General features: G+C 62.4%; 54 protein-coding genes (1 of these 54 cut by a window edge). 28 read left to right on the top strand and 26 right to left on the bottom strand.

Features of this window, described 5'->3' with window-relative positions; genetic code table 11:
• Positions 1-898, bottom strand: the 5' portion of a protein-coding gene (locus VH564_RS20230; RefSeq protein ID WP_423341664.1) for a DHA2 family efflux MFS transporter permease subunit. Its footprint begins 545 nt before the window's first position; only the first 898 of its 1,443 coding nucleotides appear in the window; its start codon is at positions 896-898; its stop codon lies off the left edge, out of view.
• Between the two features lie 415 nt (positions 899-1,313).
• Here VH564_RS20230 and VH564_RS20225 point away from each other — a divergent pair, with 415 nt between their 5' ends.
• Positions 1,314-1,526 (top strand): KTSC domain-containing protein, encoded by a 213-nt coding sequence (locus VH564_RS20225; protein WP_423341663.1) that lies wholly within the window; start codon positions 1,314-1,316, stop codon positions 1,524-1,526.
• An 87-nt stretch (positions 1,527-1,613) separates the two neighbouring features.
• On the opposite strand, the gene VH564_RS20220 is transcribed toward VH564_RS20225, so the two are convergent.
• From VH564_RS20220 to VH564_RS20195, 6 genes are all read right to left on the bottom strand, one after another.
• The gene (locus tag VH564_RS20220) at positions 1,614-2,939 is read right to left on the bottom strand and encodes a UDP-glucose dehydrogenase family protein (protein ID WP_423341662.1); all 1,326 of its coding nucleotides are present in this window, start codon (positions 2,937-2,939) and stop codon (positions 1,614-1,616) included.
• Positions 2,940-3,237: 298 nt separating this feature from the next.
• A complete protein-coding gene (locus tag VH564_RS20215; RefSeq protein WP_423341661.1) occupies positions 3,238-4,059 on the bottom strand; it encodes a DUF6030 family protein in 822 nt (273 codons plus the stop codon).
• Positions 4,060-4,196: 137 nt separating this feature from the next.
• Positions 4,197-4,949, bottom strand: a complete 753-nt coding sequence (locus tag VH564_RS20210; RefSeq protein ID WP_423341660.1) for a copper homeostasis protein CutC — start codon at positions 4,947-4,949, stop codon at positions 4,197-4,199.
• Positions 4,921-5,847, bottom strand: a complete 927-nt coding sequence (locus VH564_RS20205; protein ID WP_423341659.1) for an ROK family protein — start codon at positions 5,845-5,847, stop codon at positions 4,921-4,923. Before VH564_RS20205 ends, VH564_RS20210 begins: the two co-directional genes overlap by 29 nt.
• Before the next feature lie 62 nt (positions 5,848-5,909).
• Positions 5,910-7,274, bottom strand: coding sequence for a sensor histidine kinase (locus tag VH564_RS20200; RefSeq protein ID WP_423341658.1), 1,365 nt, complete (start codon positions 7,272-7,274; stop codon positions 5,910-5,912).
• A complete protein-coding gene (locus tag VH564_RS20195; RefSeq protein WP_423341657.1) occupies positions 7,274-7,933 on the bottom strand; it encodes a response regulator in 660 nt (219 codons plus the stop codon). The genes VH564_RS20200 and VH564_RS20195 overlap by 1 nt, the downstream gene beginning before the upstream one ends.
• Before the next feature lie 231 nt (positions 7,934-8,164).
• Between VH564_RS20195 and VH564_RS20190 the strand changes: the two genes are divergently transcribed.
• The 9 genes from VH564_RS20190 to VH564_RS20150 all read left to right on the top strand — a co-directional run bounded on the left by VH564_RS20190 (position 8,165) and on the right by VH564_RS20150 (position 17,927).
• Positions 8,165-8,620: an RbsD/FucU family protein gene (locus VH564_RS20190; protein WP_423341656.1), complete on the top strand. Its 456-nt coding sequence runs from the start codon at positions 8,165-8,167 to the stop codon at positions 8,618-8,620.
• 83 nt (positions 8,621-8,703) lie between these two features.
• A complete protein-coding gene (locus VH564_RS20185; protein ID WP_423341655.1) occupies positions 8,704-9,657 on the top strand; it encodes a sugar-binding transcriptional regulator in 954 nt (317 codons plus the stop codon).
• Positions 9,658-9,803: 146 nt separating this feature from the next.
• On the top strand, positions 9,804-11,114 hold the full coding sequence (locus tag VH564_RS20180; protein WP_423341654.1) for an ABC transporter substrate-binding protein: 1,311 nt from the start codon (positions 9,804-9,806) through the stop codon (positions 11,112-11,114).
• Positions 11,115-11,257: 143 nt separating this feature from the next.
• Complete coding sequence (locus tag VH564_RS20175; protein ID WP_423341653.1) at positions 11,258-12,130, top strand: carbohydrate ABC transporter permease; 873 nt, start codon at positions 11,258-11,260, stop codon at positions 12,128-12,130.
• 1 nt (position 12,131) lies between these two features.
• Positions 12,132-12,962, top strand: coding sequence for a carbohydrate ABC transporter permease (locus VH564_RS20170; protein WP_423341652.1), 831 nt, complete (start codon positions 12,132-12,134; stop codon positions 12,960-12,962).
• An 18-nt stretch (positions 12,963-12,980) separates the two neighbouring features.
• The gene (locus VH564_RS20165; RefSeq protein ID WP_423341651.1) at positions 12,981-13,985 is read left to right on the top strand and encodes an ABC transporter ATP-binding protein; all 1,005 of its coding nucleotides are present in this window, start codon (positions 12,981-12,983) and stop codon (positions 13,983-13,985) included.
• A 129-nt stretch (positions 13,986-14,114) separates the two neighbouring features.
• Positions 14,115-15,593 carry a mannitol dehydrogenase family protein gene (locus VH564_RS20160; protein WP_423341650.1) on the top strand — a complete coding sequence of 493 codons (1,479 nt, stop codon included), beginning with the start codon at positions 14,115-14,117 and terminating at the stop codon, positions 15,591-15,593.
• A gap of 58 nt (positions 15,594-15,651) precedes the next feature.
• A complete protein-coding gene (locus tag VH564_RS20155) occupies positions 15,652-16,344 on the top strand; it encodes an HAD family hydrolase (protein WP_423341649.1) in 693 nt (230 codons plus the stop codon).
• Positions 16,344-17,927 (top strand): FGGY-family carbohydrate kinase, encoded by a 1,584-nt coding sequence (locus VH564_RS20150; protein ID WP_423341648.1) that lies wholly within the window; start codon positions 16,344-16,346, stop codon positions 17,925-17,927. Before VH564_RS20155 ends, VH564_RS20150 begins: the two co-directional genes overlap by 1 nt.
• Before the next feature lie 22 nt (positions 17,928-17,949).
• Here VH564_RS20150 and VH564_RS20145 read toward each other — a convergent pair whose 3' ends face one another.
• Positions 17,950-18,801, bottom strand: coding sequence for a MurR/RpiR family transcriptional regulator (locus VH564_RS20145; protein WP_423341647.1), 852 nt, complete (start codon positions 18,799-18,801; stop codon positions 17,950-17,952).
• A 238-nt stretch (positions 18,802-19,039) separates the two neighbouring features.
• Here VH564_RS20145 and VH564_RS20140 point away from each other — a divergent pair, with 238 nt between their 5' ends.
• Positions 19,040-19,753 carry a sulfate transporter family protein gene (locus VH564_RS20140; RefSeq protein WP_423341646.1) on the top strand — a complete coding sequence of 238 codons (714 nt, stop codon included), beginning with the start codon at positions 19,040-19,042 and terminating at the stop codon, positions 19,751-19,753.
• Here the strand turns inward: VH564_RS20140 and nth are convergent.
• Positions 19,727-20,494 carry an endonuclease III gene (gene nth / locus VH564_RS20135; RefSeq protein ID WP_423341645.1) on the bottom strand — a complete coding sequence of 256 codons (768 nt, stop codon included), beginning with the start codon at positions 20,492-20,494 and terminating at the stop codon, positions 19,727-19,729. The two genes, VH564_RS20140 and nth, sit on opposite strands and share 27 nt — an antisense overlap.
• A 22-nt stretch (positions 20,495-20,516) precedes the next feature.
• On the opposite strand from nth, the gene VH564_RS20130 reads away from it, so the two are divergent.
• Positions 20,517-21,014, top strand: a complete 498-nt coding sequence (locus tag VH564_RS20130) for a DUF2244 domain-containing protein (protein ID WP_423341644.1) — start codon at positions 20,517-20,519, stop codon at positions 21,012-21,014.
• 68 nt (positions 21,015-21,082) lie between these two features.
• Positions 21,083-21,955, top strand: a complete 873-nt coding sequence (locus VH564_RS20125; protein WP_423341643.1) for a methylated-DNA--[protein]-cysteine S-methyltransferase — start codon at positions 21,083-21,085, stop codon at positions 21,953-21,955.
• A gap of 16 nt (positions 21,956-21,971) precedes the next feature.
• Here the strand turns inward: VH564_RS20125 and VH564_RS20120 are convergent, their stop codons facing one another.
• Positions 21,972-22,964, bottom strand: coding sequence for a sugar-binding transcriptional regulator (locus tag VH564_RS20120; RefSeq protein WP_423341642.1), 993 nt, complete (start codon positions 22,962-22,964; stop codon positions 21,972-21,974).
• A 450-nt stretch (positions 22,965-23,414) separates the two neighbouring features.
• Between VH564_RS20120 and tal the strand changes: the two genes are divergently transcribed.
• Positions 23,415-24,371, top strand: a complete 957-nt coding sequence (tal, locus tag VH564_RS20115; protein ID WP_423341641.1) for a transaldolase — start codon at positions 23,415-23,417, stop codon at positions 24,369-24,371.
• Positions 24,372-24,448: 77 nt separating this feature from the next.
• Here tal and VH564_RS20110 read toward each other — a convergent pair whose 3' ends face one another.
• Both VH564_RS20110 and VH564_RS20105 read right to left on the bottom strand, forming a co-directional pair.
• Positions 24,449-25,285, bottom strand: a complete 837-nt coding sequence (locus VH564_RS20110; protein WP_423341640.1) for an amidohydrolase family protein — start codon at positions 25,283-25,285, stop codon at positions 24,449-24,451.
• A 65-nt stretch (positions 25,286-25,350) separates the two neighbouring features.
• The gene (locus VH564_RS20105) at positions 25,351-26,139 is read right to left on the bottom strand and encodes an IclR family transcriptional regulator (RefSeq protein WP_423341639.1); all 789 of its coding nucleotides are present in this window, start codon (positions 26,137-26,139) and stop codon (positions 25,351-25,353) included.
• Between the two features lie 283 nt (positions 26,140-26,422).
• Here VH564_RS20105 and VH564_RS20100 point away from each other — a divergent pair, with 283 nt between their 5' ends.
• From VH564_RS20100 to VH564_RS20090, 3 genes are all read left to right on the top strand, one after another.
• Positions 26,423-27,154 carry an SDR family oxidoreductase gene (locus VH564_RS20100; protein WP_423341638.1) on the top strand — a complete coding sequence of 244 codons (732 nt, stop codon included), beginning with the start codon at positions 26,423-26,425 and terminating at the stop codon, positions 27,152-27,154.
• Positions 27,155-27,291: 137 nt separating this feature from the next.
• Positions 27,292-27,960, top strand: coding sequence for a DUF1345 domain-containing protein (locus VH564_RS20095; RefSeq protein WP_423341814.1), 669 nt, complete (start codon positions 27,292-27,294; stop codon positions 27,958-27,960).
• 124 nt (positions 27,961-28,084) lie between these two features.
• Complete coding sequence (locus VH564_RS20090) at positions 28,085-29,281, top strand: GAF domain-containing sensor histidine kinase (RefSeq protein WP_423341637.1); 1,197 nt, start codon at positions 28,085-28,087, stop codon at positions 29,279-29,281.
• A gap of 55 nt (positions 29,282-29,336) precedes the next feature.
• Here VH564_RS20090 and VH564_RS20085 read toward each other — a convergent pair whose 3' ends face one another.
• From VH564_RS20085 to VH564_RS20055, 7 genes are all read right to left on the bottom strand, one after another.
• On the bottom strand, positions 29,337-29,510 hold the full coding sequence (locus VH564_RS20085) for a DUF1328 domain-containing protein (protein WP_111218870.1): 174 nt from the start codon (positions 29,508-29,510) through the stop codon (positions 29,337-29,339).
• 122 nt (positions 29,511-29,632) lie between these two features.
• Complete coding sequence (locus VH564_RS20080) at positions 29,633-31,060, bottom strand: gamma-aminobutyraldehyde dehydrogenase (RefSeq protein WP_423341636.1); 1,428 nt, start codon at positions 31,058-31,060, stop codon at positions 29,633-29,635.
• Positions 31,061-31,077: 17 nt separating this feature from the next.
• Positions 31,078-31,893 carry an ABC transporter permease gene (locus VH564_RS20075; RefSeq protein WP_423341635.1) on the bottom strand — a complete coding sequence of 272 codons (816 nt, stop codon included), beginning with the start codon at positions 31,891-31,893 and terminating at the stop codon, positions 31,078-31,080.
• Entirely contained in the window at positions 31,883-32,872 is a 990-nt protein-coding gene (locus VH564_RS20070; protein WP_423341634.1) for an ABC transporter permease, read from the bottom strand. Before VH564_RS20070 ends, VH564_RS20075 begins: the two co-directional genes overlap by 11 nt.
• The gene (locus tag VH564_RS20065; RefSeq protein WP_423341633.1) at positions 32,869-33,858 is read right to left on the bottom strand and encodes an ABC transporter ATP-binding protein; all 990 of its coding nucleotides are present in this window, start codon (positions 33,856-33,858) and stop codon (positions 32,869-32,871) included. The genes VH564_RS20070 and VH564_RS20065 overlap by 4 nt, the downstream gene beginning before the upstream one ends.
• 148 nt (positions 33,859-34,006) lie before the next feature.
• On the bottom strand, positions 34,007-35,167 hold the full coding sequence (locus VH564_RS20060; protein WP_423341632.1) for an ABC transporter substrate-binding protein: 1,161 nt from the start codon (positions 35,165-35,167) through the stop codon (positions 34,007-34,009).
• Positions 35,168-35,295: 128 nt separating this feature from the next.
• Positions 35,296-36,207, bottom strand: coding sequence for a LysR substrate-binding domain-containing protein (locus VH564_RS20055; RefSeq protein WP_423341631.1), 912 nt, complete (start codon positions 36,205-36,207; stop codon positions 35,296-35,298).
• A gap of 311 nt (positions 36,208-36,518) precedes the next feature.
• Here VH564_RS20055 and VH564_RS20050 point away from each other — a divergent pair, with 311 nt between their 5' ends.
• Positions 36,519-37,406 carry a hypothetical protein gene (locus VH564_RS20050; RefSeq protein ID WP_423341630.1) on the top strand — a complete coding sequence of 296 codons (888 nt, stop codon included), beginning with the start codon at positions 36,519-36,521 and terminating at the stop codon, positions 37,404-37,406.
• A gap of 55 nt (positions 37,407-37,461) precedes the next feature.
• Here the strand turns inward: VH564_RS20050 and lysS are convergent, their stop codons facing one another.
• From lysS to VH564_RS20030, 4 genes are all read right to left on the bottom strand, one after another.
• Positions 37,462-38,958 carry a lysine--tRNA ligase gene (gene lysS, locus VH564_RS20045; RefSeq protein WP_423341813.1) on the bottom strand — a complete coding sequence of 499 codons (1,497 nt, stop codon included), beginning with the start codon at positions 38,956-38,958 and terminating at the stop codon, positions 37,462-37,464.
• 175 nt (positions 38,959-39,133) lie between these two features.
• On the bottom strand, positions 39,134-40,591 hold the full coding sequence (gene gltX / locus VH564_RS20040) for a glutamate--tRNA ligase (protein WP_423341629.1): 1,458 nt from the start codon (positions 40,589-40,591) through the stop codon (positions 39,134-39,136).
• A 261-nt stretch (positions 40,592-40,852) separates the two neighbouring features.
• Positions 40,853-41,599 carry a TerC family protein gene (locus tag VH564_RS20035; RefSeq protein WP_423341628.1) on the bottom strand — a complete coding sequence of 249 codons (747 nt, stop codon included), beginning with the start codon at positions 41,597-41,599 and terminating at the stop codon, positions 40,853-40,855.
• A gap of 90 nt (positions 41,600-41,689) precedes the next feature.
• Positions 41,690-42,397 carry a TetR/AcrR family transcriptional regulator gene (locus VH564_RS20030; protein ID WP_423341627.1) on the bottom strand — a complete coding sequence of 236 codons (708 nt, stop codon included), beginning with the start codon at positions 42,395-42,397 and terminating at the stop codon, positions 41,690-41,692.
• 136 nt (positions 42,398-42,533) lie between these two features.
• Between VH564_RS20030 and VH564_RS20025 the strand changes: the two genes are divergently transcribed.
• From VH564_RS20025 to xylA, 6 genes are all read left to right on the top strand, one after another.
• Positions 42,534-43,766: an HlyD family secretion protein gene (locus VH564_RS20025; RefSeq protein ID WP_423341626.1), complete on the top strand. Its 1,233-nt coding sequence runs from the start codon at positions 42,534-42,536 to the stop codon at positions 43,764-43,766.
• A gap of 16 nt (positions 43,767-43,782) precedes the next feature.
• Positions 43,783-45,381, top strand: coding sequence for a DHA2 family efflux MFS transporter permease subunit (locus VH564_RS20020; RefSeq protein ID WP_423341625.1), 1,599 nt, complete (start codon positions 43,783-43,785; stop codon positions 45,379-45,381).
• A gap of 134 nt (positions 45,382-45,515) precedes the next feature.
• Complete coding sequence (locus VH564_RS20015) at positions 45,516-46,523, top strand: alpha/beta fold hydrolase (protein WP_423341624.1); 1,008 nt, start codon at positions 45,516-45,518, stop codon at positions 46,521-46,523.
• Between the two features lie 109 nt (positions 46,524-46,632).
• Positions 46,633-47,658 carry a LacI family DNA-binding transcriptional regulator gene (locus VH564_RS20010; protein ID WP_423341623.1) on the top strand — a complete coding sequence of 342 codons (1,026 nt, stop codon included), beginning with the start codon at positions 46,633-46,635 and terminating at the stop codon, positions 47,656-47,658.
• Between the two features lie 23 nt (positions 47,659-47,681).
• A complete protein-coding gene (xylB, locus tag VH564_RS20005; RefSeq protein WP_423341622.1) occupies positions 47,682-49,136 on the top strand; it encodes a xylulokinase in 1,455 nt (484 codons plus the stop codon).
• 156 nt (positions 49,137-49,292) lie between these two features.
• Positions 49,293-50,603, top strand: a complete 1,311-nt coding sequence (xylA, locus tag VH564_RS20000; protein WP_423341621.1) for a xylose isomerase — start codon at positions 49,293-49,295, stop codon at positions 50,601-50,603.
• Positions 50,604-50,643: 40 nt separating this feature from the next.
• Here the strand turns inward: xylA and VH564_RS19995 are convergent, their stop codons facing one another.
• Entirely contained in the window at positions 50,644-50,934 is a 291-nt protein-coding gene (locus tag VH564_RS19995) for an addiction module antidote protein (RefSeq protein WP_423341620.1), read from the bottom strand.
• A complete protein-coding gene (locus VH564_RS19990; RefSeq protein WP_423341812.1) occupies positions 50,927-51,022 on the bottom strand; it encodes a hypothetical protein in 96 nt (31 codons plus the stop codon). Before VH564_RS19990 ends, VH564_RS19995 begins: the two co-directional genes overlap by 8 nt.
• Positions 51,023-51,502: 480 nt before the next feature.
• Between VH564_RS19990 and VH564_RS19985 the strand changes: the two genes are divergently transcribed.
• The 4 genes from VH564_RS19985 (at position 51,503) to VH564_RS19970 (ending at position 55,964) form a co-directional block, all read left to right on the top strand.
• Positions 51,503-53,032, top strand: coding sequence for a sugar ABC transporter ATP-binding protein (locus VH564_RS19985; protein WP_423341619.1), 1,530 nt, complete (start codon positions 51,503-51,505; stop codon positions 53,030-53,032).
• Positions 53,029-54,033, top strand: coding sequence for an ABC transporter permease (locus VH564_RS19980; protein WP_423341618.1), 1,005 nt, complete (start codon positions 53,029-53,031; stop codon positions 54,031-54,033). Before VH564_RS19985 ends, VH564_RS19980 begins: the two co-directional genes overlap by 4 nt.
• Before the next feature lie 73 nt (positions 54,034-54,106).
• Positions 54,107-55,054, top strand: a complete 948-nt coding sequence (locus VH564_RS19975) for a substrate-binding domain-containing protein (protein ID WP_423341617.1) — start codon at positions 54,107-54,109, stop codon at positions 55,052-55,054.
• A gap of 364 nt (positions 55,055-55,418) precedes the next feature.
• Entirely contained in the window at positions 55,419-55,964 is a 546-nt protein-coding gene (locus VH564_RS19970; protein ID WP_423341616.1) for a hypothetical protein, read from the top strand.
• A 38-nt stretch (positions 55,965-56,002) separates the two neighbouring features.
• Here the strand turns inward: VH564_RS19970 and VH564_RS19965 are convergent.
• The coding region (locus tag VH564_RS19965; protein ID WP_423341615.1) for an integrase core domain-containing protein at positions 56,003-56,224 on the bottom strand (222 nt) is incomplete at its 5' end.

Genomic DNA, 56,224 nt, shown 5'->3' with positions numbered 1-56,224 from the left:
GTAGCAGGAACGGCACGCCATTCAGTCCGACCCGACAGATGCCGCCGGCCAGCGTACCGACGCGGAAGGAGCGCAGGCGGAACAGCGTGAGGTCGACGGCCGGCGCGGTGACACTGCGGGCATAGCGGGCAAAAAGCGCGAGCAGCAGCAGCGATGCGACGAGCACAGCGACGATGGCCTGCAACGGGATCGTCGGTCGGCCGATATTCTCCATGCCGTATTGCAGAAGCACCAGCCCGGTGCCGACCATCAGGAAGCCAGGCACATCGAAGCGCACCGGCGTCTTGCCGCGGGTATCCTCGACATAGCGCAGGGCCATGACCATGCCGATGATGCCGAAGGGCAGGTTGACGTAGAAGATCCAGCGCCAGGAGAGATAGGTGGTGAGGACGCCGCCAAGCACGGGCCCGACCAGCGGGCCGAGGATGGCCGGCAGCGTCATGTAGGTCATGGCGGTGACCAGCTGGCTGCGCGGGAAGCTGCGGATCAGGATCAGCCGCCCGACCGGCGTCATCATCGCGCCGCCGAAACCCTGCAGGGCGCGGGTGGCGATCAGCATCGGGAAATTGACCGCCAGGCCGCACAGCACCGAGCCCAAGGTGAAGATGAACAGCGATAGCGCAAAGATCCGGCGCGCGCCGAACCGGTCGGCAAACCAGCCGCTGACGGGGATGAACATGGCGAGTGTCAGGATATAGGTGGTGATGGCAAGGTTCATCGCCAGCGGCGTCACGTCGAGGCTGTTGGCCATGGCGGGGATGGCGGTGACGATGATCGTCGCGTCGAGCTGTTCCATCAGGAAGGCGACGGCGACGACGGCGGGAATGATGAAGCGAAGCCGCGGATCGCGCTCGATGGCGAACCCTTTGGCTGGGTGGCTGTTGTCAGTTTCCGACATTCCGTTCGATCAGTCTTTCCGTTCGCATTCGGCGTTTGTGCCAATAATCGCCACTAACTCCAACACCTATGATGACGACCAATCACATCTGCGCGATTTGGACTCTCTTTGAAGAGCGAGCTCGCCTCAGAGTCGTGGCTGCCTTGGTCAAGCCACAGAGAAAAAGTATATAGGTTGCCGTCCATCGCCTTCAGCAGACGATAGTGTCATCACACTCCATAGCGAAATTTGTGACGTGCGATTGCACAGCGCAAGGCGGAAAATGCAACTGCAAACATCGTTGACGATTTCTGAAAGAATATTATTATTAATGCGTTAACATAAGTAGTCCGACATATGCGCTCACCCAATGCTCGCACCAATTGTCAGTCTGCTACAGTCTGTTTTTCATCTCTTGCAACCACAGGGCTCCTCAATGGAACGCATTCAAATAAAGTCGCGCCTGATCACAGCTGTTGCTTATGACTTGAGCTCTGCTCGTCTGGAGATTGAATTCCACGATGGCAAAGTCGAGCCCTATACGGATGTGCCGGAGGAGGTTTACCGCAATTTGATCTCGGCGGATTCGCCGGGTTCCTATTATCGTCATCACATTCGTGAATCCCGGCCCTACGTCCGGATCAAGTAACGACAAGCGTGCTCGCGCGGCTTGAGCCGCGACCATAGAAAAAGGGCGAGGCACCGAGCCTCGCCCTTTTTATGTGTATCGGGTGTGTTAGGCGCGCTCGTCGCCGAGGCTTGGCCGGCCGATGCTCGAATAGTGAAAGCCGTGCTTGGTGATTTCGTCGCGCCGGTAGATGTTGCGGAGATCGACCAGCACGGGCGCCGCCATCACCCGCTTTAACCGCGCGAAGTCGAGCGCGCGGAACTGGTTCCACTCGGTGACGATGACGAGAGCATCAGCACCCTCGGCGGCCTTGTAGGCGTCTGCCGCAAAGGTCATGCCTTCCATCAGGCCGCGGGCATTGTCCATGCCTTCAGGATCGTAGCCCACCACCTTGGCGCCGGCGTCCTGCAGCGTCTGGACGATCGAGATCGCCGGGCTGTCGCGCATGTCGTCGGTGTTCGGCTTGAAGGTGAGGCCGAGAACCGCGACGCTCTTGCCGCGCACGTCGCCGCCGACGGCTGCAATCACCTTCCGGCCCATGGCGCGCTTGCGGTTGTCGTTGATCGAAATCGTCGTCTCGATCAGCCGCACCGGGCTATCGTGATCCTGGGCGGTCTTGGCGAGCGCCAGCGTGTCTTTTGGAAAGCAAGAGCCGCCATAGCCCGGGCCCGCATGCAGGAACTTCGAGCCGATGCGGCCGTCCAGACCGATGCCGCGCGACACTTCTTGAACATTGGCGCCTACCTTTTCGCAGAGATCGGCGATCTCGTTGATGAAGGTGATCTTCATCGCCAGGAAAGCATTGGCCGCATACTTGATCAGCTCGGACGTGCGGCGCGAGGTGAACAGCAGCGGCGCCTGGTTAAGGTAGAGTGGGCGGTAGACTTCCGTCATGACGGCGCGGGCGCGGTCGTCGTCGAGCCCGATGACAATGCGGTCGGGACGCTTGAAATCCTCGATGGCGGCGCCTTCGCGCAGGAATTCCGGGTTGGAGACGACGGCGATGTCGGCCTCCGGGTTGGTGTCGCGCATGATCCGCTCGACTTCGTCGCCGGTGCCGACGGGAACCGTCGACTTGGTGACGATGACGGTGAAGCCCTTCACATGCGTGGCGATTTCGCGGGCGGCGGCGTAGACGTAGGAGAGGTCGGCATGGCCATCGCCACGGCGCGACGGAGTGCCGACGGCGATGAAGACGACATCGCTGGAGGCGACGCTTTCCGCCACTTCGGTCGAAAACGACAGGCGGCCCGAACGGACATTGTCTGCCACCAGATGCTCAAGCCCAGGCTCGAAGATCGGAATTTCGCCTGCCTTCAGCGCGGCGATCTTTTTTTCGTCCTTGTCGACGCAGATGATGTCATGGCCGAAGTCCGCAAAGCAGACGCCGGATACCAAACCCACATAACCAGACCCGATCATCGTGATACGCATCGATTTTCCTCTTTTTCAGACAACGCGGTCGCGTTCTGTTTTTCGATTTGAAGCTGCCGGCGCGGCTTGGTTTGCGGTTGGCGCTCTTTCCCCGAGAACCAAATGCACGGGGATACTGGCGATTTCAGCAATCTTTGACCCCATGCTGCCGGGTGCCGTGCGCTTTCTACCTCGTGGCAATTCCGTACGAAGCGGACATGTAGAACACCGCCATCTTAGTGCAATGGTCGTATGTTGCAACGCAGCAATTGTGTCTTTGCTGAGCTGCCTGACCTGATGTGCCGATACGGGGCGCCTCTCACAGGTGCGCCGGTAGCTGTAGCCACTTTGCCCTGTCGAAGAATGTCGCGGTGGTGCGCTGAATGTCGTTCGGTCTTTCGAGGTCGATGATCAGGTTGAATCGCTTCGGATCTTCGAACTCATGGGCAAACATCAGGCGGGCGCCGAAGGCTGATTGCGTGATGTTCTCGAGCCTGTCGATGTGGTCGGCCGCATCGTTCATGTCGCGCCACTGTGTCTGGCGGACAATGGCCCGGAAAAGCGCCTGGAATTTCAGCTTGAGCGCGTCGCCGGCCGGTGTTTCCGGCAGAATGGCCTTGATCCGGATATTGCCGACGTCGCCAGCGGCGCTACCTCGAACGATGACGAACAGCGACGGCTGCTCCGGCGCCGCATTATCCGATGCCGGGCTCTGATAGCTGCATTCGAAGGTGGCGGGGTCCATGTCGCTCTGATGCCAAGGGCTGACGGCAAAGCCCGCCTCCGCGATCCGGCTGCAAAGCAGCTTGCCGGAGACCTTCCAACGGCGGAGGAATGCACTTGGTGCATTCGGTAAGCCCGCGAGGAGATGCGGCGGGATCAGCCTTTCGGCCTTCGGTTGGGTCATCGCTACGGCTGGGGCAGGCGGCCTCGCTGGGGCGGCCAGCTTTGTCGGCGCGGGGGGCGGAGGTGGCGTCAGTGCGCCTGGATCCAGCCAGCTTAGCCGATAGTGTTCGGCAATCATCCTGAGGTTCCGCTTGTCATTGGCAAGCAGCGCGGTCGCAACGATGGCGGAGAGGATCGCGATTGCAGAAAGCCAAAAGACGACGCGGCTTCTCCGGCGGGGCAGCGAGACCGTCATTTCATGCTCCCAGCGAAATCATTGCCGCAATCAGGAACGTCATCCCCATCTTTATCCTGCGAGCGCGGCAACCCTGTGCCATACGCCGGCGACCGAGCGCATGTGGCATTCATGCCTTCTTTGGCGCCGGATGGCAATCACGCTTGCGGTCGAGACAGGTCAGTGGCAAGCAGCGCCTTCAGGGCGGCAATGGTGGCGCGGTCGGTGCGCCGCGGTGAAGGGGGCGAAAAACCGAGGGCCACGAGCCGCTCGTTATCCTGTGCGACCGCCGTAGCGCAGGATGCGTGGATCTCGCCGACCGGCAGACGCGGAATGAGCGCAGAAACGGTTTTCGGGTTGATGCCGGAGCCCGGCATGATGGAAATGCGGCCTGCGGCGATGGAGATTAGCCGTTCCAGCTCATCCGCACCATCGATGGCCGAGGTGGCGCCGCCGGAGGTCAATATGCGCTCGAAGCCGAGATCGACGGCGGCGTCGATGGCCTCCTGCCAATCGGGAACGAGGTCGAAGGCGCGGTGCAGTGTCAGCCCGAGACCTCCTGCATGCCGGACGAGCGTTGCCAGGCACTCGCGGTCAAGCCGCCCGTCCGGCAGGGAGGCGCCGAGCACGACGCCGGCCAGTCCTGCCCGGCGGGCCATGTCGATGTCGTCGCGCATGACGGCGATGTCATCGTCCGACCAGACGAAGTTTCCGGCGCGGGGGCGGATCATTGCAAAGCTCGGCAACGGTTTTCGGCCGGCCTCCAGCATCAGCCCGGCACTGGGAGTGAGCCCGCCGATCGAAAGCGCGCTGCAAAGCTCGATACGGTCCGCACCGCCGTCGATGGCGGCGGCAAGGCCGGCGCTATCCTCAACGCAGATCTCAAGCAGCACGGCGCCGCTCCTCGACATCGCGGAGGCCGAGAAGGGCGGCGCCAATCAGGCCCGGCTCGATGCGGCACTGGCTGGGGACAACCAGCGACCGGTCGAATTTGCGCAGGATGCGCTTGCGGACCGCCTCGTCGAGGCGTGTCAGCAGCGGCTCGACATTCGAGAGCCCACCGCCGACGGGCACGATGGTGGCGCCGGTGATATTGACAGCCAGCGCCAGCGGCGGCGCGACCAGATCCATGTAGACATCGAGCGTCGCCGCAGCGCCGGCATCACCGGCAAGCCACAGCCCTACGATTTCCTCGCTCGAAAGGTTCGTGCCGTGCAGAAGGAGATGCAACCGCTCCATCCCCCGGGCACCGCCGACTGTATCGACGCAGCCGACCTGGCCGCAGCCGCAGGGATAGGCGGGGATGGCCACCGGCGGGTTGCCGGCATAGGCGGCGATCACGGGCGCATGGCCCCATTCGCCGGCAAAGCCGCCCGACGCGTTGACGAGCCGACCATCGGAAACCAGTCCGCCGCCGACGCCGGTGCCGAGAATGGCCCCGAAGACGATGCGGTGGCCGCGGCCGGCGCCCGAGATCGCTTCGGCCATGGCAAAGCAATCGGCGTCGTTGGCGATCAGAACGGGGTAGCCAAGCGCCGTTTGCAGGTCCTCGGCGAGCCTTCGGCCATGGATGCAGGGAATGTTGGCGCAGGTGAGCTTCTGGCTGTCGGGATCGACGACGCCTGCGATCGACAGGGCTAGGCTCTCCGGCTGTTCCGGCGCCTGGCTGATGATATCGCGCATGACCTCGACGAAGGCTGCGAAGTCGTTGCCGGGCGTCGCCCTGCGGGGCAATGCCGTGATCTCCGTCTCGGAATGGGCAAAGCCGCCCTTGATGGCGGAACCGCCTATGTCAAAAGAAACGATCATCCGTCACCCGCTGCAGTCTCTGAAGGCCGTTGCTCGCATCCTTTGCCCGCCATTGCAAGCGATCAGGCAGTGGTCTGCGGCGCAAGCACGATGCGGGCCTCGAAACCCTGCTCTTCGCCCGATGCCGGCGACAAGAGGTCGAGGCGTCCGCCCATCTGGACGACGATCTTGTCGGCAATCGCCAGTCCCAGTCCCGATCCGGCGGCACTCGTCTCGCCACGGCGGAAACGGCGCTTGAGGCCGGCAAGGTCTTCCGGTGGAACCCGCTTGCCGCCGTTGACGACGCTGACGAAATCATTGCCGATCTGGATGGAGACCATCCCTTCAGTCGGGCCGTGAATCAGGGCGTTCTCGATCAGATTGCGCACCACGATCGCGAAGGCGTCGATATCGACGCATCGGGCCAGGTGGTTTTCCGGCGCGTAATCCCGCGTGACACGTCCGGCGGTGCGGCTGTCGCGGTCGTAGTCGCCCACCACTGCGTCGACGATACGGACAAGATCGACGGGGGCATCGCCGGTGCCGATGCCGGCTTCGGCGCGGGCAAGCTGCAGCAGTTTTTCGGCCAGGCGCCCGAGATTGGCGAGCGCCGTCTCGATGCGCCCGGCCCGGACGGTAAGGGGACCCTCGGGCAACTCGGCGATCAGGCGCTGGGTCTGGGCGAGCGCGCCGGCAATCGGCGTGCGCAACTCGTGGGCGCTATTGGCGGTGAATTCACGCTCGGCCTCAAGGGCTGCCCGCAGACGGCCGAGCAGCAGGTTGACGGAGCGGGCGATCGGCCGGAGTTCGCGCGGCAGCGTGTCGCTCTCGACGGCGGCAAGGTTGCCGCTGTCCTTTGTGCCGATTTCGTCGCGCAGCCGATCGATCGGGGCGAGCGACCGGCCGACGATGAACTGGATCAGGAGGATGCTGGCCGGAATGAGCAGCAGCAGCGGCCAGAGCAGCGCGACGGCGCCTTCGCGCAGGGCCTCGCGGCGGTTGCGGAAGGCATCGGCAACATGCAGGAAGACGGTGCCGTTCAATGCCGACTCGGTGTAGATCCGATATTTGCGGGTGTCGTGAAAGCCGATTTTCAGCGGCACCTCATAGGCGGCGGTCGGCGCTTCCTGGGAGTGGATGATGACCTTGCCGCTGGCATCGAGCACCTGGTAGGTCAGGTATTCCTTGTTCAAGCCCTGCTGGATCGCCTGTAGTGCCTGCGGATCGGAGGACGGGTCGCGTTGGGCGAGGTCGTCGAGCACAAGCGGCATCAGCCGCTCGGCTGTCTCCTGCAGCGTGCCGTCGAAGATCTCCGCGAATTCGTGGTTCATGACATAGGCGCCGAGGCCGACTGCGATCAGCCAGAACAACACGACCATGCCGGTCAGGGTGGTGATCAGCCGCCGGGTAATACTGATGCTGCTCAGGCGATTGGTCGGCTGCGGCATCATCGTTCTCCAAGCGAATAGCCGACGCCACGCGCCGTGCGGATGCGGTCCTTGCCGATTTTCTTGCGCAGGCGGCTGACATAGACCTCGACGGTGTTGCTCTCGATCTCGGAGCCGAAGGCATAGAGCGCTTCTTCCACCTGGTCCTTGGAGACCATCGCACCCGGGCGTGCGACCAGCAGGTCGAGTACGGCCCATTCGCGACCTGTGAGGATCACGTCCTTGCCGGCAACCATGAGCCGCCGCTGGGTCTGGTCGACCTCGAGATCGCCGATCTTCAGCATCGGTTGCGGGCTGCCCGAATAGCGGCGGGCGACGGCCATGAGGCGCGCCGAGAGTTCGCCGAGATCGAAGGGCTTGACCAGATAGTCGTCGGCGCCGCTGTTGAGACCCTCGATGCGGTCCGAAATCTGGTCCCGTGCGGTCAGGATGATAACAGGCGTTTCCTTGGCATTGCGGCGCAGCGCCTTCAGGAAGTCGATACCAACGCCGTCGGGCAGTTGCAGATCGAGCAGGATCAGCCCGTAATGCACGGACCGGGCGGCATTTGCGGCATCGGTCAGGTTCTTCACCCAGTCGACGGCATGCACCGTCGCGGCAATGTGGTCGCGCACCGCGCTGCCGAGGGTGTCGTCGTCTTCGACAAGCAGAATTCTCACAATTGCCTCGCCCGGGTCTGATGTGTCTGTCGTAGTATGGCGAGAGCTATGCGGTCAATCAGGGCGGAAATAAGCTTCGGTATCGCGCCTGCCGGCAGGGCGCCTATTCTCGTCATGCCCGGGTTGGCTGCTAGACAGAGAGCGGCGTCGCGGTTACTTGTTTGCCACTGGAGGGTCGGGTTGCCCCGCCGCCGTTATCTTTTCTACAGAATGCCTGGAGGAGGCCTATTCATGCTCAAGGGAATTTCACCCGCACTCAACGCCGACGTGCTGCACGCTTTGGCGGCGATGGGTCATGGCGACATGCTCGTCATCGTCGACACCAATTTCCCGGCTGAATCGATCGCCCTGCAGACCAGGCTTGGCCGGCTTCTGCGGATCGACAATGTGACCTCGCCGCAGGCTGCTGCCGCCGTCCTGTCGCTGCTGCCGCTGGACACCTTCATCGATGATGCCGCCACCCGTATGGAGGTCGTCGGCTCGCCGGATGAACTGCCGGCCGTTCAAGTCGAAATGCAGGCTGTCATCGATAAGGCCGAAGGCAAGCACTGGCCGCTCGTGTCGGTCGAGCGTTTCGCTTTTTATGAGCGTGCAAAGAGCGCCTATTGCGTCATCCAGACGGGTGAGCGCCGCTTCTATGGCTGCTTCACCCTGACCAAGGGTGTCATTCCGCCGGACGCTGCCTGACGCCGGACCGCTGAGACGGGCCGCGTTGATCCTATCGCTCGTAGGGGTCGGCGCGCAGCAAGCGAAGGCAAGGAGGGGAGCGGATGGCCAGGAAGTCGGAGACACAGGGCAGGCTGGACGACGCCGCGCGTGCCGGCTGGCTCTACTATGTCGCAGGCCGGACGCAGGACGAGATCGCCGCCGCCATGGGGATCTCCCGCCAATCGGCGCAGCGTCTCGTGTCGCTCGCAGTCGCCGAACGGTTGATCAAGGTCCGCCTCGATCACCCGATCGCCGCCTGCCTGCAATTGGCCGCCGATCTGCGCCGCAAGTTCGACCTGCGCCATGTCGAAGTCGTTCCGAGCGATCCTGGATCGACCTCGACGACGGTCGGCATCGCCGAAGCTGCGGCGGCCGAGATCGAGCGTTGGCTGAAGCGGCCCGACCCGATCGTGCTGGCCATCGGCACCGGTCGGACGCTGAAGGCGGCCGTCGATCAGCTGCCGGTTATAGATTGCATGCAGCACCGCGTCGTGTCGCTGACCGGCAATATCGGTCCCGACGGCTCGGCGGCCTATTACAACGTCATCTTCAGCATGGCCGACGCGATCAAGGCGCGGCATTACCCGATGCCCTTGCCGGTGCTGGTTTCCGCCTCGTCTGAGCGCGAACTGCTGCACGCGCAGCCGCTCGTTCGCTCGACGCTCGACATCAGCGCCAAGGCCGACGTTACCTTCGTCGGGATCGGCGAAATGGGCGTCGATGCCCCGCTGTGCGTCGACGGATTCCTCGGCAAGGACGAAATGCTTGCCCTGATGGCGAAGGGCGCCACCGGCGAAATCTGTGGATGGATCTTCGACGGCGAGGGAAATCTCGTCGATAATGCCATCAACGAACGCGTCGCCAGCGCTCCGATCCCCGATCGCGAGGCTTCGACCGTCATCGGAATTGCGAAGGGGCAGCGCAAGCGTCCGGCAGTAAGAGCAGCCTTGATTGGCCGCCAAATCAATGGTTTGATCACCGATGAGGCGACGGCCGAGTTTTTGATCAACGGTTGATGCAACTTTAATCTGTTTTCTTTCAACCACTTATTTTTGCGTTCGGCGTCGCAGCAACGAATAGGCATTGACAACATGTCGCATGCCGTGAGTAATTGCCCTCGAGCTAAGCGAATGCTCATATTTTCTCTTCTGGGAGGAAGACCATGAAATTGAAGACTTTACTGCTGAGCGCATGCTCGGCATTGCTTTTTGCTGGCATCGCGTCTGCAGAGACGCTGACCATTGCCACCGTGAACAACGGCGACATGGTCCGCATGCAGAAACTCACGGATGACTTCAAGACCAAGAACCCCGGCATCGAGCTGCAGTGGGTTACGCTTGAAGAAAACATCCTGCGCCAGAAGGTCACGACCGACATCGCGACCAAGGGTGGCCAGTACGACGTTCTGACGATCGGCACCTATGAAGTTCCGATCTGGGCCAAGCAGGGCTGGCTCCAGCCGCTCGACAATCTCGGTGCAAACTACGATGTGGATGACCTTCTTCCGGCAATCCGCAGCGGCCTGACCACGGACGGCAAGCTCTATGCAGCGCCGTTCTACGGCGAAAGCTCGATGGTCATGTATCGCAAGGACCTTTTCGAAAAGGCCGGCCTGAAGATGCCTGATGCCCCGACCTGGGACTTCATCGCGGACGCAGCCAAGAAGATCACCGACAAAAAGGGCGAAGTCTACGGCATCTGCCTTCGTGGCAAGGCCGGCTGGGGCGAGAACATGGCTTTCCTGACAGCCATGTCCAACTCCTTCGGCGCGCGTTGGTTCGACGAAAAATGGGCAGCCCAGTTCGATCAGCCTGAGTGGAAGAAGACCCTCGAATTCTACGTCAAGATGATGAAGGAAGACGGACCTCCCGGTGCATCTTCCAACGGCTTCAACGAGAACCTCGCCCTGTTCCAGACCGGCAAGTGCGGCATGTGGATCGACGCAACCGTCGCTGCATCCTTCGTTTCCGATCCGAAGCAGTCCAAGGTTGCCGACAAGGTCGGTTTTGCGCTCGCTCCTGACAACGGTCTCGGCAAGCGCGGCAACTGGCTGTGGGCCTGGAACCTCGCCATCCCGGCTGGCTCGAAGAAGACGGAAGCTGCCGAGAAGTTCGTCGCCTGGGCAACCAGCAAGGAGTACACGAACCTTGTTGCTGAAAAGGAAGGCTGGCTGAATGCACCTCCCGGTACCCGCAAGTCGCTCTATGCGAATGCCGATTACCAGAAGGCAGCACCTTTCGCGAAGATGACGCTGGACAGCATCAACTCGGCTGATCCGACCCATCCGACCGTCAAGCCGGTTCCCTATGTCGGCGTGCAGTTCGTCGCCATCCCTGAATTCCAGGGCATCGGCACTGCCGTTGGCCAGCAGTTCTCTGCAGCGCTTGCCGGCCAGGTCACCGTCGATCAGGCCCTGAAGAGCGCCCAGGCACTGACGACCCGCGAAATGAAGAAGGCCGGCTATCCTAAGTGATATGCCGACTGCGCTAAGGAGCGGGGGCGCATCTTGCGCCTCCCTCCCACCGGCCGCCGATCGCCTCTACCGAGCCTTGGCGGCCCTTTAATTTCCGCTGTTGCGGCCACTCTCCCCGCTTCTAGACAAGATTGGTCCTTTCCATGGCGACCTTACAGACCCGTTCCGCTGCCCGTCTCATGATGACGCCGTCCGTCGTTCTTCTCTTGCTGTGGTCGCTCGTGCCATTGGCGATGACGATCTACTTCTCGACGCTGAACTACAATCTGCTGATGCCGGGCGAGCATCCCTTTGTCGGCTTCGACAACTATTATTACTTCCTGACGGATCCGGCCTTCTTCTCGGCGCTGTTCAACACGCTGCTGCTGGTGGGCGGCGCGTTGCTCATCACGATTGTCGGCGGCATTGCTTTCGCGCTGCTGCTGAACCAGCCAATGTTCGGCCAAGGCATCGTCCGTATCCTCGTCATCGCGCCGTTCTTCGTCATGCCGACAGTGGCAGCGCTGATCTGGAAAAACATGTTCATGAACCCGGTGAACGGGTTGTTCGCCTACGCGGCCAAGGCAGTCGGCCTCGAACCCTTCGACTTCCTCGCCAATGCGCCGCTCGCCTCGGTGATCGTTATCGTCGCCTGGCAGTGGCTGCCCTTTGCGACGCTGATCATGCTGACCGCCCTGCAGTCGCTGGATGAGGAGCAGCAGGAAGCCGCCGAGATGGACGGCGCCGGCATCGTGTCGAAGTTCATCTACATCGTCCTTCCCCACATGGCCCGTGCCATTACCGTCGTCATCCTGATCGAGACTATCTTCCTGCTCTCCGTCTTTGCGGAAATCCTCGTCACCACGAACGGCGGTCCGGGCACAGACAGCACGAACCTGACCTACCTAGTCTATTCGCAGGCTCTTCTGCAGTTCGACATCGGCGGCGCATCGGCAGGCGGTATCGTCGCCGTGGTGCTCGCCAACATTGTCGCTATCTTCCTCGTCCGCATCGTCGGCAAGAATCTGGAGGCTTGAGATGGCTCGCAGTGTTTCCACCCGCCAAAAGGTCATCGTTTCCGTCGTCGCCTGGGCGCTCGGTCTCCTGATCTTCTTCCCGATCCTGTGGACCTTCATCACCAGCTTCAAGTCGGAAGGCGATGCCGTCGCTTCGCCGCCGCTGTTCCTGTTCTTCCACTGGACGACGGAAAACTATGTGGAAGTGCAGTCGCGCTCCGACTACTTCCTGCATTTCTCGAACTCGGTCATCATAGCCGTCGGCTCCACCATCCTCGGCCTGATCATCGCCGTTCCCGCCGCCTGGGCGATGGCGTTTTCGCCGACCAAGCGGACCAAGGACGTCCTGATGTGGATGCTGTCCACCAAGATGATGCCGCCGGTCGGTGCCCTCATTCCGATCTATCTGCTCTTCCAGGCCACCGGTCTGCTCGACAGCCGCATCGGCCTCGTGGCGGTGATGACGCTGATCAACCTGCCGATCATCGTCTGGATGCTCTACACCTACTTCAAGGAAATTCCGGGCGAGATCCTGGAAGCGGCCCGCATGGACGGCGCCACCCTGATGAAGGAAATCATCTACGTGCTGACGCCGATGGCGGTGCCGGGCATTGCATCGACCTTGCTGCTCAACGTCATTCTCGCCTGGAACGAAGCATTCTGGACGCTCAACCTGACGGCATCGCAGGCCGCGCCGCTGACCGCCTTCATCGCCTCCTACTCGAGCCCCGAAGGCCTGTTCTACGCAAAGCTTTCGGCCGCCTCGACCATGGCGATCGCACCGATCCTGATCCTCGGCTGGTTCAGTCAAAAACAACTCGTTCGCGGCCTGACCTTCGGCGCGGTCAAATAAGATATCTGGGAGAGAACCATGGGCAGCATTACCCTTCAGAAGGTTTCGAAGGTCTTTGGCGAAGCCAAAGTCATTCCTTCCATCGACCTTGAAATCAAGGACGGCGAATTCGTCGTTTTCGTCGGCCCGTCCGGATGCGGCAAGTCGACCTTGCTCCGCTTGATCGCCGGTCTCGAGGACGTCTCCGGCGGCAAGATCATCATCGACGGCAAGGACGGCACGAGCCTCGGCCCTTCCGAGCGCGGTCTTGCCATGGTGTTCCAGTCCTATGCGCTCTATCCGCATATGAGCGTGCGCAGCAACATAGCCTTCCCGCTGAAGATGGCAGGCATGGCCAAGGACGAGATCGACCGCAAGGTGGCGGAAGCAGCCCGCGTGCTGAACCTCACGGATTATCTCGACCGCAAGCCGCGCATGCTGTCCGGTGGCCAGCGCCAGCGCGTTGCCATCGGCCGCGCCATCGTCCGCCAGCCGTCGGCCTTCCTGTTCGACGAACCCCTGTCGAACCTCGATGCGGCGCTGCGCGTCAACATGCGCCTCGAAATCAGCGAACTGCACCAGCAGCTGAAGACGACCATGGTCTACGTCACCCACGACCAGGTCGAAGCCATGACCATGGCCGACAAGATCGTCGTGCTCAACCGCGGCAACATCGAACAGGTCGGCTCGCCGATGGAGCTCTACAAGAACCCGGCCAACCTTTTCGTTGCCGGCTTCATCGGCTCGCCGAAGATGAATTTCGTCACCGGCGTCTATGCCGAGCCCTTCGGCGCGCCGACGGTTGGCGTGCGGCCTGAGCATATCCTGCTGTCGACGGAGAGCGGCGTGTGGCAAGGCAAGGTCATCGTCGCCGAGCACCTCGGCTCCGACACCTTTCTGCACGTGGATGTCGAAGGCATCGGCCATATCACGGCGCGCGGCACCGGCGAATTCCCGGTCAAGGCCGGCGAAACCGTCTACATGACCCCGGACCGCAGCCGCGTCCACCGGTTCGACGACAAGGGACTGGCAATGGCCTCCTGAGGCCAGCCGCGCGAAACCCATCGACGACCGACATTGCCTGCCCGGGCGAAAACGCCCGGGTCGCGTAGAGGCCGATGGCCCCCCAAGGACCATCCGGACCACCAAGACCTTTCAGAAGGACTTCTGACAATGACCAAACTCTCGCTGGCCACCCTGAAAGAGGTATCGGCAACCGCTGCGATCCCGGCTTATGACCGGTCTCAGCTGTCGGCCGGCATCGTCCATTTCGGCGTCGGCAATTTCCACCGTGCCCACCAGGCCGTCTATCTCGACGATTTGTTCAATGTCGGAGAAGACCATGACTGGGCCATCATCGGCGCCGGCATGCTGCCATCGGATGCCAGCATGCGCGAAAAGCTGGCGGCGCAGGATTTCCTGACCACCGTCGTCGAGCAGGACAACAATGCGACCTCCGCCCGCGTCACCGGCCCGATGATCGACATCCTGCCGGTCGGCGACAGCAAGGCGATCATCGCGAAGCTTTCCGACCCGGCGATCCGGATCGTCTCGATGACCATCACCGAGGGCGGTTACTTCATCGACGCCTCCGGCAAGTTCAATCCCGCCCATCCGGCCATCGTTGCCGACGGGGAGAACCCGAACGAGCCGAAGACCGTCTTCGGCCTGATCGTCGCCGGGCTCAATGCCCGCAAGGACAAGGGCCTGGTGTCCTTCACCGTCATGTCCTGCGACAACATTCCGCACAACGGCGTCGTCGCCACCAATGCCGTCGTCGGTACGGCGCGGCTCTCCGATCCGGACCTGGCCGACTGGATCAAGGCGAATGTCGCCTTCCCGAACGCCATGGTCGACCGCATCACGCCGGCGACAGGCCAGCGCGAGATCGATCTTCTGACGGATGTCTTCAGCATCGAGGACAACTGGCCGGTCTATTGCGAAGAGTTCAAGCAGTGGGTGCTGGAGGACAAGTTCACGGCAGGCCGCCCGGCTCTCGAAAAGGTCGGCGTCACCTTCGTGCCCGATGTCACGCCCTACGAGCATATGAAGATCCGCATCCTCAATGGCGGACATGCGGCGATCGCCTATCCGGCGGCGCTGATGGATATCCATTTCGTGCATGACTCGATGGAAGATCCGCTGATCCGCGCATTTCTGGCCAAGCTCGAGAACGAGGAGATCATTCCGATCGTGCCGCCGGTGCCGAACACGGTGCTGAAGGACTATTTCGAGCTGATCGAGCATCGCCTGCTGAACCCGAAGATCGCCGACACCATTCCGCGCCTGGCGCAGGACGGCTCCAACCGCCAGCCGAAGTTCATCCTTCCGTCGACGCTCGACAATCTGGCTGCGGGCAGGGACATCGTCGGCCTGTCGCTGGTCTCGGCGCTATGGTGCCGCTATTTCGCCGGCACGACCGACAGCGGCAAGGAGATCGCCTTCAACGATGCCAGCGCCGACCGCCTGCACAAGGCGGCGCTCGAGGCTAAGACCAATCCAGCGGCCTTCCTCGCCTTCGACGACATCTTCGGCGAAGTGGCGAAGTCCGAGCTGTTCCGCAAGCGCTTTGCCCATGCGCTGAAGACATTGTGGGAAAAGGGCACGCGCGAGACGCTGCAGCTTTACCTCGACAACAAACTGGCGGATTAGCCATGGGGCCGGCGTGCGATAACGCCGGCCTATAGATGGGTGAAGGTGGACCGCCAAAATGACTGACGCGGATAATGGACTGGTCATCTTCGACTGCGACGGTGTCTTGGTCGACAGCGAACCGCTGTCGATCGCGGTCCTCGTCCAGGCGATGCGCGACACCGGCATTGAAATCGATGAGGAGGGCGCCTATCAGCGCTTTCTCGGCAAGAGCCTGGCGACGCTGATCGATACGCTGGAGACGGAATTCAACGTCTTTGCCGACCAGGCCTTCCTCGATCGCATCCGCGAGGATCTCTATACTAGGTTCCGCGCGGAGTTGCAGCCCATCGCTGGCATCAGCGACACGCTGAACGTTCTGCCAATGCGTCGCTGCGTGGCGTCTTCAAGCCAGCTCGAGCGCATTAAGCTGTCGCTAAGTCTGACCGGCCTGTTGGAAAGGCTGGAACCGCATATCTTCAGTGCCAGCATGGTCAAGCGTGGCAAGCCAGCGCCGGACCTCTTTCTCTATGCGGCCCAGCAGATGGGCGTGTCGCCGGAACACTGCATCGTCGTTGAGGATAGCCCGGCCGGGATCATGGCCGCCCGGGCAGCAGGAATGACCGTCTTTGCCTTCACCGGCGGATCGCATGCGAGCTCTGCCCACTACCGTGCCGAATTGACACGGCTAGCACCGGAAGTGGTGTTTGACGCCATGCCGGATTTGATACACCTTGTCCAAAAAGTAAGAATGGACGGGACCAAGCCTTAATGCGCGATCACGTGATGGCGGTCGATATCGGCACGAGCAGCGCGCGCGCCGGCGTGTTCGATTCGCGTGGCCGGATGCTCGGCAAGGGCGAGCACCTGATCCTCATGAACCGACCCCGCGAAAATCACGCCGAACATAGCTCCGAGGATATCTGGTCGGCGGTATGCAGGGCCGTCAGAGCCGCACGGGCCGCCTCCGGCTTGCCTGCCTCGGCGATTGGCGCCATCGGCTTCGATGCCACCTGCTCGCTTGTGGTGCGCGACCGGGACGGCCAGCCGCTGACAGTTTCGACATCAGGTGAGGCGCGATTCGATACCATCGTCTGGCTCGATCACCGGGCGCTGGAGGAAGCCGATTTCTGCACGGCCACCGGCCACGCGGTTCTCGAGCATTCCGGCCAGTTCATGTCGCCGGAAATGGAAATGCCGAAGCTGATGTGGCTGAAGAAGAACCTGCCGCAGAGCTGGGCAAGGAGCGGCTATTTCTTCGACCTCGCCGATTTCATGACATGGAAGTGCTCGGGATCACTGGCGCGCTCGCGATGCACATTGACTGCCAAGTGGAACTATCTCGCGCACCGCAGCGCGGGCTGGCAAGCCGACTTCCTCGCGCTGATCGGCCTTTCCGATCTGCGGGAAAGGGGGCAACTTCCGGAGGAGACGGTTCCGGTCGGTTCCAGCGTCGGCACCTTGACGGCCGATGCGGCTGAAGCGCTCGGTCTTAATGTCGACTGCCAGGTCGCCGCCGGTCTGATCGACGCCTATGCCGGTGCGCTGGGCGCGCTCGGAGGCTATGCCGAGAACCCGGCGGGGCTCGAACGCCAGCTGGCTCTGATTGCGGGGACGTCGAGCTGCATCGTCGCGTTTTCGCGGGAACGCAAGCCGAGCGCGGGGCTTTGGGGTCCCTATTTCGAGGCTGTCTATCCGAATACCTGGCTGGTCGAAGCCGGTCAGTCGGCCACCGGCGCGCTGCTCGATCACATCGTTCGCATGCATGCCGCCGGCGGCGAGCCGACCGCCGCCCTACACCTGGCAATCGTGGCGCGGATTGCCGAACTGCGGGCGGTCGAGGGCGAAGCCTTTGGCGCTCGCATCCATGTCCTGCCGGATTTTCACGGCAATCGCTCGCCGATGGCAGACCCACACGCAGTCGGTGTCATCAGCGGCCTGACGCTGGACGCCTCCTTCGACGGGCTGTGCCGGCTCTACTGGCGCAGCTGCGTCGGCATCGCGCTCGGCATTCGCCATATCCTCGAGAAGATGCGCGGATACGGCTATGTCCCGGACACGCTTCACGTTGCCGGCGGGCATGTGAAGAATGCGGCGCTGATGGAACTCTATGCCGATGTGACGGGCTGTACTGTCGTTGTCCCCGAGATGCAGGAAGCGGTGCTGCTCGGGACGGCGATGACGGCCTCGGTCGCCTGTGGCTTGCACGGGTCGCTGACGTCGGCCGGCAACGCGATGTGTTCGGGCGGCTCGAGGCGCCAACCGGATCCGACACGGAAGGCGGGCTATGAACGGGACTACCGGTCATTCCTGGCGATGTACCGCCACCGCGCCGAGCTTGAGGGCATGGCATAACGCCAGACTGCGGCTGTCCGTTCTATCGCGCAGGGGCCTCGGCAAACATGTTTTCGAGCTCCGCCAGGCGCCGGCCGCGCAGTTCGGCGCTTTGACCTGCGGCATGGATGACGGCTGTCGCCAGAAACTCGAGGAGGGCCGCGATTGCCGTTACATTGTCACGCGGCCCGATGCGCGGCGGCGGCAGCGACAGCGTCATGTTGGCGAACTCATGCGCCCATTCGGTATATTGGCTGGTGACAAGCAAAACCTTGAGGCCGGATCGGCGCGCCGATCGGGCAAGCAGCCGGGACTTCGCGAAACGGTAGCTGTCGATGATGATCATCAGTGAATCGCTGGTCGACGGGGCCAGCAGTTCCATGTAGGTCGCCGTCCCGTTGCCGGCCATCCGGACGTTGTCGCGGGCGATACCCAACCGATCGCAGAAATATTGTCCGACCGGGCAGGTCTGATGGGAGGCCACGAAAACATCGCTGGCTGCCAGGATCGAGCCCACCGCGTCGGTCCACTGCGGCTGGGCCGAGAGGTTGTAGATGTGGTGCAGCATGTCCAGTTGCTCGGCCATCAGCGCTGCCAAGGGATGTCCGGCTGCGGCTTCCTCGTGAAGCTGTTCCATCGTGGCCGGGTGCTTGTTGGCCGAAGTCGACGGCACCGTTTCTCGTAGATGCACCTTGAAGCCGTCCAAGCCTTGATATCCAAGCGCCCGCAGGAAGCGCCCGACGGTCATCGGGCTCAATTCCAACCGGTCGGCAACGGATGAGGCAGTCTCGTAAGGCAACTCGCTCAGGTGATCCGAAAAGTATCGCGCAATGCGTCGCTCGGCCGGAGTTCCTGATTTCATGTATTGTCTAAGCTTTTGGCCAAGATCGTCCATTCTGCCTCGCACTGTTGTTGCGCCAGTGTTTCTTCAACATAACAATGGCGCACGAACTTTCATAATCCGCGTATTCGTCAAACCGAATGTTCTATTCCATCGTGGGTCGACTTTATATTAGTGTAGTCTTTATTACAACCTGCGTGTGCTAAGTGTTGGATGTTTTCAGCGTCGCCGCTTGCCAGTGCAAGCGGGCCTTCTTATTTTCAGGCCCAAAGTGACACCCGGGAACCCATCCATGATCATCGATTCTGCTCGTCTGGCCCTTGCCAACCTCCTGTCGCCAGCTCTGCGCCAGTTGGTCTGGAAAGTTCTGGGCGTTACCATCCTCGTGCTGCTTTTCCTATATTTCGCACTGCAGGCGGTCGTGGCTTCTTACGGCGTGCCGCTGCTTCATCATTTCTTCACAGGCGTACCCGCTTGGGCCGATTGGGTGGCTGTCGCGGCCGCCGCTATCATTGGTCTGGGTGCTGCGTTTCTCCTGGCGCCTGTCAGTGCGATCATCGCCGGCTTCTACCTCGACGATGTCGCCGCCGTGGTCGAACGCCAGGACTATCCCCAGGATCCACCCGGTCAAGCCATGCCTTTTGGGCCTGCCATGATAAGCTCGATCAAGTTCCTCGGCGTGCTTATCGTCGGCAACCTGATAGCGCTTATTCTTCTGTTGGTGCCGGGCGTCAATCTGGTGGCGTTTTTCCTGGTTAACGGCTACTTACTCGGGCGCGAGTTTTTTGAATTCGCGGCCAGCCGTTTCCGTTCGCCCCAGCAGGCCCGCAACTTCCGCAAGAAGCATGCCTCGACCGTGTTCCTGGCCGGGTTGCTGATTGCCGCCTTCCTGGCCGTTCCGCTTCTCAATCTGCTGACGCCGCTGTTTGCGGGGGCAATGATGGTGCATCTGCACAAGCGGTTGACGCTGCGCGACCCGCTATTCTCCGACGATCTGCGGCGGTAGCGGCACCAGCGGCGCGGGAATGTCGCAGCTCTTTTCCGGCGCGCGACAGAGGTCGGCGATGATGCAATGTTCGCATTCCGGGCGCCGGGCCTTGCAGACATAGCGTCCATGCAGGATCAGCCAGTGGTGGGCGTGGTAGAGGTAGCGGTCGGGAATGACCTTCATCAACCGCTGCTCGACCTCGTCGGGCGTTTTGCCGGGCGCAAGGCGGATGCGATTGCCGATGCGGAAGATATGGGTGTCGACGGCCATGGTCGACTGTCCGAAGGCCATGGACAGCACGACATTGGCGGTCTTGCGGCCAACGCCGGGCAGCGTCATCAGTTCCTCGCGGGTCTGCGGCACTTCGCCGTCGAAATCGCTGATAAGCTTGGCCGACAGGGCAACGACGTTCTTCGCCTTGTTGCGGTAGAGGCCGATCGTGCGGATATAGTCGCGGATGCGCTCTTCGCCGAGGTCGAGCATCTTCTGGGGTGTGTCGGCGGCGGCAAACAGCGCCCGCGTCGCCTTGTTGACGCCGATGTCGGTTGCTTGTGCCGACAGCGCCACGGCAACCACCAGCGTGAACGGATTGACGTGCTCGAGTTCGCCCTTCGGCTCGGGCCGCTGGATCGAGAATCGCCGGAAGATTTCCTCGATCTCGGCTTTCGAATAGACGCTGCGAACTGAGGGCTTGCGACCCGCTGTCGCAACGGGCCTTTTCGGCGCCGGCAGGCCGGATTTGATCTTGGGATTTGCCATTTACGACCTATAATCACCTCCCATGATCGAAGGCAACGGCGGTACGCCGGAGGAGAAGCTGGTTTTTGCAGCGGAACTGTTTCCCCATCGTTCGCTTGGGCGCAAGGGGTTTACGGTTCTGCTGGTCACGGCTGCCTTGGTTTGCTTTTCCTACGGCGCGTTGTTCGTACTCAGGGGGGCCTGGCCGATCGGCTTGTTCCTGGGGTTCGACTTCCTTCTGCTCTCCGGTGCCTTCTGGCTGAACTATCGGGCCGGCCGGGTGCGCGAGGAAGTGCGGGTGTCACGCACCGACGTGTCCATCCGCAAGGTGCTGCCATCCGGTCGCGCCATCGAGCACCGGTTCAATCCTTTCCGGCTGCGCTTCCTGGTGCGGCGCGAACCTGGCATCGGCATCCGCTCGATGCATGTCTCGGGCGAGGGGCGGCAGGCGGATGTCGGTGCCTTTCTCAATCCGGAAGACCGGGAGAGCTTTGCCAAGGCCTTCCGGGCGGCGCTTTCGACGGTGACGCGGCGGATTTAGACCATCCGGCAAGAAACGGGTGGCAAGTCGCCTGCGGAACGGCCATCCTTGTCCCAAGGAGACCGACCATGACCTTAGCCCCGATGCTTGCGACCGATATCACCCCTGAAGGCCCCGATTACGACGTCGTGCGTGGGGTCATCGAGTTGATCACAGAGGATTACCGCGAACAGCCGTCGCTGGAGGATCTGGCTTTGAGGCTCGCGCAATCTCCCACCCAGTTGCAGAAGACCTTCACGCGCTGGGCAGGGCTGTCGCCGAAAGCGTTTCTGCAAGCCGTGACGCTCGACCACGCCAAGCGCTTGCTGCGCCAGGACGATCTGCCGCTGCTCGAGGCCTCGATCGAGGTCGGGCTTTCCGGCCCGAGCCGGCTGCACGATCTCTTCGTAACGCATGAGGCGATGTCGCCGGGCGAGTGGAAGGCGAGGGGCGGCGGACTGACCATCCGCTATGGTTTCCATGCCTCGCCGTTCGGGGTGGCGCTCGTGATGATCACCGATCGCGGGCTTGCGGGTCTGGCGTTCAGCGACGGTGGCGACGAGGTTGCTTGTCTTGCGGACATGACCTGCCGCTGGCCTAAAGCGAGTTATGTCGAGGACAGCATGGCGACCCTGCCCTTTGCCAGGCGAATCTTCGAGCCGGGCCAGTGGTCGCCGGAGCAGCCGCTGCGCGTGGTTCTGATCGGGTCGGATTTCCAGGTGCGGGTTTGGGAAAGCCTGCTGAAGATCCCCTTCGGCAGGGCAGTGACCTATTCCGATGTCGCGCGCGATATCGGTCAGCCGACGGCGATGCGGGCGGTCGGAGCGGCGATCGGGCGCAACCCGATCTCCTTTGTCGTTCCGTGCCATCGTGCACTCGGCAAGGGGGGCGCCCTGACCGGCTATCATTGGGGGCTGACCCGCAAGCGGGCCATGCTCGGCTGGGAGGCCGGCAAGGCGTAAGATCAACGGCGCGAGGTCAGGCAGCCTCCGGCTTCTCGACGCGGGCGAGCAAGGCCTGGGCGGCACTTTCATCCGTGATCAGCGTGTTGCAGCCGATCCGCTTGATGGTGGCGTGGATGGCGGTTGCCCGGTGGGCGCCGCCGCAGGCGAGTACGATGTGCCTGGCCTTCTTCAGCGTGTCCAGATCGACGGACATCACCCGGCTGTTGATCGTATGGTCGACGGAATTGCCGTCCGCGTCGAGAAAGTTGAACATGGTGTCGCAGACGCAGCCGGCGGCGATCAGCTCGTCGAGCTCGGCCTTGGAGATGAAGCCTTCCGAGAGCGAGGTCGAGTGCGGGCCGATATCGCCGCAGCTGACGATGGCCAGATCGAGCGTCTCGGCGAGGCGATAGATCGCCTCGAGCCCGCATTTCTCGATGAGGTTGCGCTTGGTTTCGATCGAATCGACCAGCAGCGGGGCCAGGAACATGTAGCATTCGGCGCCGAGCTGGCTCGCCAGCCGCCAGGTATAGTCGATCGGGTTCGTCTGCTGCACGGCGACGATGCCGCCCAGCAGCGAGACGACCTTGCAGTTGTCGCGACGCGGCGGGCGGAAGCTGCCGAGCGAGGCCGTCATTGTCCGGCCCCAGCCGACTCCGATCGTATAATCGTCGGGAATGGCTTCCGTCAGGAACTGCCCGAGCGCCAGTCCGACGCACTTTGCCTGGGCATCGACCCCGCCGCCCGCAGGCGTCGGCACGACGATCGCCTCGTCGAGGCCGAAGGCGCGCTCCAGCTTGATCGAAAGCTCGACGCAGTCCTCGATGCCTTCGTTGATCCAGATCTGCACCTCGTTGCGCCGACGCGCTTCGTCGAGCAGGCGGATGACGGTGGTGCGGCTGATGCCAAGTTGCTCGGCGACATCCTTCTGTGTCAGACTCTGGTTATAATAGAGCCATGCCGCCCGCAGCCGGAGCGATGCCGTTTCCGAATAGGCGGTATGGGTTCCACGTCTGAGCTTGGCCATGAGTCCTCCGGACTGTTACGCCGCCGAGAGTCGCCACCGAGCTAGGAACGGCGGCGGTCGCGTCTTCAGTTGGTCCAGCGACCCCGGCTTTGATGGGTGATATTGGGCGACATGAGACTTATGTCAATTGAAATGCACAAATGTCCTTGACTTTTCGTTGCCAGAGAGGCGATAGTCGGTGCGGAAATTGGATCGTTTGTCCGGCGAGGAGGGCAATGTGCTGGCAGTCTTTCGTCGTCGCGCCGGATCCCCAACGGCGAGATGCGGACATCGTTCCCGACTTGCCTCATCCATGCCGGGCGGCATAAGCTGTGCCGGGCAACCTCAGCCGGCTGGAACATTCGGAACTCCCCTCTCGTTTAACCTGCGTCCGAGAGGGTTCGTCACTTTTGCCGATCGCCACGCAAGATGGCGCCGGTTCTCGGTTCGAAATCAACAAGGATATTCATCATGACTTCCAAGCTTGACCAACTCCGCGACATGACGACCGTCGTCGCCGATACCGGCGACATCGAAGCCGTTGCGCGTCTGAAGCCGGTCGATTGCACGACCAACCCGTCGATCGTCCTGAAGGCCCTCGGCACGCCGATGTTTGCCGACGATATCAAAGAAGCCGTTGTCTGGGGCAAGAAGCAGTCTGGCTCGTCCGAAGCCGTCGCTGAAGCCGTTGCCGATCGCCTGGCAGTCTCCGTCGGCGCCGCCCTGTCGAAACTGGTTCCCGGCCGCGTTTCGACGGAAGTCAATGCCGACCTGTCGTTTGACACCAAGGCATCGATCGAGAAGGCCCATGCCATCGTTGCCGGCTACAAGGAGCGCGGCATCGAAAAGGATCGCATCCTGATCAAGCTCGCTTCCACCTGGGAAGGCATCCGCGCTGCGGAAGTGCTGCAGAAGGAAGGCATCGACTGCAATCTGACGCTGCTGTTCAGCATGGCCCAGGCCGCTGCCTGCGCCGATGCCAAGGTTTTCCTGATCTCGCCCTTCGTCGGCCGCATCCTCGACTGGTACAAGAAGTCGACCGGCAAGGACTACACCTCGGAAGAAGATCCAGGCGTTATCTCCGTCCGCGAAATCTACAATTACTACAAGGCCAACGACATCAACACGATCGTCATGGGCGCCTCGTTCCGTAGCGCCGAGGAAGTGGCGGCTCTCGCCGGCTGCGACCGCCTGACGATCAGCCCGAACCTGCTCGACGAACTGTCCAAGGACGAAGGCAAGCTCGAGCGCAAGCTGTCGCCCGACGTCAAGCGCGCAACGCCGAAGCTGAATGTTGACGAAAAGACCTTCCGCTGGATGATGAACGAAGACGCCATGGCTACCGAAAAGCTTGCCGAAGGCATCCGCCAGTTCGGCAAGGACCTGGTGACCCTGCGCCAGATGGTGTCGAAGGAACTGCAAGCCTAAGCTTTCGACCGATCGATAAAGAGAAGGCCTGGTTGCGTGAGCAGCCAGGCCTTTTTTATGTTTGGGGGAGTGTGCGCTCAGAGCTTCCAGAGCCGCCGGGCGTTCAGGTGGAAGAGCCGCGCGCGCTCGCTGTCGCTGCAGCCCGATGTCAGCGCATAGGTGGCTGCGACCCAGGGCGACAGGCCGCCGCCGAGCGTGCAGACCGGCCAGTCGCTGCCCCAGATCACACGGTCCCAGCCAAAACACCCGATGCTGTGTTCGACAAAGGGGCGCAGCGTCTCCGCCGTCCAGCTCTCGGGGTCGGCATAGGCGACGACGCCTGAAATCTTCACCATCACGTTGGCGCGGCGGGCGATCTCGCGGATGCCGCTCGCCCAGACATCGCTCATCCCATCTTTGACGGCAGGCACCCCGCAGTGGTCGAGGATGAACTGCACATCCGGATTGAGATCGATCAGCGCCATCGCACGCTCCATCTGGTGGGGCAGGACGCAGAGATCGAAGGTCAGCCGCGTTCCCGTCAGACGGTTGAGATTTTCGCGGAAGAGGCTGCCCTCGGAAAGTTCGTCCGGCATTACATGCAGTACACGGCGGAAGCCCTTGACGAAGGGATTGGCAAGCACTGCCTCCAGATAGCTCGGAAAATCGGTCTGCTCGGGCCGGCAGGCGGCGATGGCGCCCCGGAGCATGCTGCCGGGCGCCTGGCTGAGCTGTTCGACATAGGCGGTTTCGGCAGCCATATCGGAGGGTGCGACATCGACTTCCATGTGCAGCACGTCGGTGATGCCGCAGCGCTTCGCCTCGCGGGCATAGTCCTCGTAGAGGCTGTCGCGATCAAGGCTGCCGGCGTCGGCAAGCCAGGGATAGTTCAGCCGGGCTCTGTCGACGATGTGGAGATGGGTATCGAAAAGCATGAAGTCCTCCCAGATATGCCGTCGGTGTATAGCCATGGAAGAATAGCCGGTTCAAATGGAAACTGTCAGGCGCCGTCTTCGACCATTCCGGCAACGGTTTCCGAAATTTGGGCTGCGGCCTCGCGGACGTAGGAAATGACCTGCTCGTAGCTCGGCGCCTTGCCGTTGACGGGCTGAATGTACGGACAAGTCAGCGCCGCCAGCGCATTGCCATCCAGCGCCAGGATCGGTGCTGATATGTTGTGGACGCCCTTCGTCTGCAGGCTGTCCATGGTTTCGAAGCCGCGCTCCCTGATCAGCAGAAGACGCTCGGCGAGATCCTCCGGCATCGCCGCGTCTTCCTCGCGGCGCTGCTGTTCGTTGATCATCATCTGGCGTTGCTTGTCGTCGCGAAAGGCGAGCAGGATATGGCCCGAGCCGGTGTTGAAAAGGCTGATTTGCGCGCCGACGCGGATCGAGATGCCCCAATAGGTCGGAGAATCCTGCTGGGCGATGATGGCGACCGAGCCTCGGTCGAAGACTGCAAGGTGGCAAGCCTGCTCGGCGCGGTTGGCGAATTCGCGCATCAGCGGCGTCGCGAAGGACACGAGCCGGCGTACCGGCGCATGGAAATGGGCGAGGCCAAATAGCTTGAGGGTCAGGAAGAAGCGGTCGCCTTCCTGCCGCTGCACGTAGCCGCGCCGCACCAGCCGGTCGAGCATGCGGTAGAACTCATTGGGGCTCTTTCCGAGCTGCTTGGCGATCTCGGCCTGGGTCAGGCCGCCGTCGATGCGGGACAGCAGCTCGAGGATATCAAGACCCTTGTCGAGGGCCGGCGCTCTATAGCGGTCGGCATCGTCGTCGCCTGTGGTCATCAATCTGCGTTTCCATGCATCAGCCGTTTCCTTCATATATGAATGACCCTCCTTTGCAAGACGCAGCTCCGGCTGCTTGACGCTCCAGCAGCAAGTGTTTACATATAAATCAATGATCCATATCTGGATGATGCAGCCTCTGATGGCCCATGCCGATTACCGGTGGACGGCACGGTCGTGGCGCGCATAGAGTTCGTATCAATGAGGACGGGCGGCCCGGTGGGCTGCCGGTCCCGACCCGAGGCCAGTCAGTCTGGCGGACCTTAAGACAAGGAATTTCGACGTGGCACATGGACTGGAAGGCAAGACCGTTCTGATCACCGCGGCGGCGCAGGGCATCGGGCGTGCCTCTGCCGAGCGCTTCATCCGCCTCGGTGCGCGGGTGATCGCGACCGATATCAACGAGGACGCGCTGTCTTCCCTCGAAGGTGCCGAAAAGCACGTCCTGAACGTCCTCGACAGCGATGGCGTCAAGGCTTTTGCCGAGACGATCGGCGCCATCGACGTGCTGTTCAACTGCGCCGGCTTCGTCCATGCCGGCACCATCCTCGACTGCGAGGAGAAGGACTGGGACTTCTCGTTCAATCTCAATGCCAAGGCGATGTACACCACCTGCCGCACCTTCCTGCCGGGCATGCTCGACAAGGGCAAGGGCGTCATCGTCAACATGGCGTCGGTCGCCTCGAGCGTGAAGGGCGTGCCCAATCGTTTTGCCTATTGCGCCTCGAAGGCTGCGGTCATCGGCCTCACCAAGTCCATCGCCGCCGATTTCGTCTCCAAGGGCATTCGCGCCAATGCCATCTGCCCGGGCACCGTCGACAGCCCGTCGCTGCACGAGCGCCTGCGGGCAACCGGTGATTATGAAAAGGCGATGACCGACTTCATTGCCCGCCAGCCGATGGGCCGCATCGCCACGCCCGACGAGATCGCCGCGCTCGTTACCTATCTCGCCGGCGACGAATCGGGCTTCACGACGGGCCAGGCCCTCGTCGTCGACGGCGGCTGGACGGGCTGAGGCGCCATCCTCAACAGCACCGTTTCAGGGCGGTCAAATCGGACGGGATGGTCGCTGCAAATGTGACCTTGCCTCTCCGCCGGGCTCGCATATATCAGGTCGATCTCGACGAAACGGAGTGCCTGATGCGGAACAGCATAAAGCGGAAGGCGGCAAGCTCGCCGATCGTCGCCCACATTCGCAAGCATCAGGGCGTCGTTCTCGCCGTGCTGACCAGCATTGTCGTGTTCGGGCTGATGACGTCGCGGCAGTTCAACGCCAGCAATTTCCTGGACAGCTGGAATAGCGGCGCCGTCGTCTATATCGGCTTCACCTGGTACCGCATGCTGAGATCCAACGTGAGCCGCATCCGACAGCGCGCCGCCGACACGGATTTCTCCGATGTCCTGGTGCTCTTCCTGTCGATCGTCGCGGCCATCGCCAGCATCGGCGGCATCGGCATCGAGCTCAGCGGCGTCAAGGAGGCCCCTCCGGAGCAGGCGCTGGCGAATGCCGCGGTAGCCTTCCTCACCATCCTGATTTCCTGGATCTTCCTGCACACGCTGTTCACCACGCATTACGCCCATCGCTTCTACGCCGACGATAGCGGCAAGCCGGCGATCCGCTTCGCCGATGACATCAAGGAGCCGAACTATTGGGATTTCCTGTATTTCACCTTCACCATCGGGGTTGCGTCGCAGACGGCGGATGTGGCGGTCGCGACCACGCCGATGCGAAAGCTGGTGCTGCTGCATTCTGTGCTATCATTCTTGTTCAACACCACCATTCTGGCACTAGCGATTAACGTCGGCGCGAGTCTGCTTTAAGCAAGCTGCATAGTTATTGTCCCTTTTTGGCTTTCAATTTTGCCGTAGGGCGCTCATAGATTGACCATGGATACTGCGTTCGGCTGCGTCATCGCGCCCCTCGCTACTTGAGGAAGAGACGGGCTTGAGCTTGAGCTTCACCGGAAATGCGGACGATGTGGCGACCTCGGCAGTCTATGCCGTTTCACAGATCGCAGCTGTACCCACCATTCTCGAGGTGGTCTGCAAAACCACCGGCATGGGGTTTGCGGCCGTCGCGCACGTTACCGAAGACCGCTGGATTGCCTGCGGCGTCCGCGACAACGTCGCCTTCGGCCTGGAGCCCGGTGGCGAGTTGCAGATCGAAACGACGATCTGCAATGAAATTCGCCAGCATCGACAGGCTGTTGTCATCGACGATGCCGCCAACGATCCGATATTCGCCAACCATCATACGCCGGCGATCTATGGATTGCAGAGCTACATATCGATGCCGATCGTGCTGCCGGACGGTACTTTCTTCGGCACACTCTGCGCAATCGACCGTGTGCCGCGGGCTTTGAACACGCCAACCACCCTCGGCATGCTCCGCCTGTTCGCCGATCTCATCGCCTTCCACATCGACGCCAATCAGAGGGTGCTCGACAGCGAGGCGAAGTTGAAGTTCGAGAGGGACAGCGCCGGTGTGCGGGAGGAATTCATTGCTGTGCTCGGCCACGACCTGCGCAATCCGCTGGCCTCGATCGACGCCGGCGCCAGGCGGCTCGAACGGGCGCCGCTCGATGACAAGTCACGCTCCGTCCTGACATTGATGCAGGCCAGTGTCCGGCGCATGTCCGGTCTGATCGACGATGTGCTGGATTTTGCCCGCGGCAGGCTGGGAGATGGATTGGTGGTCGACCGGTCGAGCCCGGTTTCGCTTCGCCCGATGATCGAGCAGGTGATAGACGAGCTTGTATCCTCCCATCCCGACCGGGCTATCGTCGCCGAAGTCTGCGATGTCTGCGTCCGTTGCGATCCGTCACGCATCGGCCAGTTGCTGTCGAACCTTCTCGCCAATGCCATTACGCACGGGTCGCCGGATGGCGCGATCAGGATCAAGGCGGTCGTTGTCGATGGACAGTTCGAACTGACGGTTGCCAATCCGGGCGAACCGATTCCGGCTGAAGTTGCGGAACATCTGTTCAAGCCATTCGTGCGGGCGTCGGCAAAGCCAAGCCACGCGGGTCTTGGGCTCGGCCTCTACATTGCTTCCGAAATAGCACGGGCTCACCACGGGACGTTGACGGTGAATTCCACGGAAACCGAGACCCTGTTCCGGCTGAGCTTCGAGGCGTCTTAACTCACTACCATAAAAAGCTTCGCCCGGCATGGGCCGGGCGAAGAGGAGCGTGTTGTCAGACGATGGCGTTGCCGGCCATGATCGCCAGGACGACGAAGATCAGGAAAACGATCAGCGCGATGCCGAAGAGCACGCGGGCGATGGTGGCAGTCGCGGCCGACACACCGGAAAAGCCGAAAAAGCCGGCAATAACGGAAACGACGAAAAATATAAGAGCCCACTTCAGCATGAACATTTCCTCTGCTTGGATAATTCATCCAAGACGCACGAGCGGGAAAAAAGTTCCATGGCCTTTCAGGCTTTTAGCCGGCACATGAGTGGCGATGTGCCGGCCTGATTGACGGTGAAATTTCAGCCGTGGTTGATCATCACATGGCGCACCGCGGTGTAGTCCTCGAGCGCGTAGACGGACATGTCCTTGCCGTAGCCTGACTGCTTCAGGCCGCCATGCGGCATCTCGTTCACCAGCATGAAATGGGTGTTGATCCAGGTGCAACCGTATTGCAGGCGGGCGGCGGTCTGCATGCCGCGGCTGATGTCCTTGGTCCAGACCGACGACGCCAGCCCGTAATCGCTGTCGTTCGCCCAGGTGACGGCGTCCTCGACGTCGGTGAAGCGCGTGACTGATACCACCGGCCCGAACACTTCGCGGCGGACGATTTCATCCTCCTGCGTGGCGCCGGCGATGACGGTCGGGGTGTAGAAGAAGCCCCGGTCGCCGGAGACCTTGCCGCCGGTGGTGATCTCCATGTGCTTGTGCTCGGCGGCGCGGGCGACGGAGCTCTCGACCCGGTCGCGCTGGCGCCTGGAGATGAGCGGGCCGATTTCGTTTTCCGTGTCGTCGGCCTGATTGAACTTGATGCTGGAGACGGCTGAGGAAAGGTCGGCGACGAATTTGTCGTAGACCTTGGCGTCGGCGTAGACGCGGCAGGCGGCCGTGCAGTCCTGGCCGGCATTGTAGTAGCCGAAGGTGCGGATGCCGGCGACGACGGCGTCGATGTCGGCATCGTCGAAGATGATGACGGGTGCCTTGCCGCCGAGTTCGAGATGGGTGCGCTTGACCGTCTTGGCGGCGGCCTGCAGTACCTTCTTGCCGGTGGCGATATCGCCTGTGATCGACACCATGCCGATCTTGGGATGGTTGATCAGCGCGTTGCCGACCGTCTCGCCGCGACCGAGGATGACGTTGACAACGCCCTCGGGCAGGATCTCGGCAAAGAGCTTCGCCATCTTCAGCGCCGAGAGCGGCGTCTGCTCGGATGGCTTGAAGACCACCGTGTTGCCGCCGGCAATCGCCGGCGCCAGCTTCCACGCCATCATCATCAGCGGATAGTTCCAGGGCGCGATGGAGCCGACGATGCCGATCGGGTCGCGGCGGATCATCGAGGTGTGGCCCGGCAGGTATTCGCCGGCCACCGGTCCGTGCAGGTTGCGCACGGCGCCTGCAAAGAAGCGGTAGCAATCGACGATGGCCGGAATTTCGTCGTTGAGAACGGCATTGATCGGCTTGCCGCAGTTCAGCGCCTCCAGGGCTGCGAAACCCTCGGCGTCCCGCTCGATGGCGTCGGCGATCTTCAGGAGATAGGCAGAGCGCTGGGAGGGCGTCGTCTGCGACCAGCTCTTGAACGCGGCTTCGGCGGCGTCGACGGCATTGTCGATCTGACCGAGCGATGCCTCCGGCAGGTCGAGCACGGTTTCGCCGGTCTTCGGGTTTAGAACATGTTCCTCGGCTTCCGTCCCGTTTTCAAAGCGGGACCCGATCAGCATTGCAGTGTCCATGATGTTCTCCCTTGGTGTTACTTGCCGCCGCCGGCGATCTGGTCGCCGTCGCGGGTGAGATAATAGGCTGCCAGGATCGGCAGGAAGGTGACCAGCACCACGACCATGGCGACCACGTTGGTGACAGGCCGCTGGCGCGGGCGGATCAGTTCCTCGAGCATCCAGATCGGCAGCGTCATCTGCTGGCCGCCGGTGAAGGTGGTAACGATCACTTCGTCGAAGGATAGCGCGAAGGCCAGCATGCCACCGGCCAGAAGCGCCGTGCCGATATTCGGCAGGATGATGTGGCGAAACGTCTGGAAGCCGTCGGCGCCGAGATCCATCGACGCTTCGATCAGCGAGCCCTGGGTGCGGCGGAAACGGGCAACGGCATTGTTGTAGACGACCACGACACAGAAGGTCGCATGGCCGAGCACGATGGTCCAGACCGAAAAGGGAATGTCGAACAGGCTGAAGGCCGAGCGCAGCGCGATGCCGGTGACGATGCCGGGAAGCGCGATCGGCAGGATTACCAGCAGCGAGATGCCCTCGCGGCCGAAGAATTTCGTCTGGCTGACGGCGGCGGCGCAGAGCGTGCCCAGCACCAGGGCGATGGCAGTCGCGATTGTCGCCACCTGCACCGAGAGCCCGAGGGCGGCCCAGATGTCGGGCCGGTTCCAGGCAACCGAGAACCATTGGGTGGTCAGCCCCGGTGGCGGCCATTGGTAGCTCTTTTCCTCCGTCGTGAAGGCATAGACGAAGATCAGCAGGATCGGCAGGTGCAGGAAGGCAAGGCCGGCGGCAGCACCGATCTTCAGGGGCAGGGGTGCGCGGGGTGCGGTGTCAGAGCGCATCGAAGGCTCCCTTGCGCTTGGCCATCCAGAGATAGGCGGCCATGATGACGATGGGCACGACGGAGAAGGCGGCAGCCAGCGGCACGTTGCCGGCGGTGCCCTGCTGCGTGTAGACCGCCTGGCCGATGAACAGCCGCGACGAGCCGATGATCTGCGGGATGATGTAGTCTCCCAGCGTCAGCGAGAAGGTGAAGATCGAGCCGGCGACGATGCCGGGCAGGGCCAGCGGCAAGAGCACGGTACGGAAGGTCTGGCGCGGGGTTGCGCCGAGGTCGGCCGAGGCTTCGAGCAGCGTGCCGGGCACGCGCTCGAGCGCCGCCTGGGTCGGCAGGATCATGTAGGGCAGCCAGACATAGACGAAGACCAGGAAAGTGCCGATATAGCTCACCGACAGGGAGTTGCCGCCGATGACCGGCAGGCTGAGGACGGCATCCAGCGCCGCGCCGAGGCCGATCTTGGCAAACAGCCAGGTGAGGATGCCCTCCTTGGCGAGGATCAGTTTCCAGGCATAGACCTTGACGAGATAGCTCGACCAGAGCGGCAGCATGACGCCGAGATAGAACAGCGCCTTCCATTTTCCGTGCGCGTAACGGGCTGCATAGTAGGCGATCGGGAAGGCGACGACGGCTGAGGCGAGGGTCACCAGTGCTGCCATCAGCACGGTGCGGATTATGATGTCGAAATTGGCGGCGCCGAGCAGTTGCCGATAGGTGGCGAGCGTGAATTCGTAGTTCACCATGCCCGAGAAGTCGTCGATCGAGAAGAAGCTCTGCAGCAGCAGCGTCAGCAGCGAGCCGATGTAGATGATGCCGAGCCAGGCAAGCGGCGGTGCAAGCATCAGTGCCAGCAGCAGCTTGGGTCGCCGCCAGAAGAGATCGGAGAGGCCGCCGAAGACGCCGCCGCGCCCAGGCAGGATCGCCGTTGCTGCGGATGTTGCCGGCCCGGCTGTCGCCTGGGTATGGGGGGCGAAGACGGTCATGCGGCGTCGTCCATGTAGTGCACGTCTGTCGGGCGCCAGGAGAGCCTGACGGTCGCACCGGTGCCGGGAATGGCGGTGCCGGCGGGCACGGTGACATGCAGGCGGGTGCCCTCGGCCTCGACGGCGAGCCGGGTCGCTGCGCCGAGGAAATTGCTGGCGGTGATCGCGGCGAAAACGCCGCCTGCGTCGTCGAGGCGGATCGCCTCCGGCCTCAGGCTTGCCCAGCGTTTTTCGCCGCCGAGGCGGGCCATGGTGTCGGGGGGAATGACGTTGGACGAGCCGACGAAATCGGCGACGAAGCGGGTCTTCGGCCGCTGGTAGATGTCGTGCGGCGTGCCGTGCTGGACGATGCCGCCGTCGTTAAAGATGGCCACCCGGTCAGCCATCGACAGGGCCTCGCTCTGGTCGTGGGTGACGAAGATGAAGGTTATTCCCAGCGCTCGCTGCAGGCTCTTCAGTTCCTCCTGCATCTGCTCGCGCAGCTTCAGGTCAAGCGCGCCGAGCGGCTCGTCGAGCAGCAGCACTCTGGGTTTGTTGACCAGCGCCCGGGCCAGGGCGACGCGCTGCCGCTGGCCACCGGAAACCTGGCTCGGGCGGCGGCTGCCGTAGCCCGGCAGCTTGACCATCTCCAATGCCTGTTCTGCGGATCTCATGCGCTCGGCCTTGCCGACGCCCTTGACCATCAGCCCGTAGGCGACGTTGTCGGAGATGTTCAGGTGCGGGAAGAGGGCATAGTCCTGGAAGACGGTATTGACGTTGCGCCGGTAGGGCGGCACGCCCTCAGCTCTTTCGCCGAAGATCTTGATATGTCCCGCCGTCGGCTGTTCGAAACCGGCGATCAGGCGGAGGCAGGTGGTCTTGCCGGAGCCGGAGGGGCCGAGCATGGCAAAGAACTCGCCCGGCGCGATCTCCAGGTCGACGCCATCGACGGCGCGGACAGGGCCGAAGTGGCGGGAGACGCTCTGGAAGCGGACGGCTGCGGTCATGGCTGGCTCCGGGATGGTGAGGCTCACACCCTCCCCTTGAGGGGGAGGGTCGGACCGAAGGTCCGGGGTGTGGTGAAGCCGCGAGTTCGGAGTGTGCAAGTCACCCCCACCCGCGCTCCGCGACCTCCCCCCTCAAGGGGGAGGTGGATCACCGTCCGCCGATGACGCCGATATAGTCGGATACCCAGCGGTGGTAGGGCACGCATTCGCTCTGCGTCGTGCACTTGGCCGTCGGCGTCTTCCAGAATTTGATCTTGTCGAAATGGTCGGCGCCGTTGGTGGCGCAGCCGGTGTCGGTCATCAGCTCGTTGCCCTTGCAGGCGGCCGGAACCGAGGGCACGGCACCGAACCAGGCGGCGGCATCGCCCTGGACCTTGGCCTGCAGCGAATGCTCCATCCACATATAGGCGCAGTTCGGGTGGGTGCTGTCGACATGCAGCATCGTCGTGTCGGCCCAGCCGGTGGTGCCTTCTTCCGGGAAGGTCGAGGCGATCTTCTGCTTGTCGGTGGCGAGCAGGTTGACCTGGAACGGCCATGAGCCGGAGGCGACGACGCCCTCGTTCTTGAAATCGTCGATCTGGATCATCGCATCGTGCCAGTAGCGCGACACCAGCTTGCGCTGGCCGCGCAGGAGGTCGAGGGCAGCCTTGTACTGGTCCTCGGTGAGCTCGTAGGGGTCCTTGATGCCGAGTTCCGGCTTGTGGGCCATCAGGTAGAGGGCGGCGTCGGCGATATAGATGGGGCCGTCATAGGCCTGGACGCGGCCCTTGTTGGACTTCCCGTCGGGCAGGTTCATCTCCTCGAACACGACCTTCCAGCTCTTCGGCGCCTCGCCCTTGAAGGCGTCGGTGTTGTACATCAGCACGTTTGGTCCCCAGAGATAGGGGACGCCGTAATGGACGCCGCTGACAGTGTTCCAGGGTGCGTCTTTCAGGCGGTCGTCCACCGTCTTCCAGCTCGGGATGAGATCGACATTGATCGGCTGCACGCGCTTGCCGGCCACCAGCCGCAGCGAGGCGTCGCCCGACGCGGTGACGAGGTCGAAGCCGCCCTCGTTCATCAGTGCCACCATTTCGTCCGACGTGGCGGCGGTCTTGACCGAGACCTTGCAGCCCGTCTCCTTTTCGAAGCCGGTGACCCAGTCATAGGCCTTGTCGCTCTCGCCGCGCTCGATATAGCCGGCCCAGGCGACGATGCTGACTGCGCCTTCGCCCTTGCCGAGCGTCTTCAGCGGTTCGGCGGCAATGACTTGGGTGGTAAAACTGATGGCCGCCAGCGCGGCGGTGCAGGATTTCAGCAGAGGCTTCATCACAGTCTCCCGGTTTGATGCCACTTTGTGGCGTTTTGTTCCCGGGTGAAAAGGTGACGCGAAATCGCCGCAATCGCAAATCCATTTATCAGAACGTCGCTATCGGAAATTCCGATGGCGCATTCTTTCTACTGCCGCTGCCGGCCGGAGCGCAGGGTTTCGGCGATGCCGACGAAGTCGCGGGCCGCCTGGGGCAGGGTCGAGCCCTTGCGCCAGACCATGCCGACCTGGACGACCGGCAGCGCGCCTGACACGTCGCGGCTTTCGATGCGGTCGCCTTCCAGCGACCAGGGACGGTAGACCAGGTCGGGCAGCAGGGCCACGCCGGCGCCGGTTGCCACCAGGCTACGGACGGCCTCCACCGAGCGGGTGCGGAAGGCGACGTGCGGGCGGGCGCCCAGCGCCGACAGCAGCTTGCCGGTGTTCTCCTCGATCTCGTCGATCGTCAGCATGATCAGCGGCTCGCGGCTGATGTCGGCGACGCTGATGATATCGGCCGACACCAGCGGGTGGCCCATCGGCAACCACAGGCGATAGGGCGACGTCTCGAGGATCTCGGCCTGCAGCGCCATGCGGTCGCGCAGATTGGAGATGACCATGACGGCAACGTCCAGCTCCCCGCCGACGAGGAGATGCTCGAGATAGCCGCCATTGTCCTCGATTGCGGACACCTCGACCCCGGGGCAGGCGCGGCGGTAGCGGGCCAAAAGGTCGGACAGCACGTAGCCGGCGACCAATGAGGTGACGCCGATGTTCAGCGTTCCGGCCGAGGCGCTCTTCTGGCCGGAGAAGCTGGTGCGTGCATCCGAGACGGTCGACAGGATCTTTGTCGCATGGCGCAGGAACTGGTGGCCGTTATGGGTGATGGACAGGCCACGCGGATGGCGATCGAAGAGATTGACGCCGAGATCGCTCTCCAGCTCCTTCAAGGCTTCGGTCACCGACGATTGCGAGATCGACAGATTCTGCGCGGCACGGGTCACCGACCCCTGTTCGGCGACGGCCACGAAATATTGAAGCTGTCTCAGCGTGAATGCCATGGACTGGGTTAAACCACGGCGGCAAGAGCCATGGCAAGTAAGGCTCCTCCACACGGATAGGCGGCGAGGAGGGCGGGCGCAATTAAATATTGTATCGCGTCGCGAAATGGCACACCTTAAAGTTTTTACGTTATCGGGTGCAACCCAGAAGCTGTTGGTTTCATTGCAAAAATATAGGAATAGTGGATCGCAATTGTGATCGTGTCACGCCGAGTTTCACGCTCCCCTTAAGTATTCTGAAACGTCGTATCTTTAGCTTCGCAGTTGTGAATCGTGGTGTTGGGGTGCGTTATGGTGGAGCAGTTGGCTTGATGGCCTTACTGCGCAAGTTCCGGCTGTCCCGGAAACTGGTCATTATTATCGGCGGAGTGGCCTTGTTGATGGGCTCCTCCGGCGCATTCGCACTTTATATCGGTCGCGACAAACTATTCGGCCCTTCCACGACCTCGATCAACGGCATGAAATGCACCGACGTCAACCTTGTGACGATCCGCAAGAACAACCACGTCTGGCTGCGCAAATATATCACCGCCGATGCCACCGATGGACTGACTCGGGTGACGACGGCGCTTCGGGTCGCCAAAGCCGTCTACGATGCGCAAAAGCCGGATCTCGTACAGGTCGTCGTTCTCGACAAGAAGGGGCCGACATTGCAATCGGACATCCGCGGCCGCGCGCTTGGCGCGACAGTCGTCTACGTGCCGCACCCGGAAAAGGTCGCCAATGGGTCTGTCGAGGCGCCGATCACGGCCCGCTACTATGACGGCAATGCCAATGACGATGGCCAGTTCTACGGCGAGCGAATCGAGATGACCAATGACGACGTGGACCGCGTTATGGCCAGCTTGAGCGACCACAGCGATTGCGCCGATCCCGTCACGGCGGAAGCGGCCAAGGCGCCGGAAGGCGGCAAGCACCCGAAAAAGAAACCCGAGGAGGAGGCGGGTGCGACCAAGGAGGGTGCCGAGGGCAAGCCAGCCGAGGAAAAGCCGGCGGAAGGCGAAGCGGCGCCGGCCGAGCATGGCCAGCCGACGAGCGACATGAAGCCCGAAGGCGGCCACACCGGCAGTTTCATCGGAGCCAGTGAAGAACCGGCGCCCGTGCCGGAGTTGCCTGTCAGTACGACAAAGGCGCCGGCGCTTGTGGACGCCGCCGAGCGCTCGCTTGCCGATCCGCAGACCACAGGCGCCAACAAATAGGGACGAAGCCATTGGCGAGGGAGGCCTCGGGGCCTCCGTCGCGTCTTGATCGGTCTCAGTCAGCCTTGGCGCGGCGGGCCGGGAAGAGGATGATGTCGCGGATCGACGGGGCGTTGGTCAAAAGCATGATCAGGCGGTCGACGCCGATCCCGAGGCCACCGGCCGGCGGCATGCCCTGGTCGATCGCATCGAGGAACTCGTCGTCGAGCTGCTTGTCCTTCTCGCCGCGGGCGTGGGCCTGCTCCAGCTGCTCGACCATGCGCTTGCGCTGCTCTTCCGGGTCGTTCAGTTCCGAGAAGGCGTTGCCCAGTTCCCAGGCGTTGCAATAGGTCTCGAAGCGTTCGACGAGGCGTGGTTCTCCCGGCACTTCCTTGGCGAAGGGCGAAATGTCCTTCGGGAAGTGGGTGACGTGGCTCGGCTGGATCAGCGTGCCCTCGACCTTCTCCTCGAAGATGAAGGCCAGGCACTCGCCCCAGGTCCAGTCCTTCTCGACGGCAAAGCCGGCTGCCTTGGCAGCGGTGCGGGCTTCCTCGTCGGTCTTCATGGCCAGGAAGTCGATGCCGGTGGCTTCCTTGACGGCATCTGGCATGGGAACGCGCTTGAACGGTCCCTTGAAGGAGATCTGCTTGTCGCCGAAGGCGAATTCGGTGGTGCCGTGGATGCTCATCGCCAGCGTCGAGAACAGCCGTTCGACGAGGTCCATGATGTCCTCGTAGTCGGCATAGGCCCAGTAGCACTCCATCATGGTGAATTCCGGATTGTGCCGGGTGGAGACGCCTTCGTTGCGGAAGTTGCGGTTGATCTCGAACACCTTGTCGGTGAGGCCGGAGACCAGCGTGCGCTTCAGAAACAGTTCCGGCGCGATGCGCAGGTACATGTCGAGCTTCAGCGTGTTGTGATGGGTCTTGAAGGGCTCGGCCGTGGCGCCGCCATAGACCGAATGCAGCATCGGCGTCTCGACTTCCATGAAGCCGTCGTTTTCCATGAAGCGGCGGATGCCGGAGACGATCTTCGAGCGCTGCTGGAAGCGCAGCTTCGAGTCCTCGTTGGTCATGATGTCGAGATGGCGCTTGCGGTAGCGGGTCTCGATGTCGGAGAGGCCGTGCCACTTTTCCGGCATCGGCAGCAGCGACTTGGTCAGCATGGTGATCTCGCGGGCCGAGATCGTCAGCTCGCCGCGCTTGGTGCGGCGCACGACGCCGGTGACGCCGATGATGTCGCCGATGTCGATCATCGGCAGCAGCGCGCGGGCCTCTTCCGGCGTGGTGTCCTTGTGGGAAAAGATCTGGATCTTGGCGCCGGCGTCATGGATGTCCATGAACATGCCCGAGTTGCGCGAGGAGTAGACGCGACCGGCGACCGTCACCATGTCCTCTGTTTCCGTATCGATCGGCAGCTCTGCGTATTTCGCGGCCAGTTCGCTGTTGGTCATGGTCCGGTGGAAATGGGCCGGATAGACGTCGCCCACCTGTTCGCGCAGCAGCTTCAGCTTCTGGGCGCGCACTTCGGTGGCGTCGGAGGAGAGGGCGGTTTCGGTCTTGGTGTCGGACATCTGTTGGACCTCTTTGGCGGCATGGCCGCTTGTCGTTGTAACACTGTGCATGCCGCCCCCCTCACCCTAGCCCTTTCCCCGAGGGGAGAGGGGACTGGAGGTCAGGCCGCAACGGCCGTCCCTTCTCCCCTTGGGGAGAAGGTGGCCCGAAGGGCCGGATGAGGGCGCGCAGCCATTATTTCCCGCTGCCGACCATCGTGGCAACTGTCTTGGCCGCCAGCTTCAGCCGCTGGCGCACGACCGCACGGCCGAGGATGGCCATGCTATCGAACAGCGGCAACGACCGCGACGAGCCGGACATGGCGACGAACATCGGCGCCAGGATGACCTTCAGCTTCTTGCCAGTGCGTTCGGCGATGGCGCGGAGTTCCGCCTCGATGGATTCGACGTTCCACTCGAGGATCTTTTCGAGATCCGGCTGCACCGTGTTGAAGATCTCGAGCAGCTCCTCGGGCGTCGACTTTATCTTGGCGTAAGCCGAAGCGTCGAGGTTGAGGTCCGATTTCAGCAGGAAGCCCATCAGATCCGGCAGTTCGCCGAGCTTGGTGATGCGCGAGTGCGACAGCCTAAGGCCTTCCTGCAGGCGGCTGTTTTCCATCGCCCAGGCGAGCACGCGCTGGCTGAACTCTTCTTCCGACAGCTTTTCGCGCAGCCAGCGGCCGTTCAGCCAGTCGAGCTTCTGGATGTCGAAGATGGCGCCGGCCTTGGACAGGCTTTCCGGGTCAAACTTCGCGGCCAGTTCGTCGATGGTCAGCAATTCCTCGCCTTCGCCGATCTGCATGAAGAACAGGCCGAGGAAGTTCATCAGCGCTTCCGGAATATAGCCGAGCGCGGTGTAATAGGAGATCGAGGTCGGGTTCTTGCGCTTCGACAGTTTTGACTTGTCGGCATTCCTCATCAGCGACAGGTGCATGAACACCGGCTGGTCCCATTCGAAATAGCGATAGAGCAGGATGTGCTTCGGCACCGAGGCGAGCCACTCCTCGCCGCGCGCCACATGGGTGATCTTCATCAGGTGGTCGTCGACGACATTGGCCATGTGGTAGGTCGGCATGCCGTCGGCCTTCATCAGCACCTGCATGTCGACCGAGTCCCAAGGGATAGAGACATCGCCGTAGACGCCGTCGTGGAAATCGCACGAGCCTTCGGCCGGGATCTTCATCCGCACGACGGAGGCTTCGCCCGATGCGACGCGGGAGGAGACTTCCTCGGCTGACAGGTTGAGGCAGTGCCCGTCATATTTCGGCGGCTTGCCGGCGGCCCGCTGGGCCTCGCGCATTTCCGTCAGCCGCTCGGGCGTGCAGAAACAGCGGAAGGCGTGGCCCTTCTGCAGCAGCTCCTCGGCGTAGGGCTGGTACATGTCCTTGCGGTCGCTCTGCCGATAGGGGCCGTAGGGGCCGCCGATATCGGGGCCTTCCGACCATTCGAGGCCGCACCACTTCAGCGCATCCAGAACCTTCGTCTCGAATTCCGGCGTCGAGCGGTTTGCGTCGGTATCCTCGATGCGCAGGATGAACTCGCCGCCGTGCTTCTTGGCAAAGAGATAATTGAACAGCGCAATGTAGGCCGTGCCGACATGGGGTTCGCCGGTCGGGGAGGGTGCGATGCGGACGCGGACGCCTGATGTGGTCATGATGTCTATCCGTGATGACGTGCGGGAGATCCAGACGGGGCACTGGCCGGCGCCAAGGATCGGACTTTTGGAAACAGCCGCAAAACAGCGTCAAAACGCTGCCCATAAGGCCATCGTCCGTTTGGCTGGCCTTAGGCCATATTCAACCGTCAAGGTCAAGGAAAACTGCCGATTGAGGCGGCTTGGAATGGTGGCGGCAAAAGGCCGGGCCAGCGCCGATAAGGCGCCGGTCCGGCCGCTGTCGTCAGGCTGTGTCAGGCCTCAGTGCCGGGTCTGCGATTTGGCCCGGCGGTTTCTGACCAGCATGTTCAGGATCTCGACCAGGGCGGAGAAAGCCATGGCGGCGTAGACATAGCCCTTCGGCACGTGGAAGCCCATGCCCTCGGCGATCAGCGTCGTGCCGATCATCAGCAGGAAGGCGAGCGCCAGCATGACGATGGAGGGGTTCTTCTCGATGAAGTTGGCGAGCGGCGCTGCGGCCACCAGCATGACGGTGACGGCGGCGATGACGGCCACGAACATGATCGGGATATGCGGCGTCATGCCGACGGCGGTGATGATGCTATCGACGGAAAAGACAAGGTCGAGCAGCAGGATCTGGCCGATGGCGGCGGCAAAGCCCGTCGTCGTCGACTTGGCGATGAAATCGCCTTCATGGTCGACCGGGTCGACGTTGTGATGGATTTCCTTGGTCGCCTTCCACAGAAGGAAGAGACCGCCGGCCAAGAGGATGATGTCCTTCCACGAAAAGCCGTGGCCCCAGATCTCGAAGACGGGGATGGTCAGCTTGACGATCCAGGCGACGGTGCCGAGCAGCGCCAGTCGCATGATCAGCGCCAGGCTGATGCCGATCTTGCGGGCCCTGTCGCGGTGTTCAGGAGGGAGCTTGTTGGTGAGGATCGAAATGAAGATGAGGTTGTCGATGCCGAGCACCACCTCCATCACGACAAGCGTCACGAGCGCCACCCAGGCGGTCGGATCCTGAAGAAGCGGCAGAATAGTCTCCATCGATAACGTCCCCACAATAGCAGCTCGGCGAAAATGCCCGGACTAATGTAGGAACTGCAATCTCAAGCGCAAGCCGCGTCTCACATACCGTCAAACCTGGGGGTTTGCGTTCTTTTCGCGTGCGCCGAAGGCGAGCATGAAAGTGCGGACGGCACCATTGATCACGCGCTCGATTTCCGCCTGGCTTGGCACATCCTCCATGCTGCCGAAAAGCCGCTGCTTGAAGAAGCTTCCGCTGGCAAGATCGAGGTATTGCCCTGCAGCGAGATCAAGATCGTCGATCTCGAGCCGGCCGGTGGCCATATGCCGCCGGAGAAATTCCTGAAGCACCGTGCGCAGGTTTTCGGGGCCCTTGAAGAAGCGCTGACAGAGCACCGGCATCCGATCGCGCACGCCGAGGACAGTGCGCATCGCCGAGATGACGTTCTCGTTGGTCATGTGGCGTACGAAGATGACGCCGAAATCGTAGAGGCCGCCTTCGAGGTCGTCGTGCTCGGCCAGCGTCATACGCATCCTTGCGATGAAATTCGCGCGTTCCCGCTCGATGGTCGCCGAAAAAAGCTCTTCCTTGTTGGCGAAGTAGACATAGAGCGTGCCCTTCGAGACGCCGGCTTCGCGGGTCACGTCGTTCATGCTGGCGGCGTCGAAGCCCAGCCGCATGAAGACGTTATGGGCGCCGTCAAGGATCTGTTCGCGTTTGACAGGATCCTCGCCAGCAGCCCAACGGCCTCCCTGGGAAGGTAAAATGTCCTCAACCGATTCTTTTGTTTCGACCGTCACGTTGTCAGAGATTTCCATGTTTCGAAGATTCTTTAACCAAATCGAACCCACTGGTTCGGTAATACTTGATATGGAGCTAAAAACATTCTAAGTCAACCAAACTAAACCGAACGGTTCGGTTCGGTATCGTTACGCCAACCTGCGGTGCACCTCCATGTCGATGACTCAGAAAAGCAATGTAGCACGCATTGTAAACGATCCTGCTGACGCCTCCGTGAACGACGTTTCCGCTTCGCCGGAGCCTGCTGTCGACGCCAAGGCAGAAGCGGCGGAAGTGCGTGGAACGCCCGCCTCGACGGCTCCTGCAGCGCCGACCACGGATGCCACGCCCCCTGTGGCGAAGAAGCGCCGCAGCCTGATCCTGCCGATCATCGCCGTTGTCGCCCTCATCGGCGGCGGTTGGTACGGTTACAACTGGTGGACGACCGGCCGGTTCCTGGTATCGACTGACGACGCCTATATCGGTGGCGACATGGCGGTCATCTCGCCGAAGGTCACTGGCTACGTCGCCAAGGTCGATGTGGTTGCCAACCAGCAGGTCAAGGCCGGCGACGTCCTGTTGACGCTGGATGCCGGAGATTACCAGAACGCTCTCGATCAGGCGCAGGCACAGGTCGATACGGAGCAACTGGCGCTGAAGACCATCGACGCGCAGATCGTCGGGGGCGAGGCGACGCTTGCGCAGGCGCAGGCGCAGAAGGTTGCCTTGCAGGCCACCGTGCGCGGCGCCCAGATAACCCAGACCCGCGCCGTCCAGCTGGAATCGAAGTCGGCCGGTACCGCTGCCAATGTCGATTCGGCGAACATCGCGCTTGACCAGGCCAATGCCAACCTCGTGGCGGGCGATGCCAACATCGCTTCCGCGCAGGCCAATATCGCCTTGTTGCAGGCGCAGCGCCGGCAGGCCGAGGGTACGGTCCGCACATTGGAACTCGCGCGCGACAAGGCGGCGCGCGATCTGAGCTTTACGGTTCTCAAGGCCCCTTATGACGGCGTCATCGGCAACAGGTCGGTCCAGGAAGGCGATTATGTCTCGTCCAACACCCGGCTGATGTCGATCGTCCCGACCCGCAAGCTCTACATCGACGCCAACTTCAAGGAAACGCAGCTCCAGCACGTCGTTCCCGGTTCGAAGGTCGAAGTGCACGTCGACGCCTACAGCGACGAGCCCATCGTCGGCACCGTCGAGTCGATTTCGCCGGCCTCTGGCTCGGTCTTCTCGCTGCTGCCGCCGGAAAATGCGACGGGCAATTTCACCAAGGTGATCCAGCGCGTGCCGGTCCGGATCGCGCTGCCGCAGGATGCCCTTGAAAGCGGTCGCCTGCGCGCCGGTCTCAGCGTCGTCGTCGACGTGGACACCCGCACTGCACCGCAGTCGAACAAGTAAAGCTCGGAGAGCACCCATGGCTGCCGCCACAACGACTGCAGGATCGGTTGCCGGTCCTGCCGCGCCTGCGTCCGAGCGGATGGACCCGCGCCGGCTGATCGCGTTTTTCGCGATGGTGCTCGGCATGTTCATGTCGATCCTCGACATTCAGGTGGTGTCGGCATCGCTCGCCGAAATCCAGGCCGGCCTCAGCGCCGGCTCGGACGAGATCGCCTGGGTGCAGACCGCCTATCTGATCGCCGAGGTCATCATGATCCCGCTGTCGGGCACGCTGGCGCGGATCATCTCCACCCGCTATCTCTTCGCCATCTGTGCGGCCGGCTTCACCGCCTCGAGCGCGCTCTGCGCCACGGCCACCAACATCGACCAGATGATCGTCTATCGCGCCATGCAGGGTTTCATCGGCGGCGGCATGATCCCGTCCGTCTTCGCTGCCGCCTTCACCATCTTTCCGCCGTCGAAACGCAATGTCATCTCGCCGATCATCGGCCTGATCGCGACGCTCGCGCCGACCATTGGTCCGACTGTCGGCGGCTATCTGAGCGATGCCTTTTCCTGGCACTGGCTGTTTCTCGTCAACATCGGCCCGGGCATCATCGTCACCATCGTCACCTGGAAGTTCATCGACTTCGACAAGCCGGAGCTGTCGCTGATGAAGAAGTTCGACTGGTGGGGCTTGTTCGGCATGGCGGTGTTTCTCGGCGCCCTCGAATATGTCCTCGAGGAGGGCAATACCAACGACTGGTTCAACGACGGCTATATCGTCATTGCCGCGATCGCGTCGGCCATCGGCGGGGTGATCTTCTTCTTCCGGGCCTTCACGGCGTCCTTCCCGATCGTCGATCTCAAGGCCTTTGCCAACAAGAACTTCTCCTTTGGCTCGGTGTTTTCCTTCGTCATGGGCATCGGCCTTTATGGCCTCACCTATGTCTACCCGCTCTACCTCGGACGAATTCGCGGCTACAATTCGCTGATGATCGGCGAGACCATGTTCGTCTCGGGTCTTGCCATGTTCTGCACGGCGCCGATCGCCGGCATTCTGTCGGGCAAGCTCGATCCCCGGGTGATCATGGCGGCCGGCTTCGTCTTCTTCGCCTCCGGCACCTGGATCATGACGTCGATCACCACGGACTGGGATTTCTGGGAACTGCTCATTCCGCAGATCCTGCGTGGCGTTGGGCTGATGCTGTGCATGGTGCCGATCAACAACATCGCGCTCGGAACGATGTCTCCGGAGCGGATGCGCGGTGCGTCCGGGCTGTTCAACCTGACGCGAAATCTCGGCGGTGCCGTCGGGCTTGCCATCATCAACACGGTTCTGACAAACCGCCAGGACCTGCACTACATGCGCCTGCGCGAGAACATCAACTGGGGCAATCCGGCTGCCGTCGACCAGCTGAACAATACAGCCGCCAGCTACAACGCCCAAGGCATAGACGGGGCGAACGCGGCCGTCCGCTCACTGGTCAACATGACAACCCAACAGGCGATGGTCATGTCGTTCAGCGACGTGTTCATGCTGCTGACAGTCCTGTTCACCCTGATGCTGATCGGCGTCGCCATGATCAGCAAGCCGAAGCCGCCACCCAAGGGGGCGCCAGCCGGCGGCCACTAAGGCCAAATGTTCCGAAACCTTTTCGCCGCCACGACGTATTCGTCTGGCGGCGTTTTGTTGCGCGGTGCTGAACCGCACCGGCAGGCCCGCCGTAGACACGATCTTTCCACGCTTTCACTCTGGATCATCTCTTCATGCTGCAGACAGTCTTCAAGGTCACCTGGCGCCTCCTGTTTCTGGTGGTGCTGTTTGCCGGCGGCGTTTCGCCCATGGCTGCGGTCGCAAAGGATGCGGTCCCGCAGGAGATGATCGATGTCGGCGGCTACAGGCTTAACAGCGTCTATCTTCGTGCCAGCCGTCCGGAACTACCGCCCGTGGTCTTCGTCCACGGCGCCAGCGCCAACCTGTTCGACCCAATGCTGTCGTTTCGCGACAAGCTCGAGGGTCGGGCTGACCTGCTATTCGTCGATCGCCCCGGCTACGGTCGCTCCGAGCGCGGCGGCGCGGCCAATGCCTCGCCGGACGGCCAGGCCGACGCGATTGCCGCTCTCATGGACAAGCGGGGGATCCGCAAGGCTGTTATCGTCGGTCATTCCTTCGGCGGCGCTGTCGTTGCGGCCTTCGCGCTCCGTCACCCGGATAAGGTCGTCGGGCTCGTCTTCCTCTCGCCTGCCGTCTATCCATGGCCGGGCGGCATTGCCTGGTATTATCGGGCGGCGTCCGCGCCGGTCACCGGATGGCTCTTCAGCACCTTTGTGGCACCTCCGGCGGGCCTCGTGGCGATCAACAGCGCCGTCGCCGGCGTCTTCGCGCCGAATGTGGCGCCGAAGGACTATGTCGAAAAGACCCGTGCGCGGATGGCCATCCGTCCGGCCTCGTTCCACAACAATTCCGTCGACATCGCCAATCTCAAGGACTGGACCCGCCGGACATCGCCGCGCTACCCCGAAATCGCCAAGCCGACCATCATCATCACCGGCGACACCGACAGCGTCGTCTCGCCGACCATCCATGCGAAACAGCTTTCCGAGGCCATCCGCGGCGCACGGCTGATCTCGATCCACAACATGGGTCACAAGTCGGACTATGTGGCGAGCGACGTCGCCGTGGCGGCGATCGAAACGCTGGGTGGAAAGAAGCGCGACCTTTCCGCCATCGCCAGGCGCGTCGAGGCGCGGATCGCCGGTGACCATGAAAAATAACGCCTGAATCTTCTCCCTCTGTAGGTCGCCCCGCCCGCCGCTGGCTCATCGTGAAAAATCTGATTTACGTACGTCAGATTTGGCGCTAAGGGTCTTTCCAGGAGGAGAGATGAGGCCAACCGTTCACGATATTGCCGCTGCCGCGGGCGTCAGCCTTGCGACCGTCGACCGGGTGCTGAACCAGCGCGCCGGCGTGCGCAGCGTGACGCGTCAGCGGGTCGAGGCTGTCATCAGCGAGATCGGCTACGTGCGCGACATGGCGGCGGCCAATCTCGCCAAGGGGCGGCTTTATCCGTTGGTCTTCATCCTTCCGGCCAGCAACAATTCTTTCATGCACGGTCTTCACGCCGAGGCCCGGCAGGCGATTTCCCGCGGCGGTTTCGAGCGCACCGAGATCCGCATCATCGAGGTGCCGGCCTTCGATCCGGCAGCGCTGGTTGAAGTGCTGGACAGCCTTGCCGGTAGCGATGTCGCCGGCGTGGCGCTGGTCGCGGTCGATGCTCCCGAAGTGCAGGCTGCGGTCGACCGGCTGGTGCGGGCAAAGGTCCCCGTGGTGACGCTGGTGTCCGACCTCACCGGCTCCGCGCGCCATCATTACGCGGGCATCGATAACATTGCGGCGGGGCGCACGGCTGCCCGCCTGCTTGGTCGCTTTCTTGGCGGCCGGCGCGGTGAGATCCTCGTGCTCGCCGGCTCGCTGCTGGTCCGCGACCATCGTGAACGCCTGGAAGGGTTCTCGGCGATGATGGCGGAAGAGTTTTCCGGCCTGACGCTGCTGCCTGTTCTGGAGGGGCGGGACGATCCGGAGGTCGTACAGGGACTGATCGCCAAGGCGCTCGCGACGAATGCCGAGGTCATCGGCATCTACAGCATCGGTGCCGGCAATCGGGGATTGTTGGCCGCGCTCCGGGAGCAGGCGGCCGGGCGAGGGCTCACCGTCGTCGTGCACGAACTCACCGACTACACGCGCCAGGCGCTGCAGGACGGGCTGATCGACGTGGTGCTCAACCAGGATGCCGGCCACGAGGTGCGCAGCGCCATTCGCGTGCTGAAGGCCAAGGCCGACGGACTGGCCTTGATCGCGGCGCAGGAACGCATCCGGCTCGATATTTTCTTGAAAGACAATCTGCCCTGAGGGGCGGCAACAGGAGTGAACACATGTATCTCGGTCTCGATCTCGGCACGTCAGGCGTCAAGGCCATGCTGATCGACGGCAATCAGAAGATTGTCGGCTCGGCCAACGGCGCGCTCGACGTCTCGCGCCCGCATCCCGGTTGGTCGGAGCAGGATCCGGCCCATTGGGTCCGCGCCACGGAAGAGGCGATTGCTGGCCTCAAGGCCTCCCATCCGACAGAACTGGCTGCCGTGCGCGGCATCGGGCTCTCCGGCCAGATGCACGGCGCGACGCTGCTCGATGCCAGCGACAAGGTGCTGCGCCCCTGCATCCTGTGGAACGACACCCGCAGCCATGTCGAGGCGGCTGCCCTCGATGCCGACCCGCGCTTCCGGGCGCTGACCGGCAATATCGTTTTTCCGGGCTTCACCGCGCCCAAGCTTGCCTGGGTGGCCAAGCACGAGCCAGAGATTTTCGCCAAGGTCGCGCATGTGCTTTTGCCGAAGGACTATCTGCGGCTCTGGCTGACCGGCGAGCACATGTCCGAGATGTCGGATTCGGCCGGCACGTCGTGGCTGGATACCGGCAAGCGCAAATGGTCGGCGGAGCTGCTTGAGGCCACCGGCCTCACCGAGGCGCAGATGCCGACCTTGGTCGAAGGCACGGAAGTTGCAGGCATCCTGCGCGGTGAACTCGCGGCCAAGTGGGGCATGGGCGACAACGTCGTGCTGGCCGGCGGTGCCGGCGACAACGCGGCGTCGGCCTGTGGCATGGGCACAGTCAGCGATGGCGCAGCCTTCGTGTCGCTCGGGACGTCAGGCGTGCTGTTTGCCGCTAACGGTTCCTACCTGCCGAAGCCGGAAAGCGCCGTGCATGCCTTCTGCCATGCGCTGCCTAACACCTGGCACCAGATGGGCGTCATCCTGTCGGCCACCGACGCGCTCAACTGGCATTCCGAGATCACCGGCAAGTCGCCCGCTGACCTGACCAACGAGCTCGGCGACAGCCTGAAGGCGCCATCGGGTGTCACCTTCCTGCCGTATCTGTCCGGCGAGCGTACGCCGCACAACGATGCCGCCATCCGTGGCGCCTTCATCGGCCTCGGCCATGAAAGCAGCCGCGTCGTGCTGACCCAGGCGGTGCTCGAAGGCGTGTCCTTTGCCATCCGCGACAGCCTCGAGGCGCTGCGCTCTGCCGGCACCCAGATTGCCCGCGTCACCGCCATCGGCGGCGGCTCACGCTCGCGCTACTGGCTGGCCTCGATCGCGACCGCGCTCGGCGTGCCCGTCGACCTGCCGGCGGACGGCGATTTCGGCGCGGCCTTCGGCGCTGCCCGGCTGGGGCTGATTGCGGCCACGGGTGCCGATCCGGTCGCCGTGTGCACGCCGCCTGCAACTGCCGGGACGATCGAGCCGGTTGCGGCCCTGGCCGGTGGATATGAGGAAGCCTATGGGCGCTACCGGGCGCTTTATCCGGCGATCAAGTCGCTGGCGCATTAGCAACAAAACCCCCTCACCCTACCCTCTCCCCGAGGGGAGAGGGGGAAATGTCGAGGCCTCGTCTTTCCTTCTCCCCTCGGGGAGAAGGTGGCCCGAAGGGCCGGATGAGGGGGGCCACAGAACCAACACTACAGACCAACCAAGGAGGAAATACCCATGAACAGCGGATTTTTCGGCGATATCCAGAAGGTAAAATACGAAGGCCCCGACAGCACCAACCCGCTGGCCTTCCGCCACTACAACAAGGACGAGATGCTGCTCGGCAAGCGGATGGAAGACCATCTGCGCTTTGCCGTCGCCTACTGGCACACGTTCACATGGCCGGGCGGCGACCCCTTCGGCGGCCAGACCTTCCTACGTCCCTGGTTCAGCGACACGATGGAAGCTGCCAAGCTGAAGGCCGATGTCGCCTTCGAATTTTTCACGCTGCTCGGCGCGCCCTATTACTGCTTCCACGACGCAGACGTGCGTCCGGAAGGCAATAACTTCGCCGAGAACACGAAGAATCTCAACGAGATCGTCGATTATTTTGCTGAGAAGCAGGCAGACACCGGCGTCAAGCTGCTCTGGGGCACGGCCAACATGTTCTCGCACCGCCGCTACATGTCGGGCGCGGCCACCAACCCGGATCCGGATGTCTTCGCCTTCGGCGCGGCAACTGTCAAAACCTGCCTCGATGCGACAAAGAAGCTGGGCGGCGAGAACTACGTGCTGTGGGGCGGCCGCGAGGGCTACGAGACCCTGCTCAACACCGACCTCAAGCGCGAACTCGACCAGATGGGGCGCTTCCTCAACCTCGTCGTCGAGTACAAGCACAAGATCGGTTACAAGGGCACGATCCTCATCGAGCCAAAGCCGCAGGAGCCGACCAAGCACCAGTACGACTATGACGTCGCCACCGTCTACGGCTTCCTCAAGACCTACGGTCTCGAGAACGAAGTTAAGCTCAACATCGAGCAGGGCCACGCCATCCTTGCCGGCCATTCCTTCGAGCACGAGCTGGCGCTCGCCAACGCGCTCGGCGTCTTCGGCTCCATCGATATGAACCGCAACGACTACCAGTCCGGCTGGGACACCGACCAGTTCCCGAACAACGTTCCGGAAATGACGCTGGCCTATTACCAGGTTCTCTCAGGCGGCGGCTTCACCACCGGCGGCACCAACTTCGATTCGAAGCTGCGCCGTCAGTCGCTCGATGCCGAAGACCTGCTGATCGGCCATATCGGCGGCATGGATTGCTGCGCCCGTGGCCTGAAGGCAGCGGCCAAGATGATCGAGGACAAGGCGCTTTCCAAGCCCCTCGACGATCGCTACGCCGGCTGGAACACGGCCGAAGCCCAGAAGCTGCTGCGCGGGGAATATTCGCTGGACGATATCGCCGGTTGGGTCGAAAGCAAGGACGTCAACCCGCAGCCCCGTTCGGGCAAACAGGAACTGCTGGAAAACATCGTCAACCGCTACGTTTGATCGATCCTTGCGTCCCCCGCCTATGGCGGGGGACGCTTCCTCATGCTGTCGCCGCTTTTGCCGCCAACGTCATCCCGAGCGCTTTCATCACAGCAAGGGTCGTCTTCAGTGTCGGATTGCCGGTCTCGCTGAATGATTTGTAAAGCTGTTCCCGGGACAGGCCGGTATCGTTCGCGATCTGCGTCATGCCTTTGGCGCGTGCGACCACGCCCAGCGCATGGGCAATGTAGCCCGGGTCGCCTGTCTCGAAAGCCTCGCTCATGAAGATTGCTTTCGCCTCGTCCGAGCCCAGGTCTTCGGCGGGATCATAGGCTGTCAGCTTTTCAGCCATTCTCGTCACTCCACTCATTCAAAAGGCGTTTGGCGGTCGCGATATCCATGGTCTGCGTGCCTTTGTCGCCACCGCACAGAAGGACAATCAGCGTGTTGCCGCGTGTTCTGAAGTAGATGCCGTAACCGGGACCATAATGAATTCTGAGCTACCGAATACGATCGCCGACCGGGTGTGCGTCCCCACGTGGCCGTAGGCGAGCCGGTCGAGCCTGGAAGCGATGAGCGCGCGTGCACGATCATCGGCAATTCGTTTCCGCCACCGCACGAAAGTTTCCGTCTGTCGCAGCTCGAACATGCCGCACCGTAGTTTATAAAATACAATTCTTCAAGCGATCTCCGTTATCCCGCCCACACGCCCTGTTTGTAATCCATAAAAACAGTCGCCCACTGCTTTACGTACCTCATCACTTGCGCTAGCTTCGGCTGTGGAGGAGTACCGGGGTGGAGAGAGTTGTTGAGGACGATGGCGTGAGCCTTGTCGCCCTTTGTGGGGCCGTAGGTTTGTATGCCGTGCGGCTGGCGATGGCGGGCGGCTGCGTGCGGGCTATCACATCGGGTGGGCCGCGATGAACCCGCGACCGGATGCTCCGCTGCTGCAGGCTGCCGGCCTTTCAAAATCCTTTGGTCCCGTCGAGGTCCTGCGCGACATCAATCTTTCTGTCATGGCCGGCGAGGTCCATGCGATCATCGGCGAGAACGGGGCTGGCAAGTCGACGCTGATGCGGTTGCTGTCCGGGCACCTGCAGCCGACGCGCGGCGAGGTTTTGATCGATGGCCAGGCGGTGCATCTGTCGGGCCCGGTGGAGGCCGAAACGCGCGGCATCGTGCTCGTCCATCAGGAAATCCTGCTCGCTCCCGATCTGACGGTGGCGCAAAATCTTTATCTCGGGCGTGAACTGCGGCGCGGCCTTGTTGTCGACGACCGGGCGATGAATGCCGGTGCCCGCCGTGCCATCCGCGATCTCGGGGCCGATATCGAGCCCGAGGTGGTGGTCGGGCGGTTGTCGATCGCACAGCGCCAGCTGGTGCAGATCGCCCGGGTGCTGCTGGTGCCGCACCGGCTGGTGATCTTCGACGAGCCGACCGCCTCGCTGACGCCGACCGAGACCACCGCGCTGCTGAAGCTCATCCGGGATATCAGCGCCAAGGGCGTGGCCGTCCTCTATATCTCGCATCGGCTGCCGGAGGTGAAGGAGATCGCCGACCGGGTGACGGTGCTGCGCGACGGGCGCGTGGTCGCCACCCATCCCGCCGCCGATCTGGAGCCGGCCGACATGGCGCGGCTGATGGTCGGCCGCGATGTCGCCAAGCTCTATCCGGACCGGCATGGCGCGGCTGTTCGCGAAGCGGTGCTCGAGGTCGAGGATTTCTCGGTTCCGGGCTATGCCCAGCATGCGTCCTTCACCCTCCATCGCGGCGAGATCCTCGGCTTTGCCGGGCTGATCGGGGCCGGCCGTACGGAGTTGATGGAGGGCGTCGTCGGCCTGCGTCATGCGCATGGCGCGGTGCGGCTGAAGGGCAAGCCGGTGCATTTTGCCGATGTGCAGGCAAGCCTCAGGGCCGGCATCGTCTATCTGAGCGAGGATCGCAAGGGGAAGGGGCTGCTGCTCACCAAGGACCTGCGCGTCAACCTGACGCTGGCAGCCCTAGGCCAGTTTGCCCGCCGTTTCCAGGTCGATCGGGCCAAGGAGCGCACCGCGCTGGACACGGCCATCCGGGAGTTCGACATCCGCGTCGGCTCCAGGGACATGCTGGCCGGCCAGCTGTCGGGCGGCAACCAGCAGAAGCTGCTGCTCGCCAAGATGATGCTGCTCAATCCGGGCATTGTCATTATCGACGAGCCGACGCGCGGCATCGATATCGGCACCAAGGAACAGATCTACAAATTCATCGCCACGCTTGCCGAACAGGGGCGCTCGATCATCGTGGTCTCGTCGGAGATGCCGGAACTCATCGGCATCTGCGACCGCATCCTGGTGATGCGCGGCGGCCGGATCGTCGGCGAAGTCGCAGGCGACAGGATGACCGAGAACGAAATCGTCGTGCTGGCCACCGGCGCCAGCGCTGGAGAGGCCGTGCGAGCGGAGCAATCATGACCAATGTGACCACCGAAACCGTCAAGCTGCAGCGTTCCTGGAAGGACATCGACCTGCGCGCCGTTGCGCCCTTCGTGGCGCTGGCGCTGCTGTTGGTGCTCGGGACCTTTGCCAATCCGAATTTCATCAGCATCGACAATCTCCTGAATGTCATCACCCGCAGCGCCTTCATTGCCATCATCGCCATCGGCGCCACCTTCGTCATCTCGGCGGGTGGGATCGATCTCTCGGTCGGCTCGATGGTCGCCTTCGTCGCCAGCCTGATGATCCTGTTCATCAATAGCGGCGTCATCGCCGACCCAGCCGGCATGCTGATCGTTTCGATGCTGCTCGCGGTCGCCATCGGCGGCGCCTGTGGGCTGGCCAACGGATTGATCACCACCGTCGGGCGCATCGAGCCGTTCATCGCGACGCTCGGCACGATGGGGATTTTTCGCGGCCTGACCACGTGGCTCAGCCAGGGCGGCGCCATCACGCTGCGCAGTCCCGAGATCGTCAAGATGTACCGGCCGGCCTATTTCGGCCAGGTGCTCGGCGTGCCCGTACCTGTCATCGTCATCTTCGCCATGGCGGCGATTGCTGCCTTCATCCTCTATCGCACCCGCTATGGCCGCCATGTCGCTGCCGTCGGGTCGAACGAGGATGTGGCGCGCTATTCCGGCATCTCGGTCAACCAAGTGCGCACCGCCGCCTATGTCATCCAGGGGATCTGCGTTGCCGTCGCCGTGCTTCTCTATGTGCCCCGGCTGGGCTCGACCTCGGCGACGACAGGAATTCTGTGGGAGTTGCAGGCAATCACTGCTGTCGTCGTCGGCGGCACGGCGCTCAGGGGCGGCGTCGGCCGTATCTGGGGCACCGTCTGCGGCGCGTTCATTCTCGAAATCGTCGGCAACATCATGCTGCTGTCGAATTTCGTCAGCGAATATCTGATCGGCGCCATACAGGGCGCGATCATCATCATTGCGATGCTCGTTCAGCGGTCGCTGATACGCAAGTCGTGAAAGATGGCCGGGTGGTGGGGTCGCCCGGTCCTTTTCGAACTCGACCCCGATATTCTCTGGGAGGAGAAGACAAATGCGTAAAATCCTGTTGGCGACATCAGTCGCCATTGCCGCGCTGGTGGGTGCTGCCCATGCGGAAGACAAGAAAGTCACCATCGGCGTGTCGATCCCGGCCGCCGACCATGGCTGGACCTCTGGCGTGGTGTTCCATGCCAACCGCGTCGCCAAGCTGCTGATGGCCGAGCATCCCGGCCTCAACATCATCGTCAAGACCTCGCCCGATCCGGCCAGCCAGGCCAATGCGGTGCAGGATCTGGAGACGCAGGGCATCGACGCGCTGGTCATCCTGCCGTCCGATCCGGATCCGCTTGTTAACGCCATGCAGGAGGTCAAGGACAAGGGCAAGTTCGTCGCCATCGTCGACCGCGCGCCGAGCGTCAACGACAGCACCATCCGCGACCTCTATGTCGCCGGCAACAATCCCGCGCTCGGCCAGACCGCCGGCGAATACATCAAGTCGAAGACGCCGGATGCCGAGGTCGTGATCATCCGCGGCCTGCCGATCCCGATCGACCAGCAGCGCCAGGACGGCTTCGACAAGGGCATCGCCGGCTCCAACGTCAAGGTCCTCGACCGCCAGTACGGCAACTGGAACCGCGACGACGCCTTCAAGGTGATGCAGGACTTCCTCACCAAGTACAAGAAGATCGATGTGGTCTGGTGCCAGGACGACGACATGGCGGTCGGCGTGCTGCAGGCAATCGACCAGGCCAAGCGTACCGACATCAAGTACGTGGTGGCCGGTGCCGGCTCGAAGGACATGATCAAGAAGGTCATGGACGGCGACAAGATGATCCCCGTCGACGTGCTTTATCCGCCTGCCATGGTCGGCACGGCGCTGCAACTGACGGTCGCCAATTTCTACACCCAGATCCCGGTCCGCGGCACCTACCTCGTCGACGCGACGCTGGTGACCAAGGAGAATGCCAAGGATTTCTACTTCCCGGATTCGCCGTTCTGAGGTGACGGATTTGATGGGGTGAGGGGGGAGAGCCCCCTCATCCGCCCTTTGGGCCACCTTCTCCCCGAGGGGGAGAAGGGGAAAGGCAATTTTGCTCTCGTACGTGGTTGTATTTGATTCAGCCGGTGGCTGACCGCAATAGATGCGACCTGCGAAGGTCTCCCCTTCTCCCCTCGGGGAGAAGGTGGCCCGAAGGGCCGGATGAGGGGCCCGCAGCACAGAACAGCGGAATTGGGTAGCAAATGCCACTAAATCCGATCTCTCAATTTGGATGCCCCCTGACAGATCTACGAGACCGTTACCTAGTGTGTGAATGTCGACCTTGACGGCTCAGCAAGTCTGCAAGTAGCCTCTGATAATGTTGATGATCCGCGTTCTCTCCGGTCTCCCACCCTATGGCCCCCCGGTTCTATCTTTCCCAAGGCCCGACGCCTTTCAGGAAGGTTTTGTTCTGGAATTCACCCCCGAAAACGGAAAGCCGTGGGTGGCAAACTTTGCGATGCCACGCCCTGACGGCTTCTCCGCCGTCTATCAGGAGTTTGGTTCCAAAGCAGTGGTCGTTGTTTCCGGTGGCGCTGGATATATCGTTGACTGTGAGGAGCGCAAGGTTGTCCGCGAGATCAACGGACCAATTGATCAATGCTGGTATCAACCCGAGTTGCACGCCTTAATTTTTTCGGATGGATTGGGTTTCGAGTGTTTCGATGATCACCGAACACTTTGGCGGAGTCCTCGGATTTCGTGGGACGGCATACGAAACATCGATTGTTCGGGCATGATGGTAACCGGAGAGGCATACGATCCGTTCTCTGATAGCTGGCTTCCAATGCGGCTCGACCTTAGAGCCGTCGAACTAACGGGCGGGTCGTATCCAGCCGCAAACAATGAAGATAATGCTGCGAAACTGTAGCGGCTGATTGCCTAGCAGGCTGACCTTGCCCCCAAGTTTTATCCAGTTTTGAGTTCGCTCCAGCGGTTTTTGGTTTCTGTTGTTGGGTCGGTAGCGGCGGGTTGCGGTGCGGAGCCATTTCGGCTGCGCAGCACCGCATCACGTCGCGGGTTGAGTGTCCGAGCGAATTCGGCCGGTGTCAGCCAGCCAAGGCCTGAATGCGAGCGTTGATCGTTGTAATCGCTACGCCAGTTTGAAAGTGCAGACCGGGCATGAGCAAG

Origin of the sequence: Rhizobium sp. HT1-10, from assembly GCF_049472505.1 — a bacterium.
In the GTDB taxonomy this organism is placed as follows: Bacteria; Pseudomonadota; Alphaproteobacteria; order Rhizobiales; family Rhizobiaceae; genus Rhizobium.
Note: the sequence above shows the minus strand (reverse complement) of the source record. Positions and strands in the feature narration are given on the sequence as shown.

Coding starts and splice junctions, on each gene's coding strand:
- VH564_RS20225 (WP_423341663.1), top strand. CDS start 1,314: ATGGAACGCATTCAAATAAAGTCGCGCCTGATCACAGCTGTTGCTTAT.
- VH564_RS20220 (WP_423341662.1), bottom strand. CDS start 2,939: ATGCGTATCACGATGATCGGGTCTGGTTATGTGGGTTTGGTATCCGGC.
- VH564_RS20215 (WP_423341661.1), bottom strand. CDS start 4,059: ATGACGGTCTCGCTGCCCCGCCGGAGAAGCCGCGTCGTCTTTTGGCTT.
- VH564_RS20210 (WP_423341660.1), bottom strand. CDS start 4,949: ATGTCGAGGAGCGGCGCCGTGCTGCTTGAGATCTGCGTTGAGGATAGC.
- VH564_RS20205 (WP_423341659.1), bottom strand. CDS start 5,847: ATGATCGTTTCTTTTGACATAGGCGGTTCCGCCATCAAGGGCGGCTTT.
- VH564_RS20200 (WP_423341658.1), bottom strand. CDS start 7,274: ATGCCGCAGCCGACCAATCGCCTGAGCAGCATCAGTATTACCCGGCGG.
- VH564_RS20190 (WP_423341656.1), top strand. CDS start 8,165: ATGCTCAAGGGAATTTCACCCGCACTCAACGCCGACGTGCTGCACGCT.
- VH564_RS20185 (WP_423341655.1), top strand. CDS start 8,704: ATGGCCAGGAAGTCGGAGACACAGGGCAGGCTGGACGACGCCGCGCGT.
- VH564_RS20180 (WP_423341654.1), top strand. CDS start 9,804: ATGAAATTGAAGACTTTACTGCTGAGCGCATGCTCGGCATTGCTTTTT.
- VH564_RS20175 (WP_423341653.1), top strand. CDS start 11,258: ATGGCGACCTTACAGACCCGTTCCGCTGCCCGTCTCATGATGACGCCG.
- VH564_RS20170 (WP_423341652.1), top strand. CDS start 12,132: ATGGCTCGCAGTGTTTCCACCCGCCAAAAGGTCATCGTTTCCGTCGTC.
- VH564_RS20165 (WP_423341651.1), top strand. CDS start 12,981: ATGGGCAGCATTACCCTTCAGAAGGTTTCGAAGGTCTTTGGCGAAGCC.
- VH564_RS20160 (WP_423341650.1), top strand. CDS start 14,115: ATGACCAAACTCTCGCTGGCCACCCTGAAAGAGGTATCGGCAACCGCT.
- VH564_RS20155 (WP_423341649.1), top strand. CDS start 15,652: ATGACTGACGCGGATAATGGACTGGTCATCTTCGACTGCGACGGTGTC.
- VH564_RS20150 (WP_423341648.1), top strand. CDS start 16,344: ATGCGCGATCACGTGATGGCGGTCGATATCGGCACGAGCAGCGCGCGC.
- VH564_RS20145 (WP_423341647.1), bottom strand. CDS start 18,801: ATGGACGATCTTGGCCAAAAGCTTAGACAATACATGAAATCAGGAACT.
- VH564_RS20140 (WP_423341646.1), top strand. CDS start 19,040: ATGATCATCGATTCTGCTCGTCTGGCCCTTGCCAACCTCCTGTCGCCA.
- nth (WP_423341645.1), bottom strand. CDS start 20,494: ATGGCAAATCCCAAGATCAAATCCGGCCTGCCGGCGCCGAAAAGGCCC.
- VH564_RS20130 (WP_423341644.1), top strand. CDS start 20,517: ATGATCGAAGGCAACGGCGGTACGCCGGAGGAGAAGCTGGTTTTTGCA.
- VH564_RS20125 (WP_423341643.1), top strand. CDS start 21,083: ATGACCTTAGCCCCGATGCTTGCGACCGATATCACCCCTGAAGGCCCC.
- VH564_RS20120 (WP_423341642.1), bottom strand. CDS start 22,964: ATGGCCAAGCTCAGACGTGGAACCCATACCGCCTATTCGGAAACGGCA.
- tal (WP_423341641.1), top strand. CDS start 23,415: ATGACTTCCAAGCTTGACCAACTCCGCGACATGACGACCGTCGTCGCC.
- VH564_RS20110 (WP_423341640.1), bottom strand. CDS start 25,285: ATGCTTTTCGATACCCATCTCCACATCGTCGACAGAGCCCGGCTGAAC.
- VH564_RS20105 (WP_423341639.1), bottom strand. CDS start 26,139: ATGACCACAGGCGACGACGATGCCGACCGCTATAGAGCGCCGGCCCTC.
- VH564_RS20085 (WP_111218870.1), bottom strand. CDS start 29,510: ATGCTGAAGTGGGCTCTTATATTTTTCGTCGTTTCCGTTATTGCCGGC.
- VH564_RS20080 (WP_423341636.1), bottom strand. CDS start 31,060: ATGGACACTGCAATGCTGATCGGGTCCCGCTTTGAAAACGGGACGGAA.
- VH564_RS20075 (WP_423341635.1), bottom strand. CDS start 31,893: ATGCGCTCTGACACCGCACCCCGCGCACCCCTGCCCCTGAAGATCGGT.
- VH564_RS20070 (WP_423341634.1), bottom strand. CDS start 32,872: ATGACCGTCTTCGCCCCCCATACCCAGGCGACAGCCGGGCCGGCAACA.
- VH564_RS20065 (WP_423341633.1), bottom strand. CDS start 33,858: ATGACCGCAGCCGTCCGCTTCCAGAGCGTCTCCCGCCACTTCGGCCCT.
- VH564_RS20060 (WP_423341632.1), bottom strand. CDS start 35,167: ATGAAGCCTCTGCTGAAATCCTGCACCGCCGCGCTGGCGGCCATCAGT.
- VH564_RS20055 (WP_423341631.1), bottom strand. CDS start 36,207: ATGGCATTCACGCTGAGACAGCTTCAATATTTCGTGGCCGTCGCCGAA.
- VH564_RS20050 (WP_423341630.1), top strand. CDS start 36,519: ATGGCCTTACTGCGCAAGTTCCGGCTGTCCCGGAAACTGGTCATTATT.
- lysS (WP_423341813.1), bottom strand. CDS start 38,958: ATGTCCGACACCAAGACCGAAACCGCCCTCTCCTCCGACGCCACCGAA.
- gltX (WP_423341629.1), bottom strand. CDS start 40,591: ATGACCACATCAGGCGTCCGCGTCCGCATCGCACCCTCCCCGACCGGC.
- VH564_RS20035 (WP_423341628.1), bottom strand. CDS start 41,599: ATGGAGACTATTCTGCCGCTTCTTCAGGATCCGACCGCCTGGGTGGCG.
- VH564_RS20030 (WP_423341627.1), bottom strand. CDS start 42,397: ATGGAAATCTCTGACAACGTGACGGTCGAAACAAAAGAATCGGTTGAG.
- VH564_RS20025 (WP_423341626.1), top strand. CDS start 42,534: ATGTCGATGACTCAGAAAAGCAATGTAGCACGCATTGTAAACGATCCT.
- VH564_RS20020 (WP_423341625.1), top strand. CDS start 43,783: ATGGCTGCCGCCACAACGACTGCAGGATCGGTTGCCGGTCCTGCCGCG.
- VH564_RS20015 (WP_423341624.1), top strand. CDS start 45,516: ATGCTGCAGACAGTCTTCAAGGTCACCTGGCGCCTCCTGTTTCTGGTG.
- VH564_RS20010 (WP_423341623.1), top strand. CDS start 46,633: ATGAGGCCAACCGTTCACGATATTGCCGCTGCCGCGGGCGTCAGCCTT.
- xylB (WP_423341622.1), top strand. CDS start 47,682: ATGTATCTCGGTCTCGATCTCGGCACGTCAGGCGTCAAGGCCATGCTG.
- xylA (WP_423341621.1), top strand. CDS start 49,293: ATGAACAGCGGATTTTTCGGCGATATCCAGAAGGTAAAATACGAAGGC.
- VH564_RS19995 (WP_423341620.1), bottom strand. CDS start 50,934: ATGGCTGAAAAGCTGACAGCCTATGATCCCGCCGAAGACCTGGGCTCG.
- VH564_RS19985 (WP_423341619.1), top strand. CDS start 51,503: ATGAACCCGCGACCGGATGCTCCGCTGCTGCAGGCTGCCGGCCTTTCA.
- VH564_RS19980 (WP_423341618.1), top strand. CDS start 53,029: ATGACCAATGTGACCACCGAAACCGTCAAGCTGCAGCGTTCCTGGAAG.
- VH564_RS19975 (WP_423341617.1), top strand. CDS start 54,107: ATGCGTAAAATCCTGTTGGCGACATCAGTCGCCATTGCCGCGCTGGTG.
- VH564_RS19970 (WP_423341616.1), top strand. CDS start 55,419: ATGATCCGCGTTCTCTCCGGTCTCCCACCCTATGGCCCCCCGGTTCTA.